45 protein-coding genes (1 of these 45 only partly in view) are annotated in these 57671 nt (G+C 65.3%); 24 read left to right on the forward strand and 21 right to left on the reverse strand.

Features of this window, described 5'->3' with window-relative positions; genetic code table 11:
* The first annotated feature begins 132 nt into the window (after nt 1-132).
* The gene (locus IP65_RS07005; RefSeq protein WP_054131179.1) at nt 133-2331 is read left to right on the forward strand and encodes a TonB-dependent receptor; all 2199 of its coding nucleotides are present in this window, start codon (nt 133-135) and stop codon (nt 2329-2331) included.
* Between the two features lie 48 nt (nt 2332-2379).
* On the opposite strand, the gene IP65_RS07010 is transcribed toward IP65_RS07005, so the two are convergent.
* Nucleotides 2380-3330: an NAD-dependent epimerase/dehydratase family protein gene (locus tag IP65_RS07010; RefSeq protein WP_054131180.1), complete on the reverse strand. Its 951-nt coding sequence runs from the start codon at nt 3328-3330 to the stop codon at nt 2380-2382.
* Nucleotides 3331-3420: 90 nt separating this feature from the next.
* Here IP65_RS07010 and IP65_RS07015 point away from each other — a divergent pair, with 90 nt between their 5' ends.
* Nucleotides 3421-4326, forward strand: coding sequence for a LysR family transcriptional regulator (locus IP65_RS07015; RefSeq protein WP_022675912.1), 906 nt, complete (start codon nt 3421-3423; stop codon nt 4324-4326).
* Here the strand turns inward: IP65_RS07015 and IP65_RS07020 are convergent.
* On the reverse strand, nt 4305-5468 hold the full coding sequence (locus IP65_RS07020) for a PepSY domain-containing protein (RefSeq protein ID WP_022675913.1): 1164 nt from the start codon (nt 5466-5468) through the stop codon (nt 4305-4307). The genes IP65_RS07015 and IP65_RS07020 overlap by 22 nt on opposite strands.
* Before the next feature lie 86 nt (nt 5469-5554).
* On the opposite strand from IP65_RS07020, the gene IP65_RS07025 reads away from it, so the two are divergent.
* Nucleotides 5555-7666 (forward strand): TonB-dependent siderophore receptor, encoded by a 2112-nt coding sequence (locus tag IP65_RS07025; RefSeq protein WP_171794476.1) that lies wholly within the window; start codon nt 5555-5557, stop codon nt 7664-7666.
* Here IP65_RS07025 and IP65_RS21270 read toward each other — a convergent pair.
* The gene (locus tag IP65_RS21270; RefSeq protein ID WP_156306451.1) at nt 7615-8352 is read right to left on the reverse strand and encodes a hypothetical protein; all 738 of its coding nucleotides are present in this window, start codon (nt 8350-8352) and stop codon (nt 7615-7617) included. The two genes, IP65_RS07025 and IP65_RS21270, sit on opposite strands and share 52 nt — an antisense overlap.
* A 108-nt stretch (nt 8353-8460) precedes the next feature.
* Between IP65_RS21270 and IP65_RS07035 the strand changes: the two genes are divergently transcribed.
* Nucleotides 8461-9132, forward strand: coding sequence for a response regulator transcription factor (locus tag IP65_RS07035; RefSeq protein ID WP_022677858.1), 672 nt, complete (start codon nt 8461-8463; stop codon nt 9130-9132).
* On the forward strand, nt 9129-10484 hold the full coding sequence (locus tag IP65_RS07040) for a HAMP domain-containing sensor histidine kinase (RefSeq protein ID WP_054131183.1): 1356 nt from the start codon (nt 9129-9131) through the stop codon (nt 10482-10484). Before IP65_RS07035 ends, IP65_RS07040 begins: the two co-directional genes overlap by 4 nt.
* Nucleotides 10485-10496: 12 nt before the next feature.
* On the opposite strand, the gene IP65_RS07045 is transcribed toward IP65_RS07040, so the two are convergent.
* The 4 genes from IP65_RS07045 to mdlC form a co-directional block, all read right to left on the reverse strand.
* Nucleotides 10497-11270 (reverse strand): enoyl-CoA hydratase-related protein, encoded by a 774-nt coding sequence (locus IP65_RS07045; protein ID WP_022677857.1) that lies wholly within the window; start codon nt 11268-11270, stop codon nt 10497-10499.
* Between the two features lie 90 nt (nt 11271-11360).
* A complete protein-coding gene (locus IP65_RS07050; RefSeq protein ID WP_054131184.1) occupies nt 11361-11855 on the reverse strand; it encodes an aromatic-ring-hydroxylating dioxygenase subunit beta in 495 nt (164 codons plus the stop codon).
* Nucleotides 11852-13198 carry an SRPBCC family protein gene (locus IP65_RS07055; RefSeq protein ID WP_054131185.1) on the reverse strand — a complete coding sequence of 449 codons (1347 nt, stop codon included), beginning with the start codon at nt 13196-13198 and terminating at the stop codon, nt 11852-11854. The genes IP65_RS07050 and IP65_RS07055 overlap by 4 nt, the downstream gene beginning before the upstream one ends.
* Nucleotides 13199-13218: 20 nt before the next feature.
* Nucleotides 13219-14775: a benzoylformate decarboxylase gene (mdlC, locus tag IP65_RS07060; protein ID WP_054131186.1), complete on the reverse strand. Its 1557-nt coding sequence runs from the start codon at nt 14773-14775 to the stop codon at nt 13219-13221.
* 88 nt (nt 14776-14863) lie between these two features.
* Here mdlC and IP65_RS07065 point away from each other — a divergent pair, with 88 nt between their 5' ends.
* Nucleotides 14864-15760 (forward strand): LysR family transcriptional regulator, encoded by an 897-nt coding sequence (locus tag IP65_RS07065; protein ID WP_054131187.1) that lies wholly within the window; start codon nt 14864-14866, stop codon nt 15758-15760.
* 100 nt (nt 15761-15860) lie between these two features.
* Nucleotides 15861-16772 carry a ketopantoate reductase family protein gene (locus tag IP65_RS07070; protein WP_054131188.1) on the forward strand — a complete coding sequence of 304 codons (912 nt, stop codon included), beginning with the start codon at nt 15861-15863 and terminating at the stop codon, nt 16770-16772.
* Nucleotides 16773-16786: 14 nt separating this feature from the next.
* Here IP65_RS07070 and IP65_RS07075 read toward each other — a convergent pair whose 3' ends face one another.
* Nucleotides 16787-17173 carry a helix-turn-helix domain-containing protein gene (locus tag IP65_RS07075; RefSeq protein WP_054131189.1) on the reverse strand — a complete coding sequence of 129 codons (387 nt, stop codon included), beginning with the start codon at nt 17171-17173 and terminating at the stop codon, nt 16787-16789.
* Between the two features lie 127 nt (nt 17174-17300).
* Here IP65_RS07075 and IP65_RS07080 point away from each other — a divergent pair, with 127 nt between their 5' ends.
* Together IP65_RS07080 and IP65_RS21935 are read left to right on the forward strand one after the other, a co-directional pair.
* Nucleotides 17301-18362, forward strand: coding sequence for an SDR family oxidoreductase (locus IP65_RS07080; RefSeq protein ID WP_054131282.1), 1062 nt, complete (start codon nt 17301-17303; stop codon nt 18360-18362).
* Between the two features lie 177 nt (nt 18363-18539).
* Nucleotides 18540-19739: a hypothetical protein gene (locus IP65_RS21935; protein ID WP_231627586.1), complete on the forward strand. Its 1200-nt coding sequence runs from the start codon at nt 18540-18542 to the stop codon at nt 19737-19739.
* Nucleotides 19740-19750: 11 nt separating this feature from the next.
* Here IP65_RS21935 and IP65_RS07090 read toward each other — a convergent pair whose 3' ends face one another.
* Together IP65_RS07090 and IP65_RS07095 are read right to left on the reverse strand one after the other, a co-directional pair.
* Entirely contained in the window at nt 19751-20650 is a 900-nt protein-coding gene (locus IP65_RS07090) for an alpha/beta hydrolase fold domain-containing protein (protein ID WP_054131190.1), read from the reverse strand.
* Between the two features lie 73 nt (nt 20651-20723).
* Complete coding sequence (locus IP65_RS07095) at nt 20724-22940, reverse strand: TonB-dependent receptor (RefSeq protein WP_082349842.1); 2217 nt, start codon at nt 22938-22940, stop codon at nt 20724-20726.
* Nucleotides 22941-23215: 275 nt separating this feature from the next.
* Between IP65_RS07095 and IP65_RS07100 the strand changes: the two genes are divergently transcribed.
* From IP65_RS07100 to IP65_RS07125, 6 genes are all read left to right on the forward strand, one after another.
* Complete coding sequence (locus IP65_RS07100) at nt 23216-26122, forward strand: TonB-dependent siderophore receptor (RefSeq protein WP_054131192.1); 2907 nt, start codon at nt 23216-23218, stop codon at nt 26120-26122.
* Nucleotides 26123-26265: 143 nt separating this feature from the next.
* A complete protein-coding gene (locus IP65_RS07105; RefSeq protein WP_156306453.1) occupies nt 26266-27156 on the forward strand; it encodes a LysR family transcriptional regulator in 891 nt (296 codons plus the stop codon).
* Nucleotides 27156-28487, forward strand: a complete 1332-nt coding sequence (locus tag IP65_RS07110; protein ID WP_022676567.1) for a CitMHS family transporter — start codon at nt 27156-27158, stop codon at nt 28485-28487. The genes IP65_RS07105 and IP65_RS07110 overlap by 1 nt, the downstream gene beginning before the upstream one ends.
* Before the next feature lie 11 nt (nt 28488-28498).
* Nucleotides 28499-29824 carry an acyclic terpene utilization AtuA family protein gene (locus IP65_RS07115; protein WP_054131194.1) on the forward strand — a complete coding sequence of 442 codons (1326 nt, stop codon included), beginning with the start codon at nt 28499-28501 and terminating at the stop codon, nt 29822-29824.
* Nucleotides 29824-30132: a hypothetical protein gene (locus IP65_RS07120; RefSeq protein WP_022676568.1), complete on the forward strand. Its 309-nt coding sequence runs from the start codon at nt 29824-29826 to the stop codon at nt 30130-30132. The genes IP65_RS07115 and IP65_RS07120 overlap by 1 nt, the downstream gene beginning before the upstream one ends.
* A complete protein-coding gene (locus IP65_RS07125; RefSeq protein ID WP_022676569.1) occupies nt 30125-32107 on the forward strand; it encodes an alpha/beta hydrolase domain-containing protein in 1983 nt (660 codons plus the stop codon). Before IP65_RS07120 ends, IP65_RS07125 begins: the two co-directional genes overlap by 8 nt.
* A gap of 79 nt (nt 32108-32186) precedes the next feature.
* Here the strand turns inward: IP65_RS07125 and IP65_RS07130 are convergent, their stop codons facing one another.
* Both IP65_RS07130 and IP65_RS07135 read right to left on the reverse strand, forming a co-directional pair.
* Nucleotides 32187-34829: a TonB-dependent receptor gene (locus tag IP65_RS07130; protein ID WP_022676570.1), complete on the reverse strand. Its 2643-nt coding sequence runs from the start codon at nt 34827-34829 to the stop codon at nt 32187-32189.
* Nucleotides 34830-34922: 93 nt separating this feature from the next.
* Complete coding sequence (locus IP65_RS07135) at nt 34923-37379, reverse strand: exo 1,3/1,4-beta-D-glucan glucohydrolase (RefSeq protein ID WP_231627587.1); 2457 nt, start codon at nt 37377-37379, stop codon at nt 34923-34925.
* A 242-nt stretch (nt 37380-37621) separates the two neighbouring features.
* On the opposite strand from IP65_RS07135, the gene IP65_RS07140 reads away from it, so the two are divergent.
* A complete protein-coding gene (locus tag IP65_RS07140) occupies nt 37622-38629 on the forward strand; it encodes a LacI family DNA-binding transcriptional regulator (RefSeq protein ID WP_255352175.1) in 1008 nt (335 codons plus the stop codon).
* 23 nt (nt 38630-38652) lie between these two features.
* Here IP65_RS07140 and IP65_RS07145 read toward each other — a convergent pair whose 3' ends face one another.
* Nucleotides 38653-39915 carry a glycoside hydrolase family 6 protein gene (locus IP65_RS07145; protein ID WP_022676573.1) on the reverse strand — a complete coding sequence of 421 codons (1263 nt, stop codon included), beginning with the start codon at nt 39913-39915 and terminating at the stop codon, nt 38653-38655.
* A 104-nt stretch (nt 39916-40019) separates the two neighbouring features.
* Nucleotides 40020-41831, reverse strand: coding sequence for a tannase/feruloyl esterase family alpha/beta hydrolase (locus IP65_RS07150; RefSeq protein WP_054131195.1), 1812 nt, complete (start codon nt 41829-41831; stop codon nt 40020-40022).
* A gap of 120 nt (nt 41832-41951) precedes the next feature.
* Here IP65_RS07150 and IP65_RS07155 point away from each other — a divergent pair, with 120 nt between their 5' ends.
* Entirely contained in the window at nt 41952-42368 is a 417-nt protein-coding gene (locus IP65_RS07155; RefSeq protein WP_158271964.1) for a MarR family winged helix-turn-helix transcriptional regulator, read from the forward strand.
* 45 nt (nt 42369-42413) lie between these two features.
* Here IP65_RS07155 and IP65_RS07160 read toward each other — a convergent pair whose 3' ends face one another.
* From IP65_RS07160 to IP65_RS07180, 5 genes are all read right to left on the reverse strand, one after another.
* Nucleotides 42414-44717, reverse strand: a complete 2304-nt coding sequence (locus tag IP65_RS07160; protein ID WP_197279223.1) for a TonB-dependent receptor — start codon at nt 44715-44717, stop codon at nt 42414-42416.
* Between the two features lie 286 nt (nt 44718-45003).
* A complete protein-coding gene (locus IP65_RS07165; protein ID WP_022676576.1) occupies nt 45004-45273 on the reverse strand; it encodes a hypothetical protein in 270 nt (89 codons plus the stop codon).
* Between the two features lie 67 nt (nt 45274-45340).
* Entirely contained in the window at nt 45341-45538 is a 198-nt protein-coding gene (locus IP65_RS07170) for a hypothetical protein (RefSeq protein WP_054131197.1), read from the reverse strand.
* A 141-nt stretch (nt 45539-45679) separates the two neighbouring features.
* The gene (locus IP65_RS07175; protein ID WP_054131284.1) at nt 45680-46459 is read right to left on the reverse strand and encodes a sulfite exporter TauE/SafE family protein; all 780 of its coding nucleotides are present in this window, start codon (nt 46457-46459) and stop codon (nt 45680-45682) included.
* A gap of 2 nt (nt 46460-46461) precedes the next feature.
* Nucleotides 46462-46986 (reverse strand): rhodanese family protein, encoded by a 525-nt coding sequence (locus IP65_RS07180; protein WP_054131198.1) that lies wholly within the window; start codon nt 46984-46986, stop codon nt 46462-46464.
* Between the two features lie 184 nt (nt 46987-47170).
* Here IP65_RS07180 and IP65_RS07185 point away from each other — a divergent pair, with 184 nt between their 5' ends.
* Entirely contained in the window at nt 47171-48043 is an 873-nt protein-coding gene (locus IP65_RS07185; protein ID WP_054131285.1) for an MBL fold metallo-hydrolase, read from the forward strand.
* An 18-nt stretch (nt 48044-48061) separates the two neighbouring features.
* Here the strand turns inward: IP65_RS07185 and IP65_RS07190 are convergent, their stop codons facing one another.
* Together IP65_RS07190 and IP65_RS07195 are read right to left on the reverse strand one after the other, a co-directional pair.
* Nucleotides 48062-49021, reverse strand: a complete 960-nt coding sequence (locus IP65_RS07190) for an MBL fold metallo-hydrolase (protein ID WP_054131199.1) — start codon at nt 49019-49021, stop codon at nt 48062-48064.
* A gap of 267 nt (nt 49022-49288) precedes the next feature.
* A complete protein-coding gene (locus tag IP65_RS07195; RefSeq protein WP_167542873.1) occupies nt 49289-49858 on the reverse strand; it encodes a MarR family winged helix-turn-helix transcriptional regulator in 570 nt (189 codons plus the stop codon).
* A gap of 151 nt (nt 49859-50009) precedes the next feature.
* Between IP65_RS07195 and IP65_RS07200 the strand changes: the two genes are divergently transcribed.
* The 6 genes from IP65_RS07200 to IP65_RS07225 all read left to right on the forward strand — a co-directional run.
* Nucleotides 50010-50507, forward strand: a complete 498-nt coding sequence (locus tag IP65_RS07200; protein WP_054131201.1) for a DUF3237 family protein — start codon at nt 50010-50012, stop codon at nt 50505-50507.
* A gap of 26 nt (nt 50508-50533) precedes the next feature.
* Nucleotides 50534-52180, forward strand: a complete 1647-nt coding sequence (locus IP65_RS07205) for a CocE/NonD family hydrolase (RefSeq protein WP_171800870.1) — start codon at nt 50534-50536, stop codon at nt 52178-52180.
* Nucleotides 52181-52183: 3 nt separating this feature from the next.
* Nucleotides 52184-52678, forward strand: coding sequence for a DUF3237 domain-containing protein (locus IP65_RS07210; protein WP_022676585.1), 495 nt, complete (start codon nt 52184-52186; stop codon nt 52676-52678).
* Between the two features lie 96 nt (nt 52679-52774).
* Entirely contained in the window at nt 52775-55714 is a 2940-nt protein-coding gene (locus tag IP65_RS07215; protein ID WP_054131203.1) for a TonB-dependent siderophore receptor, read from the forward strand.
* 77 nt (nt 55715-55791) lie between these two features.
* Complete coding sequence (locus tag IP65_RS07220) at nt 55792-57384, forward strand: carboxylesterase/lipase family protein (protein ID WP_054131204.1); 1593 nt, start codon at nt 55792-55794, stop codon at nt 57382-57384.
* Nucleotides 57381-57671, forward strand: partial view of a tannase/feruloyl esterase family alpha/beta hydrolase gene (locus IP65_RS07225; protein ID WP_054131205.1) — the 5' portion only. It continues 1317 nt past the right edge of the window; the window shows 291 of its 1608 coding nt (coding positions 1-291); its start codon is at nt 57381-57383; its stop codon lies beyond the right edge, outside the window. The genes IP65_RS07220 and IP65_RS07225 overlap by 4 nt, the downstream gene beginning before the upstream one ends.

The following is a 57671-nucleotide window of genomic DNA, read 5'->3' on the forward strand; positions in this document are numbered from 1 at the left end:
CGATGGCAAGGCCTGCAAACGCGATCGGGAATTTTTCCCGGGAAAATCGGGAAAGGCTGCCATGTTCGCGTTGCAGCGCCCCCGCTAACCACCCTGGCAAGAACACGAGACCTTTCCAGGGATATTGAAACCATGCTTTCGCGTCAGGCCCTTCGCACCTGCTTTCTGGCCTCTACCGGTCTCTATGCCGCCTTTGCCGCCCCGGCCGCGTTTGCCGAAAGCGACGCCGCGCCCCCGTCCGAAATCGTCGTCACCGCCCAGCGGCTCAACGATGCGCGCGAAAGTATCAAGACCAGCCTGGGCGCATCGACCTATACGCTGGACCAGAAGGCGATCCAGAACCTGCCCGGCGCCGACAACCAGCCGATCCAGGATATCATCCTGCAAATGCCCGGCGTCAGCCAGGACCAGTTCGGCCAGTTCCATGTGCGGGATGAACACAACGGCGTGCAATACCGCATCAACGGCGTGATCATTCCCGAAAGCATCGCGGTGTTCGGCCAGATGCTCTCACCCCGCCTGGTCGACAAGATAAGCCTGGTAACCGGCACCCTGCCGGCGCAATATGGCCTGCGCACTGGCGGCATCATCGATATCACCACCAAGTCCGGCCTCAAGGACGGCACCACGGTCAGTGTCTATGGTGGCAGCCAGGGCACGATCGAACCCAGCGTGCAGATCGCTGGCAGTTCTGGCGCAACCAGTTGGTTCGCCTCGGGCGACTACAAGCATTCCGACCTGGGCATCGAAAACGTCAACGGCAATCGCCACGCCATCCACGACCAGACCGACCAGTTCAACGGCTTTGGCTATATCGACCATATCCTGGGCGCCAACGACCGCATCGCGCTGACCGGTGGCTATACCAACCAGGCCTATCAGATCCCCAATCCCACCGGGTTGGTGGGCGGGCAGACCGATGCCAATGGCAATCCGGTGTCAGTCAACGGGCAGACGAGCTTCAACAGCGAAAACCTCAACGAACGGCAGTTGCAGACCTTCGGCTTTGGCGCGCTGTCGTGGCTGCATGCCGCCGGCCCGTTCTCGTTCCAGGCCTCTGCCATCGGCCGCGTGGCGACCCTCACCTACCGGCCAGACTACACCGGCGAATTGCTGTTCAATGGTGAGACACAGTACGCCAACAAGAAGGACACTACTTTCGCCTTTCAGGTCGATAGCGCCTACAAGCTGTCGGACCAGCACACGCTGCGCGCCGGGCTGCTGTTCGAGCACGATCATTCGACCAGCAGCACCAACACCAACGTGTTCCCAACCACCGGCGATACGTTCGATCCCACCCAGCCCGACCAGGGATGGCAGCAAGGCGCGATCCTGGCCAACGCCCAGCCGATCTCGCTGCCGTTCGCGATCGGCGTTACCCAGCGCACCTATAGCGCCTATCTTCAGGACGAATGGCACATCACGCCGCATTTCGTGCTGAACTATGGCGCACGGTTCGATGAAAACGACGGCCCGCGCAACGAGCGGCAGCTTTCCCCGCGGGCAAACATGGTATGGACGCCGGGTCATGGGCTGACAGTGCATGCCGGCTATGCCCGCTACTTTTCGCCGGCGCCATTCGAACTCATTGCCGACAGCAACCTGGCACAGGTCTACAACACCACCGCCTCGCCCAACGTGCGGACCAACAACACCACCTATGCCCAGCGCGAAAACTACTGGGATGCGGGTTTCGAGCAGAAGATCGGCAACTTCACGCTGGGCCTCGATGGCTATATCCGCCGCTCCACCCATCTGGTGGACGAAGGCCAGTTCGGCGCCCCGATCATCCTGACCCCGTTCAACTATGCGCGTGGACGCATCTTCGGCACCGAACTGACGCTGAACTACAGCCACGGCGGCTTCAACGCCTATGGCAACATCGCCTATGCCAAGGCCCAGGGCACCGATATCGTGTCCAACGAATACAACTTTGCCGCTGCCGACCTTGCCTATATCGCCAACCATTACATCTACCTCGATCACAACCAGACCTGGTCGGGATCGGCGGGCGCGTCTTACAACTGGCGCGATGGCGCCCTGGCCGGCTCGCGCGTCAGCGCCAGCGCGATCCTGGGCTCTGGCCTGCGCAGCGACCTGGTCCTGGCCGATGGCAGCACCGTGCCCAACGGCGCCTCGCTGCCATCCTATGTCACGTTCAACCTTTCGGCCGGCCACAAGTTTGGCAACAGCGGGTTTGACGTGCGCGTGGATGTGCAGAACCTGTTCGACCACGTCTATGAAATCCGCGACGGGACTGGCGTGGGTGTCGGGGCGCCCTCGTTCGGGGCGCGGCGCGGCATTTTCGTAGGCATCAGCAAGAGCTTCTGATCCCGGCGTTGCCCCGGCGCTTGATCGGGGCAACGCTGCCGTGGCGGATCAGGGCATGCAGCCCAGCGCGGCGAGCGTGGCGCGCACGGCTTGGGGAAGCGGCGTGTGCGGCTCTTCGCCCAGCAGCGCGATCAGTTGGGCATTGTCCAGCCGCACCGGCTGCTGCCAAAGATAGCGCATCTCCATCAATTCGCGTGGCATCTGCGCAAATGGGGCGGCCAGGCGCAGCGCCCACCACGGGAACGGAGCAATCCGCACCTTTGGCGCGCCCAACGCCTCGGCAATGGCCTCGACCATCGCGGTGCCCGTGTCGTCCCAGTGCCCACCCATGTGATAGTTGGCAAAGGCCGGCACCTGATCATGCTCCACCAGGCGGACCATGGTTTCGGCCACATCGGGAAGATAGCCCCAGAGATGCCCGACGCCGCGCGTGGCGGGATTGCGGATAATCCGCGGACGGGCGCCCGGCGTGATCAGGCCTTGGGCAAACCAGCTGTTGGCCGCGCCTGGGCCAAAGAAATCGCCGGCCCGCACGATCAGCGCGCGAACGTCTCCAGCATCGGCAGCAGCGCGCAGCCGGCGCTCCATCTCAACCCTGATCGCGCCCTTGCGCGTGACGGCATGCTGCGGCGCGGTTTCAGCGATCAGCGGGAAGCTGTCAGGGCCATAGTTGTAGATGGTGCCCGGCAGCAAAATCTGCGCGCGGTTGACCCGCGCCGCGGCAATGGTGTTGTCCAGCATCGGCAAGACCACGGTGTCCCAGTTGCGGTAGCCGGGCGGATTGACGGCGTGCACGATAACCCTTGCGCCCTCTGCCGCCGCCGCAACCGCCGCCCGATCCATGGCATCGCCGATCACCGCCGCTACGCCCTGCGGCACCCGGTGTGCGCTGTGCGCCCGCACCAGTGCGCGCACGCTCCACCCGCGTTCCACCAGCCGCCGGGCCACGGCGCCGCCGATGCCCCCCGTCACGCCCAAAACCAGCGCAATCCGTTCCATGTCGCTCTCCTGTGTTGACGGCGACAGGATTGGCGCAAGAGCACGATCCATGAAATTGACTGAATGCGGCAAGCGGCTATACGGAAATAGATGAACCGAGAGCCAAGCTGGGATATCTACCGCACCTTCGCCGCCGTGCTTCGCGAAGGCTCGCTCTCGGCGGCGGCGCGGGCCCTGGGGCTAACCCAGCCCAGCGTCGCCCGCCATATCGAGGCACTGGAACAGGCGGTGGGTGGCACCTTGTTCCTGCGCTCGCAACGCGGCCTTTCGCCCACCGATCGGGCCATTGCCCTGCAACCCTATGCGGAAGCCATGCTGGCCACCTCGGCCGCGCTGCTGCGCACCGCAACGGCGGGCGCAGACGCGATTGCCGGAACGGTCCGGATTACCGCCAGCGAGGTGGTGGCGGCCGAGCATCTGCCGCCGGTGCTCACCATGCTGCGCCAACGTTACCGGGAACTCAGCATCGAATTGGTGGCAAGTGACGCGATCGGTGACCTGCTGCAACGCCATGCCGATATCGCCATCCGCATGGTCGCCCCGACGCAACAGGCCCTGCTCGCGCGCAAGCTCGGCACGCTAGAACTTGGGCTCTATGCCCATGCCGACTATCTCGCGCGGCATGGCCACCCTAAGGTCATTGCCGATTTGGCACGCCATGACCTGATCGGGGTCGACAGCATTGGCGATCTGTCCCGCGCGGTGCTCGACGCCTTGCCGAGTCTGGAGCACAGCGATTTCGCGCTGCGGATCGACAACGCGCTGGTGCAACTCGCCGCGATCCGCGCGGGCTTTGGCATCGGCATCTGCCAGGTGGCCGTGGCCGCGCGCGATGCCGCGTTGATCCGTGTACTGCCCGATGCGTTTTCGTTCGATCTGCCGCTGTGGGTCGTCATGCACGAAGACTTGCGATCCAGCGCCCGCCATCGCGCCGTGTTCGATGCCCTGGTGGAAAGTCTGGCGGCAGCAGGGCCTCAGGGCGTTGCGATTGGCTGAACTGGGGCGACGCGGCGTGCCCGCCCCTTCCGCTTCATGCGGCGACGGGCGAGGTAGAACCACACGCCGCTGATCGCAAAGAACGGCAGGCTAAGGCTGGTCACGAACAGCACGATCCGACCGGCCAGGCCAAAGAACGCGCCGCGGTGGATTTCGAACATGCTGGCGACGATGACAGCACCGCTTGGCCGTTGCGCGGCAAAATCGGTGGCCAGAACCTTGCCGGTCGCCCCGTCGATCGTCACGGCATCATCCGCCCGGTTGTGCCGCGCCGCCACGGGCAGCGCGCGATAGCGCAAGGCAGCACCCTTTTCCGGCACGATCAGCATGATCCGCTGATAGGAATGACCTGCAGTTGCCGCGTCAAACCCCTGCCAAGCCAGGGCGAAATCAGGTTTGCCGCGCGCCTTGGCCTTCTCGGCCTGCTCTGCGCCCAACAGGCGCTGAACCCCGCCACGATACCAATCGAACGACCACCACAGCCCGGTCAGCGCGCTGAGCAGATAGACCGCCATCATCAGCCCGCCGAGCAGCAGGTGTACCTCGCGCCACCACCAGCGGCCCTTTCGCCCCGGCGGAATGGTCAACCACGCGCGCCAGTCACGCGGCTTGGTCGGCCAGCGCAGATAGAGCCCACCCAGCGCCAGCACGATCAGCGCGATCGCCGCGCTACCGGTCACGATCCGCCCCCAACCCTTGCCATTGCCCGGCATCGCCAGCCAACGGTGCACCCGCTCTACCGTATCGAACAGCGCAGCAGCGGGCAGCGGCCCCAGAATGCGCCCGTCACGGCGGTCCAGCAGCACGGTTTCACGCTCTTTGGCCCCAGCTGCCTTGTCAACATAGCTGATCCGCGCCGGCACGGTGGGATCGCTGTCCACCTCGAACCGCGCGATCGCCTTGCCCGGCTCCGCCAGTGCGGCGCGTTGCAGCAAGACCGCTGGGGCCAGCACCGCCTCACCCGCGCGCAGGGGCAGCGGCGCGATCAGCCGCGCCTGGATGTCGTCCTGGAAAGACAGCATGGCACCTGTCGCGCCCATCACGGCCAGGACCAGCCCAAGGCTGAGCCCCAGCCAGCTATGCAGCCGTTGCAACCATTTGCGCAGGGCGATGGTGCCGGGTGGGCGAATCGTCGGTCTCATTGCGATCAATTATTGCAAACCAATATCAATATCAATTAGGGCAGCGGTGAATTCCACCCGAGGGATTCGCCAAGGGGACCTGTATCATGCTGTTTCTGTTCGCGTCGGCGGCCGCCGCAAGCGTCGCTGCCGCCACCGCTGCTCCCGCTCCTGCTGCGCCGGATGGCGAGGACCCCCAGGCCGAACGCCAGCTCGACGAAGAGATCGTGGTAACGGGGCGGCAAGAAGCGCCCTATCGCGCGCAGGTGGTGCAGGTGGGCGCGTTCCGCAACCAATCCGCACTCGATACGCCGGCCAATGTCGCGGTGATCACCCGCGCCATGCTCGATGACCAGGGCGCCAAGGGCCTCGACGATGCCTTGCGCAACACCCCCGGCATTACCCAGCAATCGACCAGCCCGACCACGAGCAACAACTTTGCCGCGCGCGGCGTGCTGCTCAATGCGCGCACTAACTATCGCCTCAACGGGGCGTTGCAGATCATCAATCTTGGCCCGATCCCGGTGGAAAACAAGCAGCGCGTCGAACTGCTCAAGGGCGTTTCCGCGCTCTATTACGGCCTCAGCACGCCCTCAGGCATCGTCAACGTGGTAACCAAGCGCGCTGGCGATCGCCCGGTGACGAGCCTCTATGTCGATGGCGATGCCGAAGGCAGCGTGGGCGGCGGGTTCGACATCGGCCGCAAGCTGGGCGCAGGCGATGCCATCGGTATCCGCATCAACGCCTATGGCTCGCACATTGAAACACCGATCGATGGGGTCAACGGCTATCGCTATCTCGCCAGCGGGGCGTTTGATTGGCAGGCGAGCGATCGGCTGTCGTTCAAGCTCGATGTCGAACACTATCGCCGCGCAACCGATGAGCCGGGCGGCATCACGCTGCCCACCGCGATCAACGGCGTGATCACCCTGCCGGAAATCCCGAACCCGCACAACCGCTATGCCCCGGTCAATGCGCCCTATCGCACCTGGGTAACCAACGCCCTGGGCCGCATGGATTATCGGCTGGCCGGCACGTGGTCGGTGCGCGTCGAAGGCGGCTATGCCAACACCCGCCGACAGCGCATGATCGCCAATATCGGCAAAACCAACCTGGTGACCGGCGCCGGCACGATCGCTGCGACCTACACCCCCGATCAGGAATACGCCAATCTCTATTGGCGGGCGGAATTGGCCGGCGAGGCGCAAACCCTGGGCATCCGCCACGAACTGCTGCTCGGCTATGCCCGCAACCGGCAGGTGCAGGAAGACCAGCACCCGCAAAGCTATGCCGCAGTAAAACAAAACCTCTATGCGCCACTGGCCCTGCCGCTGTCGGCACTTACCCCCACCACCGTGCGGCTTACCGCCGGCAGCGTGAACATCGATACCGGTCTCTATGCCATGGACCAGGCGCATATCGGTGAAAAACTGCTGGTGATCGCGGGCGTGCGCCACGTGGACTATCGCACCCGCACCAGCAACACCGATTTTGCCCTGCGCACCTGGACACCCACCGGTGCACTGGTCCTGCGCCCCACGCCCAAGACCAGCCTGTACTTCAGCTATATCGAGGGGCTGGAAAGCGCCGGCACCGCGCCCGATGGCACGACCAATGCCGGCAGCGTCCTGCCCGCAGTGCGCAGCCGGCAGCTGGAACTGGGCGCGCGGGCCGAAGCGGGCGGCATGCTGCTGTCGCTGGGCTGGTTCCGCATCAACCGGGGCCTGGCCTATACCGATCTGGCCACCAACACCTATGTCGTCAACGGTCGCGCCCTGCACCAGGGGATCGAGGCATCGGTCCAGGGAACGATCGTGCCGACCGTATCGGTGGCGCTGGCCGGGCAATATCTTGTCGCTCGCCAGCGGCAGACCGGGGTGGCCGCGCAAGACGGCAAGCTGGTGGACAACGCGCCGCGCTGGTCAGGCTCGGCCTTCGTCAACTGGCAGCCCGTCGGTGCGCTGCCGCTGGGGCTGAACGCGGGCGTCTACTACACCGGCAAGCGCTTTACCGACGTGCTCAACCAGGGTGTGCTGCCTGCCTATGCCACGCTCAGCCTTGGCGCCAGCTATCGGCTGGCCCTCGCGGCGGGCCGCACGATGACGCTGCGCGCCAATGCCGACAACGTGACCAACACCCGCTACTGGGCCACCGGCGGCAGCACGCTTTATGTCGGCGCGGCGCGGACACTGCGCCTCTCTGCCGCCGTAAGCTTTTGAACGCGCTCCAGCCGCGCCAGCAAGTGGCGCGGCTGTGCGACAGGGTTACTTGGTCGCTGCGCCTGGCGCCACGGGCGGCGGGGGCGGCGGCGTGCCCGGCCCTGGCTGACCGACGGCACCATTCGCACCGGCAGCCGGCGGTGGAGGCGGAGGCGGGGGAGCCGAACCATCGCTCGGCGGCGGGGTGGGGGCGGAGGCGGCGCACCTGCGCCAGTGGGCGGTGGCGGGGGCGGCGGCGCATCACGGCCGGGGCCACGCGGCGGAGGCGGCGGAGGCGGAGGCGGAGGCGGCGCACCGACTTGGGTTACGCCACCCTGTGGATCGACCAGGTACGAGGCGCGCAATTGGCCATTATCATACCGGCCCTGCACCATCAGCGCATTGCCAGAGCGGACCTGGCCCGCCCCATCGCGGCCGACATCGACCAGCAAACGGCCCGTGCCATCCTGCAGAACGAAACGATCACCATAGACCTCGGCGACCTTGCCCTTCACCGTGGTGATCCCGCTGCGCTGCGGCACCTGGGCAATCGCGGTTGGCACGGTCGGCGCCATTTCCACCGGCGGACGGGTATAGGCAACTGCCCCCGCCCCCGCGGCGCCGCCCAGGGCCAGCAACACGGCCACGCCGCTGGCCAGCTTCATACGGTGTGGGATGTGCCCAACCGGATTTTTCCAATCGACCATCTTTCAACTCCTTGGGTTGTCGATGGCCCCGTTCTATGCTGCCCCTTCCGACGCAGCCTGAAGCTGGCGTTTCATGTTCGGTTTAACCTGCGGCGGTATTGAGCGGCCATGCGCATCCTGCTTGTTGAAGACGATCCCGACCTGGGCGAGGCGATTGCCCGCAAGCTGCGCGGCGAGAACTGCGCAGTCGACCTGGTCGACAACGGCATCGACGCGCAGCACCTGGGCGAGACCGAACCCTATGATGCGGTGGTCCTCGATCTTGGCCTGCCTGGCAAAACCGGCGCGGCGGTGCTGGCGGAATGGCGCAAGGGCGCCAAGACCGTGCCCGTCCTCGTCCTGACCGCGCGCGAGGCCTGGGCCGACAAGGTCTCTGCCTACAAGGCCGGCGCCGACGACTATCTCACCAAGCCGTTCCGCATCGAGGAGCTGATGATGCGCCTGCGCGCCATCGTGCGGCGCGCGGCCGGGCATGCCAACCCGCAGATGGTCTGCGGCCCGCTGGTGTTCGAAAGCCAGACCGGCCAGTTCGAACTGGATGGCCTTCCGCTCAAGCTGACCGCGTTCGAATGGCGCGTGCTGTCGCAACTCATGATGCGGCGCGAAGCAGTGGTCGAGCGGCTCGACCTGATCGAGCGCATCTATGAAGGCGATGCCGATGTCGATTCCAATACGCTCGACGTGATCATCGGGCGTTTGCGGCGCAAGATCGGCGCCAGCCTGATCGAAACCGTGCGCGGTCGGGGCTATCGCCTGACGGCGAGCGGCATCGCGGCATGAAACCCAAGTCTTTGCGGGCCAGGATGCTGGCGCTGTCGGCGATCGCCGCCCTGGCCGCGCTCGTCATCGCGGCATGGTCGATCGCCGGCATCCTTACCCGTTTCGTAACCGAAGGCCTGGACCAGCGGCTCGACGCGCAGATCGCCGTGATGGCCAGTGCCGTGCGTGACGATGGCACGATCGACCGCGCCCGCATCGACAACCAGATCGGCGTCATGACGCTGCGCCCCGACTGGCGCTGGCGGATCATCGGGCCAGACGGCGAGATCGGCTCGGCCGATTTCCCCGCGCTCGATCCGGCACCTCTGGCCCCGCCCCACCCCCCGCTCTTGCCGCCGCCGCCCCCCGGTGCGCCCGCTCCGGCGGCGGAGGGCGTGCCCACGCCATTCGCCCCTGTCCCACGCGATGGCCAGGATAGCGGCGGCCGGGTTCATGCCCGGCAGGCGGTGATCCGCACCAGCCGGGGTGCAGTAACCCTGATCGCCGCCGCGCCATCGCAAGTGATTGCCCGGCCCATCCGCGCCGCGCTTGTCCCGCTCCTGTCGATCATTGCCGTACTGGCCGTGCTGTTCATGCTGGCCGCGCTGTTTCAGCTGCGCCTGGCGCTCAGGCCGATTGCCGCGTTGCGGGATCAGCTTGGCCAGATTCGCCACGGCACGCGCACCACCGTGGACGAGGATCAGCCAGCCGAACTGAAACCGCTGGCGGTCGAACTCAACGCGCTGTCCCGTGAAAGCGCCGCTGCCTTGCAGGCGGCCCGCGCATCTGCCGCCAATCTTGCCCATGCGCTCAAAACCCCTGTGGCGACGCTGGCCCTGACGGTGGACGGCGACGTCCGCGCGACCAGCCAAATCGCCAGGATCGAAGAGGTCATCCGCCGTCACCTCGCCCGTGCCCGTACCGCAGCGGTGGCGCAGCGCGCCCGCACGCCCCTGGCCCCGGCAGTGGCCGATGTGGCGCAGGTGATCGGCTCGCTTCACCCCGGCCTGGCGCTGTCGGTCGATGTGCCCAGCGCGCTGGCCGTCTCGCTTGATGCGCACGACCTGTCGGAAATCGTCGGCAATCTGCTCGACAATGCGGCCCGCCACGCCCGTTCGGCCATTGCCGTCACGGCCTGGGCAGACGGCGACCACACACGCGTGGCGATCGAAGACAATGGCCCGGGGATTGCCGCCAACCAGCGCGAACTGGCGCTGCAACCCGGCGTCCGCCTCGATGAAGCGCCGCAGGGCGACGGGTTTGGCCTGGCGATCGTTCGCGATCTTGTGGCGCTGCACGGCGGCACGTTGAACCTGGCGGAAGGTGCCCAGGGTGGCTTGCGCGTTGAGCTGGCGCTGCGCGCCGCCCGATAGCGTCCCTTCCGCTCAGCGCCCGGTGAACTGCGGCTTGCGCTTGTGCGCAAAGGCATCGATCGCCTCGGCAAAATCGGCAGTGCGGCCAGCGGCCGACTGGTTGGCGCGCTCGATCTCCAGCGTCGTCAAAAAATCGCATTCCAGCGCACGTGCAACCTGCCGGCGGATCATGCCCAGCGCGAGCGTGGGGCCAGCGGCAAGCCGGTGCGCCAGGGCCATGGCCTCGGCCATGACATCGTCATCTGGCACCACCCGCGTCACAAGGCCAGCCGCCTTGGCCTCTGCGGCCCCAAGCCGCTCGCCCAGCAGGGCCAACTCCAGAGTGCGACAGCGGCCAATGCTGCGAGCGGCCAGCCAGGTAGCGCCGGCATCGGGCACCAGGCCAATATTGGCAAAGGCCATGAGCAGGTAGCCGCTCTCGCCCATCACCACGAGATCGCCAGCCAGCCCCAGGCTCATCCCCGCGCCGGCGCACGGGCCATTGAGCGCAGTGACCAGTGGCACGTCGAGCGCAGCCAGCCGCGTGACCACGGGATGATAATAGGTGTCGAGCGTCTCGCCCAGGTCATCGGTTGCATTGCCGCCCAGATCGGCGCCCGAGCAGAAATAGCGCCCCTCGCCCGTCAGCACCACCGCCCGCGCGCCATCGGCCACTGCAAGGTCAAGCGCCTGGCCCAGTTCGACGAACATCGTCTCGCTCAAGGCATTGAGCCGATCCGGGCGATCGAGCGTGATCGTCACCACGTCGCCCTCGCGGGCATAGCGCACGGTCTGGAAATCCATCATCCTGCATCCTCTTGGCGACCCGCTGCCTTGTTCGCGGCGCGCAGCAAGGCACCATCGACGCTGGCCAGCTCCGGCGCAAGCGCGCGGCGATCAGATGGCGTTGATATCCACCACCGTCGGGATCGTATCATTGAGCAGGATGATCTTCTTGCGCGCAATGGACCACCCCGCTTCGGCGTGGACCAGGCGATATTCATAGCGGCCGAAGAACACGTCGGCCCGGTCCATCCGCACATCGAACCGATGACAGGTGAACGCCGCCGAGACAGTGCCCAGTTCCGCGTCGGTCACCAGGATGTTCGACACCTGGTGGACCACGCGTGGCGTCGGGCTGGATGCCACCGACAGCCCCGATTGCAGGCGCATGATCCGATCCTCGAGATTGCGCCGCCCGCGATAGTAGATCAGCGAGAGTTCGCGATCCGGATCGTCGGACAGCGTCACCTCGTCACGCCAGGTGGGCATCCAGAATTCGATGTCGGGCGTGAACAGCGCCAGCCATTCGGCATAGCGCCCAGAGTCCATCAGCAGGGCTTCGCGGTAAAGCAGGTCGCGCGCGGCCTCGTATGTCAGCGCCTGGCTCATGCGGCCAGCTCCGGCGCCATGCGTGCCGCCCAGGCGCGATAGTAGTTCTGCAGCAGGGTTTCATCGCTCAGCCGCGAATCCGCCAGCACATTGTGCGCGGGTTTGAGATCAATGCGGTCGCCAAAGCGATTGCCGCCCGGCTGCGTCGCGGTCATCCCCCGCCCGTGTCCTTGCAGCCAGGGCTGCACCGTGCCGGCAAAGCCGGCCTGGCAGTTTTCATAGGACACCGTGTCATCGGGCGTGGCCATGCCGGTGGGATTGAAAAAATCTTCATACTGGCGAATGCGCTGGCGCCGCGCCGCGGCGCTTTCGCCCTTGGGCGCGATGCACCAGGTGCGCATCTCGGTCATCCCCGGGCCGATCGGGCGGATTACGCGCAACTGGCTCGAGGCGTTTTCGGCGATCTGGAGATTGGGAAAGATCGTCAGGTTGCGCATGTTGAACATCCAGTCGCGCTTGCCCTCGCCCAGCCGCGCGCCCAGCACACCGGCCTGCTCATACAGGGGGATCGCCGGCGTGATGCCGAATATGCCCCAGTTGAGCACATGGCCGTGATCAAAGCTGAAGCTGCCTCCCGCCACGCCTTGCGCTTCTTCCTTCCAGTAATCGCTGTTTTCCCAGACCGATGCGACCACATCGGCGCTCATCTCCTGCTGCCGCCGCTCCAGCACGCTGATGTAGGAGGGATGGGCCGAGGTGAAATGATACGCGTCCGAGCAGTTTTCGAGCTGGAGTTTCCAGTTGGCGGCAAAGGTGAAGGTGACCTGCCCCGGCACGAGTTCCAGTCCATCCTCGCTCTGATCCGCCACCAGGTCGAGCAGCTTGGCCGCCTCGCCCAGGTAATCGGCCAACGATAGTTCGCCAGGCGCCAGGCTGCCGAACAGAAAGCCGCGATAGTTGCCAAAGCGGGGCAGCGGCGCCAGGCCATGGTCCTCGCTGTCGAACGCTGGCGTATAGCAGCCCGCATTCTTCCACTTGATCGCGCGGTTGCGGCCGGCGCTGTCAAAGCTCCAGCTGTGATAGGGGCAGACATGCAGGCGCGCGTTGCCCTGGCGCACCTGTGCCAACCGGGCGCCCTTGTGGGGGCACGAATTGATGAAGGCCCGCAACTGCCCCTCGCCATCGCGCTGGACCAGCACGGGGGCGCGGCCGATCGTGGTGGTGAAGAAATCGTGCGGCCCGGCAGCCTGTGATTCCATGCCCAGGAACACCCAGCCCTGCTCGAAGATCGCACGCTGTTCGGCGGCAAAGACATCGGCATCGGTGAAGATCGCGCGGTTCACGCGGAAGATGCCCTCGTCCGGCCGATCGTCGATCAGGTCGTCCAGTTGAAAGGTGCCCATCGCCTTGTCTCCCACCCGGCTCAATCGATCACCGCTTCCACCAGCGTCGGCCCGGCCGCGGCGAGCGACCAGGCCAATGCGGCATCGAGCGTGGCAGCATCGCCGGCCGATCGGCCCGGAACGCCGTGCCCGGCCGCCAGCGCCACGAAATCCAGCTCGGGAAACTGCGTGCCGACCAGATGCTGCATGCCGAAATGACGGCCGAAGTGATGCAGCGCCTCGTACCGCCCGTTCTTGAGGATCAGGAACGTGATTGGCAGGTTCCATTGCGCGGCGGCATGCAGGCCCTGGATCGCGTACATCGCCGACCCATCGCCCAAGACCGCGATGACCTTGTCGTGCGGGCGGGCGAGCGCCATGCCGACTGCTGCCGGCAGGCCATGGCCCAGGCCGCCACTGGCGGTGGTGTAAAAGGTATCGGGGCAAAGGATCGGCAGGCGATCATGCATCGGCCCGCGGCTCGACGGTGCCTCTTCCACGATGATCGTCTGCGGCGCGCGCAGGTCGGCCAGCCGTTGCAGCACATAGCCATCGGTCATGGCCACGCCATCAAGCCGCGCCGGCCGTACCGGGGGCGCAGGCCGGGCGCGCGGCGCGGGACGGGAGGCAGCAAGCAGGGCATCGAGCGCATGGTGGCATTGCGCCACGATTGCCCGCCCCGCTGGCGCCCAGGCGGCGTGAACGTGATTGTCACCGATCAACCAGAGATCTGCCTCGGGCGGCATGTGCGGCCCCTGCCCGTCGACATGATAGAGATTGACCGGCCCGCCCAGCCCCAGGATCACGTCGTGGCTGGCAAGCGTGGCCACGATCGCCTCGCGACTGGCAGTGAGGAAGCCCCCGAACAACGCGTGGTCTTCGGGAAACCCACAGCGCCCCGCCATCGGCGCAACATAGACGCGCGCCTGTTGGCGTTCCGCCAGGGCAACCACCTGCTCCCACGCACCGTCGCGCGCCACGCCGGCCGCCACGACCAGCGCCGGCTGCCGCGCCGCATCGAGTGCGGCCGCGCATTCGGCAATGGCCACAGGCGATGGCAGGCGATCGGCAACGACGCGCCGGGCCTGATGCGGCGGGCAAGGTTGGTCCCAATCATCGATCGGGATGGAGACGAACGTCGGGCCGCAGGGCGGTTCCATCGCCACTAGCCAGGCCCGCTCGATTGCCGCGGGCACATCCTGCGCGCGTGCCGGCTCGCACGCCCACTTCACGAACGGGCGCGGAAATTCCGCGGCGCGCTCGGCAAACAGGAACGGTTCATAGGGCAGGATCGCCCGCGCCTGCTGCCCGGCGGTAACCACCAGCGGGGTCTGGTTCTTCCAGGCGGTGAAAAGGTTGCCCAGGGCATGGCCCACCCCGGCCGAACTGTGCAGGTTGACGAACGCCGCGCGGCCGGTGCCCTGGGCAAAGCCATCGGCCATGCCCAGCACGACGCTTTCCTGAAGCCCCATGACATAGCGGAAATCATCGGGAAAATCGCGAAATAGCGGCAGTTCGGTGGAGCCGGGATTGCCGAACAGCGTGGTCATGCCCAGCTCGCGCAACAGCGCGATTGTCACGTCGCGGACGGTCCGCATCCTGAAATCTCCCGATCTTTTGCCGCAGTCTCGCGCATTTGGCGATAAGTTCAATTGCAAATCCCGGGGAAAGTCATACTATTGGCACATGGATTTTGATGAGCGCGAGTTGAAAGCCTTTCTGGCCGTGGCCGAATGCGGCAGCCTGGGGCGCGCGTCACGCCAGGCCAACCTGACCCAGCCCGCGCTCAGCCGCCTGATCCACCGCATGGAGGAACGGCTGCAACAGCCGCTGTTCGATCGCACCACGCGCGGCATGGTGCTGACCGATCCCGGCGCGCTGCTGCAACGCCATGCCCGCCACCTGCTGGCCGACATGCATACGCTGCGCGATGAACTGGCGGCGTTTCGCGGGCTGCGGCGCGGCGTGGTGCGCATTGGCGCGACCGCCGCCGTGATGCGCACCCTGGTGGCCACGCACGCCGGGCAGATGCTGGCCGACAACCCCGACCTGGCGTTCGAGGCGATCGAAGACGTCGACAGCGGCCTGGTGCGCGCGCTGGAGCAGCGGCAGATCGACCTGGCGATCACCTCGGGCCGGGTGGAGCAGGACGCCGCCGATGCGCAGTGCCTGGGCCGCTGCGACCATGCCGACATGTTTGCTGTGTTCTGCGCCGCCGACAACCCGATCGCCGACAGCCCCGATCTCGCCAGCGTCTTTGCCCATGGCTGGGTCATGCCCGAGGCGGGGCTAACCCCGCGCATCCGGTTCGAAATCCTGGCCGCGCAATTGGGGCACCAGGCCCGCGTCGTGGCGCGTACCAGTTCGGTCGAAACGATGATCGCCATTGCCGGGGCCAGCCAATTGCTGTGCTGGTTGCCGGTCCCGCTGCTCGAACCCTATGTCGCCAGCGGGCGCCTGCGCCAGCTCAGCGTGCCGGCGCTGGAAACCTGGCGGCAATTCTGGGTCTACCGCCGCAGGGCGGGCGTGCTGCCCGATGCCGCGCAGCGGTTCCTCCGTTATCTCCCCATCGTGCCGCTATGAGCCCTGCCCGACCGGCGGGTTGACACTGTCAAATCCCGATCCGGATACTCGTGCCTGTGCAGGCACACGTGCCTGTGTGCACACGTGGGAGAATTCCGGGATGCAGCGGATCGTGGTAATCGGTGCAGGCGCAATGGGCTGCCTGTTTGCGGCAAAGCTGGCCCTGGCCGGACATCGGGTGACCGTGGCCGACGTGGACCAGGCGCGGATGGACGCGATCGCCGCGCAAGGCATTGCCCTGTCACTGGACGATGGCGATTTTGCCGCACGGGTCGGCGCTTGCCCGATCGCTGCGGTGGACGGGCCGGTCGATCTGCTGGTCCTGTTCACCAAGGGCATGCACAGTGCCGCAGCAATCGCGTCTGCTGCGCACCTGGTAGATACCGGCTGCACCGTGCTGACCCTGCAAAACGGGCTGGGCAATACCGACGCAATCGCGACGGTGTTTCCGCGTGAGCGCATCGTCTGGGGCGTGACCGACTTTCCCGCGGACCTGCACGGTGCCAATGCGGTTTCTTCACATGGGCAAGGCCATGTCTGGCTGGCAGGACTGATTCCGGCGGCCGACGCGCGGGCGCGTCACGTGGCGGATATCCTCGATGGCGCCGGCCTCAACGCCCGCTTCGCCCCAGAGGTAGAGGCAATGGTGTGGGACAAGGTGGCCTTCAACAGCGCGCTCAACGCGCTCTGCACTCTGGGCCAGGTGCCCGTCGGCCGCTTGGACAGCGCACCGATCCGCCGCATCGTCGGCACGATCATGGACGAAATCGCCGCCATTGCCCGGGCGGAGGGCATCGCGTTCGATCGCACCCGAACCATGGCCAAGGTCGATTTTGCCCTGGCCAATCACACCGGGCACAAGCCCTCGATGCTGCAAGACCGGCTCGCCGGCCGGCGCACCGAGGTCGAGTCCATCAATGGCGCGGTGCTGGCCGTTGCTGCCCGCCATGGCCTTGCTGCTCCCACCCTTGAACTGGTCACCGATCTGGTACGCTTGGGCGAGCCGGCGTGACCGCCATGGCCTGATCAGCCGCGCCGCCGCGATCGCGCGCGCGGGGTCAGCGCGTCGAGCGCATCGGCATTGTCGCGCGCCCAGCCATACAGCGCCTCGACCGGTACGACGAAGCGGCGGCCCAGCGCGGTCAGCGCATAATCCACTTCGGGCGGCGCGACATCATCGCGCGTGGTGCGCGCCAGCAAGCCACTCGCCTCCATTTCCCTGACCGTCTGGGCAAACATCTTTTTGGAAATGCCCGGCAGGCTGCGCAGCAGCGCCGCGCTGCGGGCCCGCCCGTCATGCCGCGCATGCAGGGTGTGCAGCACCATGCTGGTCCACTTGGTGGCAAACAGTTCCAGGATCCGGCGCGGGGCACAATCCTCGCGCCATTCCTCTTCCGGGCTGCCCGGTATCACGGCGGCACTCCTTGCTTTGCCAACGATATCGCTGCGCCGCCAACGCCAGTGGTTACCATCTGGTGCCTTCTTGGCGCCGGGCGAGCGGCGCCCCAATTAGCGGTTTTTGCTCAACAAGGAACCATCGATGACCAAGACTGCCCTTGTTGCCGGGGCCACCGGCATCACCGGCCAGGCCATTGCCACGCTGCTTCATGCCCAAGGCTGGCGCGTGCTGGGCCTGGCGCGCAATCCGCTGCCGCTGCCCGGGGTGGAGCCGATCGCCGCCGATCTTACCGACGCCGCTGCCACCGCCACTGCGCTTGCCGGGCATCGGCCCGATGCCGTGTTCATCACCACCTGGCTGCGCCGCGCCACGGAACAGGAAAACATCGCGGTCAACGCGGCCATGGTGCGCAACCTGCTGCGCGCGGTAGAGCCGGCTGGCAGCGTCGGGCATGTGGCACTGGTCACCGGCCTCAAGCACTATCTTGGCCCGTTCGAAGCCTATGGCCAGGGCAACCTGCCCGATACGCCGTTTCGCGAGGATCAAGCCCGCCTGCCGATCGACAATTTCTATTATGCCCAGGAAGACGAACTCTTCGCCGCCGCCCAACGCAGCGGCTTTGCCTGGAGCGTGCACCGCCCCCACACCGTGATCGGCAAGGCCGTGGGCAACGCGATGAACATGGGCACCACCTTGGCGGTCTATGCCACGCTGTGCCGTGAACTGGGCCGTCCATTCCACTTCCCGGGATCCGCGGCGCAGTGGAATGGGCTTACCGACATGACCGATGCGCGGCAATTGGCGCAGCAACTGCTGTGGGCCACGACCACGCCCGCTGCAGCAAACCAGGCGTTCAATTGCGCCAATGGCGATATCTTCCGCTGGCGCTGGATGTGGCCACGCCTGGCGCAATGGTTTGGCGTGGAACCGGCCGGGTTTGACGGCAGCGTGCGGCCACTGGCCGATCAGATGGCGGGCGATGCTCCGGTGTGGCGCAGCATCGCCGCGCGCGAAGGCCTGGCAGAACCAGACCTCACCCGGCTCGCCTCGCCCTGGCACACTGACGCAGACTTGGGCCGCCCGATCGAGGTAGTAACCGACATGGCGCGCTCGCGCAGCCTGGGATTTACCGGTTATCAGGCGACGGACACTGCCTTTTTCGATCTGTTCGCCCAGCTGCGCGCCGAACGCTTGATCCCCTGAAACACAGCGCGCCGCGCCACCACTGTACTGGCGCGGCACGCTTCACCGGCACCCCGCCGGTATTCCACCCTAAAAGGCGCCGATTTTGCCATTGCCTGGGTGTTGCCCGCTGTGATTTTGTCAGGCACGGTGCCGCAACAGACCGCATTGGCGGCTGCATGGGGTGGGATATCGGCCGTGGCCAATTTGCAGGAGAGCGCGTTACCCATCGCCGACACGCCCACGCTGTCACGCGCGCGCGACCTGTTCGGGCGCGTGATCAATGGCCATGACCTGGGCGGATCGACCCCAGCCACCGTTGCCGACCGCATCGAGCAGTCGATCTGCCTGACGCCAAGCCCCGCCGTCGTGCTGACCGAAGGCAGTGTTGCCGCGACGTTTGGCGTTGGCCGCCGCGTGGCGCGGCAGACCAGCCGCATCCTGCAATTGCGCGGTGTGATGGAACCCCGGCGCGGCGGCAAGGGCAAGGGTGGGCTGCGCGTGTGCCTGCCCGGCCTCGACCAGACGCTGGATACCATCCGCAGTGACATCATTGCCAGCAATTCGCCGGCCGCGATGGAAGATGCGCGCCAATGGCTGCAGGCGGAAATTGCCGGGCACGATGATCCGCTGGGGCGCTTGGTGCGGGCCATGCTGCAAGACGCACCGGTACAGCAAACACGTGCGCCGTGCCAGACGCAGGCGTCGCTTCCAACCTGGTCCGAGCTTGAAGAGCCGGCCTCGCGCGGGCATCGCCTGGCGGCGAAACTGCGCCAGCAGATCGCTCTGCTGCCGCCGGGTGAAACGTTCCTGGGCTCGCTCGCCAGCATCGCGGAAGCCCATGACACCAGCCTGGAAGTGGCGGTGGAAGCCGTGCGCATCCTGGCCGATGCCCAGCACGTGGTGATGCGGCGCGGCCGCGGCGGTGGCGTGTTTGCCTGCGAACCGCAAGCTGGCCGGGCGCTGCACATGATCAACGCCTTTATCGCTGCCAACGCGGTCTCGCCCGATCGCTGCCGCGCCGTGCTCAACCGCGCCAATATCGGGATGATCGATCTGGCGCGGGCGCGACAGGATGCCCGCTATCTCGACCGAGTCGAGCGTTCGTTCCAGAAAATGCAGCAGGCGCCCAATGCCACGGTGCTGGGCCAGAACTGGTATGGCTTCATCCGCGATATTGCCGATATGTCGGGCAACGGCGTGCTGCACTTCATCGCCCGCGCCATGGCGGGATCGATCCTTATTCGGCGCACCCGCAGTGCCGACCTGCCCGAAGCCGCCGCCCGCGAACTGTTCGAGGCCAGCCGGCAGATCCATGCCCATCTGATTGGCGGCAGCCAGGATGCCCCCAACGAAGCGCAGTGGCGCTGCCAACTGGCCCTGCAGGATTACTGGTAAGGCTGGGACAATCAGCGCCCCAGGCGCACAAGATGCCGCACGATCTGCAGATAGACTGCCTCTACCACCTCGCGCGTGCCGCCGCGCAGGTTATAGGCGTGGTCCTGATCGGGCACCTCGATATATTCCAGCAGGCGGCCGCGCGCGTGCAGGCGCTGGGCATAGGCGGCAGCCTCTGCCCGCAAGAGATCGAGCCCTGCGGCAATGACGATCGCCGGCGCCACCTTGTCGAGCAAATCATCGGGCGCGCCCACCAACGGCGACGCGCGCATATCTGCCCGCATCGATGCATCGGGCACATAGACCGCATTGAACAGCCGCGCGACGCCCGGTGAAATGACCGGACGCGCCGCCCGGGCCTGCTTGTGCGCAGGCGGCGTGACGAGATCGAGCGGCGGGTAATGGAGGATCTGCGCGGCGATGGGCGGCCCGCCCGCCTGGGCAAGCAGCAGGCTGGCAGCAGCAGCCAAACCGCCACCGGCACTTTGCCCACCCACGGTCAGCCGATCGCCGTCCCACCCCTGCGCCCCCGCCTGCGCCGCCACCCAGCGGATCACCTCGCAGGCTTGCTCTACCGCTATCGGAAAGCGTCGCTGCGGCGCCAGCGCATAATCGACATTGATGACACAGACGCCGGCCCGCTCGGCCAGGAATGCGCAAAACGCATCGTCCTGCTCGGGGTGGCCCATGACATAGCCACCGCCATGAAAGTTGACGTGAACCGGCACCGGACCCGCCGTGTTCTGCGGCGCGAACACCATGGCCGCAGCACTGCCTTGCGCGGTTGGAATAGTGATCGTGCGGCAACGCCGAGGAACTTCGGGAAACGCCAGCGCACTTTCCGGCTGGGCCAGCCGTGGCGCCACCATCCGCTGCATTACCCGCGCGATCGTATCGGCAATCAACGGCATGGCAGGCGCTCCATCAGCGATGCAGCATCGGCCGGGTCACCCCGACCGATGCTGCCAGGCAGCGATGCCACCATCAGAACTTGGCGCCCAGACGCACGCCGAACTCGCGCGGCGCGGTGCGGAATTCGTTGAGGCCGGATTGCCCGGTCACGAAATATTCCTTGGTCAGGTTGGTGCCGTATAGCTCCACCTTGAAGTTGTCCCAGTTGAGCGTGACGCTGGCATTGACGAGATGACGCGCGTTGATCAGGTCAAACTGCGGCAGATAGGTAACGTAGGCCCATTGCGACCCGATATAGGAATAGTTCACGCGGGGCACGATCGAGCGCCCCTCGCCCAGCGAATAGGTATAATCCAGGCCGGCGTTCCAGGTCCATTTCGGCGACAGCAGGTTCGGCCCGGCGTCAGACGTGATGAACTGGTAGGGGAAGCAGTTGCTGGTTACCCCGGTGGCGCAGGCCGGCAACTGCGCGGTGGCGGCGCCCGGCTGCCACTTGTTGATCACCGTCACGCTGCTGAGCTGCGAATCCACATACGACACGCCGGCGTCGAGGCCGAAACCAGCCAGCTTCGCCTGAAGCTGCCCTTCAAAGCCCTTGATCGTGGCATTGGCGAGGTTGACCACGCCATTCTGGCCAGATGCCGGACTGATCACGTCCATCTGGAAATTATTGTACTTGTTATAGAATACGCCGATCTGCGTGCGCACGTGCCGATCAAGGAAGCTCGATTTCCAGCCCGCTTCAAAGTCCCACACCGTTTCCGGGTTGAACATGCCACCAGGCGGGTTGATCCCGCCCGGCTTGTAGCCACGGGCGGCAAAGACATAGAGCATGTTGTCGGCATCGGGCTTGTAGTTAAGCGCGATCTTGCCGGTCATGCGGCCATCGGCCTCGGTGCCGGTCTGCGGAATCGTCAGGAAGGCGGAAGGCGGCGGCCCGCCAAGATAAACGCCGCCGGTGCCATCGACATGATAGTGCGAATAGCGCGCGCCAGCCTGGATTTCGAGCTTTTCGGTAATGCGGTAGTTCACCTGGGCAAAGGCGCCCAGCGTGGTCTTGCTGTTCATCGGATTGACCACGATCGGGAACGGCGCGGTGCCGGTATAGTGCAGCAGCACGTCGATATCGTTATGCTGGTAATAGCCACCCAGGATAAAGTTCAGCGGCTTGGAATCCGGCGAAATGATATTGATTTCCTGGGAATATTCCTTTTCCCGCACATATTGATCTTCATACTGCGCGCCAAACGGCCCAGCGACCTGCGCCAGATTGGTGCCATCCAGATCATAGACGTTCCAGACGCGCTTGTTCTGGTATCCGCTCACCGACCGGACAACGAGACCGCCAGGGGTCTGGTACTTCAATTCCAGCGCCGTGGTAAACGCGCGCTCGAAATTCGCGGTCTTGGTGTCGTAGTTCAGTTCGTAGGGCGTCGCCTGGCGGCCGGCGGCGAACTGCGTGCCGGCAATCGGCTGATAGGCATAGCCGCCCGTGCTCTTCTGCGCCAGTTCGCCCTTCCAATAGGCGGTAAAGCCGCCGGACTGGTAGAGCGCAGACAGCCGCTCATCGTGTTCCTTCAGGCTGTCGGGCTGGTTCTTGTAGGGGCCAAGATCGGTGTAATAGGAATCGCGCCAATGCTGGTTGGTGGCAAAGCGCAAGGCCAGGTTGTCACCCACCGGCACATTGATCGCGCCGTTGAGGCGGACATTGTTGTAGCTGCCGTATTCGGCTGTCACGTCACCACCCAGATCGCCCAGCTTGGGGCGCTTGGAATTGATGAAGATCGCCCCACCGGTGGAGTTGGAGCCGACCAGCGTGCCCTGTGGCCCGCGTAGCACTTCGATGCTCTGGATGTCGTAGAGATCAAAGCTCTGCGCGATCGGCGGCTGGAACAGCCCGTCGACATAAGTGGCGACGCCATTGGCCACTTGCGGCGATCCGCTCGACAGACCGATGCCGCGGATGTTGATGGATTCGGTGAGGCCTGCCTTGGTGATGGTAAGGCCGGGCGCCACGTTCTGCAGATCGCGCTGCACCAGCACGGCTTTCTGCGTGAGCTGGTCTCCACCCACCGCGGTGAGCGCGATGGCAACCTTTTGCGAACTTTCCGAGCGGCGCTGCGCGGTAACGACGATCTCGCCCGGTGCCGGGCTGGCCTGCGCGGGCACCGGAGCTGGCGCCGCCTCGGTGGCGGCCTGCGCGAAAGCGTTGGTCCCCACCAACGCCAGCGCCATCGCGCCCAGCGAGGCTGCGGCATGCGCGCGGAAATTACCGTGAATCTGAAGCATGGTGCTCCCCTCTCCCTTTTTCGGCCCTGCTTGACGCGGCCAAACGTTGCGGGCCCGTGTCTGCCCGGCCACGCGGGATTTAAATAGCGGCCCATTTTGGAAAGCTGCGCCCGCGCCCTTGGCGGGTCGCCATCGGTGCCATCAGCGTGACCGACCAACCCCATGGATTTATAACTTCACGTTATAAGACGATAGACCAATTGTATTTCACTTGATCGTGGCCGTCCGCCATTGCGCCTTCACAAGAAAACACCGCCATGGTGGGGAGAGCAACGATGGCACGCCGCGTTTTGCGGCGGCATCCCTGGCTGCGCCTCCCCGGCGATGGTGATCAGGAGGTGCACATGAAGGGCTATCACGGGATCAAGCACAATCTGCTCGTCGGCACGGCGTTCGCCATGGGCGTGATGGGCTGGCACGGCGCGGCAGCCGCGCAGGCCACGCCAGCACATGCAACGCCGCCTGCCGATCAACCCGCGCCGGAAGCCAAGCCGCAGGAAATCGTGGTGACCGGCTCCTACCTCGGCAATATCCGCCAGGAGAACCGCGCCTCGCCCATTCTCGCAGTCGATAACGCCGCGATCGCGCGCACTGGTTCGTCCTCGATCGGTGATCTCACCCGCTTCATCCCGCAGAACGTGGGCAGCACCGGCGGCTTGCAGGATCTGTCAAAGGGCGGTGCGGATACGCGCGATACCCGTTCGGCCAACCTGCGCGGCCTGGGCGCCGGCTCCACGCTGGTGCTGCTCAACGGCCGCCGCGTGACCCCGCAGGCCGGTGACGATTATGTCAACCTCAACAGCCTGACGCCCGATATCGCCATCCAGCGCGTCGAGGTTCTGCTCGATGGCGCATCGTCCACTTATGGTGCCGATGCCGTGGCGGGCGTGTTCAACGTGTTGACCGACACCAAGTTCAACGGGTTCAAGACCAGCGCCCAGTTCACCAGCATGGCCGATTCCCCGGCGTGGAACGTGCAGGCGATGATGGGTGTGGGCAACGATCGCTTCCACACCGTGCTTTCGGCGTCCTATCGGTTTCAGGACAATCTCCAGAATTCCGATCGCGCCGTCACCAATTTCTTCAATCCCACCGCAGCCGGCTATCCCGGCAGCTATCTGCTGACCGGCCGGCCCCTCACCGCCACCGGCGGTCACGTGGTGATCAACGGCAACGATTACACCGCGCTCTATGATGCCAACAAGTCGGCCACGGGCACGCTCAAGGTGGTCGATCCCAATTGCGGCGCAGACGGCACCAACAGCGTCTATTCCCCCACTGGCGGCGCGGCCTTTGGCCTTGGCAACTGCCTCTACAATTTCCAGCCGAAGAACCCGATCCGCCCGCGTGCGCGCAGCGTCAATATCCACAACGACACCACGTTCGAAATCAACGACGCCAATACGCTGTTTGCCGAACTCAGCTATTACCACCAGGATTCCGAACGGTTTGGCGTGCCGTCCTATGCCCAGAACGCGGGCAACGCCACGATGCCGGCGTCCAACCCCTACAATCCCTTTGGCGTCGATGTGCTGTTCTATGGCCGCGCGATCGGGGCGCAGGGCTTTCCGGGCGGATACGAATATCGCGTGATGCGCGATACGGTGAACCAGCAGCACTACGTGCTCGGCGCGCGCGGCAATCTGGTCGGGCGGTGGAAGTACCTGGCGACGGCCACCTATTCCGCCTCGCAAACGATCGCCCGCGATCGCGATACCGATATGAACATGTTCCAGGCCGCGCTGCGCGGCTATGGCGGGCCGAACTGCAACACCAACTTCCTGGGTGGCGGCAGCGGCGCTGTGCCCGGCAAGGGCAGCTGCCTCTATTACAGCCCGTTCCAGGCCAACCTGTCGCAGATGGATCCGTCGCTGATCTACAATCTGCAAAGCGATGTCTTCACCGATTTCAAGCGTGAATACTATATCGCCGAAGCGGTGGTGAATGGCCCCCTGGCCAGCATTGCCGGGCACGAAATCAACGTGGCTCTTGGCGCGCAGTATCGCCGCGAGAAATCGATCACCAACTATTCCGACCTGCTGCTGTCGGGCTATGGCGGCTTCCTCGGCAAGCACCTCAACACCGCGTTCTCGCGCGAGGTGAAGAGCGTGTTCGCCGAAGCCAATTACCAGCCGATCGACAGCCTGACGCTCAACGTGGCCGGCCGCTATGAAGATGCCGGTGGTTATAGCAAGGCCGTGCCCAAGGTGGCGGCCAACTGGCACCCGGTCGACTGGTTCTCGCTGCGCGGTTCCTACAGCAAGGCGTTCCAGGCTCCCTCGCTGGCCAACGGTTCCGCCTCGCTGATCGGCACCAACGTGGTCAACGTCACCGATCCGGTCGATGGCACCACTTCGTTCCGCACGATCCAGACCTACGGCAATCCCAACCTCAAGCCGCAGTCGTCCACGGTCTATAACCTGGGCGCCACCTTCGTGCCGACGCGCGGCGCGCGGTTCTCGATCGATTACTGGAAGTATCAGTTCAACAACCAGATTTCGACGCAGAACCCGCAGCAGGTGGTCAATACCGCGCCCAACGGCGCCGCGGTGCTGCGCGACCCGCTGACCGGCACGCTGCAATCGGTGGTCGTCACCAGCTTCAACGCGCCCAGCGGCACCAAGACATCGGGCATCGACATTCAGGGCCAGTATGCGTTTGACGCTGGCCAACTGCATCTCACGCTGCGCGACACGCTGACCTATCTGCTGGCCTACGATGTCGACACCGGCATTCTGCGCCGCGATGCCAATGGCAACATCGCCGGCTCGGTGGTCTATGATGGCGTGGGCTATCGCAACGCGTTCGTGCAGTCGCCCACCTCGTCCTCGGCCGCGCCGCGCTGGCGCAGCGTGGCTGGCATCGATGCCGGCTATGGCCCGCACACCCTGTCTTTGACCTGGCGCTATACCGCCGGCGTGAAGGATGATTACGGGCAAAGCCTCAACACCTCGGGCACCGGCGCCGTCGTTCCCGCCGTGACTACCAAGGTCAGCGCGTTTTCGGTGTTCGATGCGCAATACAGCCTGAACTTTGGCCACGACGATCGCTATGCGCTGACGCTGGGGATGATCAACATCTTCAACACCGCGCCCGGCTTTGCCAAGTACAACGGCTATCTGCCCTCGATCGCCGATCCGTTCGGGCGGCAGGTCTACGCCCGCATCGCGGCGCGCTTCTGATCGTGAGTGGCGGGTTTCCACACGTGGCGCCAGTGCCGGCAGGGGCCAAGCGCACCTGCCGGCTGGACGCCGGGCGTGGCGCCCGCCACCATGCGCCTGCTGCCCAGACCTATCGGCGGCTCCCTCTGGCGCACAGGTTCCGCATGGCCCGCACTCCCAGTCTTTCCACCCTGCGCCAGTTTCGCATCCTGGCCCAGACGGCGAACTTCAGCCGCGCGGCCGAACTTGCCCATGTCTCGCAGCCGGCGCTCTCGCGCACCATCCGCCTGCTGGAAGAAGACCTTGGCGCCCGCCTGTTTGACCGCAACCGCCGCCACGTGTCGCTGACGCAGGCCGGCGAAGACCTGCTCCGCCTGACACAGCGCCTGATCGCCGATTTCGACGATGCCTTTGATCTCCTGGGCCAGACGCTGTCGGGCCAGCGTGGCCGCATTGCCCTGGGCGTGCTGCCATCCTACGCCGTGGGCGATCTGCCCGCCGTGCTCAGCCGCTTTCGCGAGGCTTGGCCAGGCGTCGACGTGACCGTGCGCGAAGGACTGGCGGGGACCATCTATCAACAGCTGCGCGAGCGGCTGATCGATCTGGCGGTGATGACCCCACCCGATGACGCGGCTGAGGATTTCACCTTTCTGCCCTTGTTCACCGACCCTTGCGCCCTGGTCTGCCGCGCCGGACATGCGCCGGCCGACCCCGGTTGGCACAGCTTTGCCGATGCCCCGTTCATCGCGATGGCCCCCACCAGCAGCGTGCGCCAGATCACTGACGCCGCGTTTGCCCGCGCCGGCCTGGCGCCGCGGCCACTGTTTGAATGCAGCCAGCCCGCCACGCTGGGCGCCTTCATAGCGGCGGGCCTGGGCATCAGCGCGCTTCCGCTGTCCTGCCGCCCGATGGTTGGCGCGCACGATCTGGAATGGCACCTGCTGGATGACAGCGCCGCCGATCGCGTGATCGGCATTGCCCATCTTTCTGCGCGCAGCCCCTCGCCCGCGGCCCAGAACATGCTGCGCGTGCTCTCGGCCAAGGGGGCGTGCTGATGCTGGCCGCTGCTGCTTTGCCGCCAGCCGCCCTCGCACTGGGCGCCCTGGCCATCATCGGTGTCATGCTGGCCGTCATCCTGACGAACCGGCTATCCCCGCTTGCCGCGATGATCCTGGTGCCGGTGATCGGCGCGGCAGCGCTGGGCCTGGGCGCCGGCGTGCCGGGCTGGATTCTGGCCGGCGTCACCAAGATTGCCCCGGTTGCCGGCATGTTCGTCTTTGCCATCCTGTTTTTCGGGGTGGTCAGCGATGCTGGCCTGCTGGCGCCGCTGGTTGGCGGCGTACTGCGCCTGGTGGGGCGCAAACCGTCGCGGATCACGATGGGCACGGCCTTGCTGGCGTTGCTGATCCATCTCGATGGTTCTGGCGCGGTCTGCTTCCTGATCACCGTGCCGGCGATGCTGCCGCTTTACGATCAACTGGGCATGGACCGCCGCGTGCTGGCCTGCTGCGCCTCGCTTGCCGCCGGGGTCAATTTCCTGCCGTGGACCGGCCCCACACTGCGCGCCAGCGCGGCGCTGCACATTCCCACGGTGCAGATCTTCACGCCGATGCTGCCGGTGCAACTGGTTGGCCTGGTGTTCGTGTTCGGCGCAGCGTGGTGGATGGGCCGGCGGGAAGAACGCCGCCTCGCTGCTATGCCCTTGGTAAAAACCGAGCCGGAAGATGCCGTGGGAACAGCCAGCTCCGGCCCCGATCCGCTGCATCGCCCGCGCCTGTTCTTGCTCAACCTGGCCATCACGTTGGCGGTCATCGGCCTGATGGTCAGCGGCGTGGCCGAACCGGCCGTGATCTTCATGGTCGCCTTTGCCCTGGTGTTGACGATCAACTATCCCAATGCCGAGGAACAGCGCGCCCGGATCGAGGCCCATGCCCGCCCGGCGATGATGATGGCCGGCGTGCTGTTTGCCGCTGGCGCGTTTACCGGCATCATGAACGGCGCGGGGCTGATCCACGCCCTGGCGCAATCCAGCGTGGCCCTGGTGCCGCCCGGCATGGGCCGCAGCCTGCCGCTGCTGGTGGCGGTCACCAGCATGCCGCTCAGCGTCGTATTCGATCCTGACAGCTTCTACTTCGGGGTTCTGCCGGTGGTGGCGCAAGTCGCCAGCCATTTTGGCGTGCCGCCCGTGCAGGTGGCGCAGGCGGCGCTGCTGGGCATGCATACCGTCGGCTTTCCGATCAGCCCATTGACCCCCGCAACATTCCTGGTCGCAGGCCTGAGCCGCATCGACCTAGGCGCGCATCAGCGTTTTGCCTTTCCCTGGCTGCTGGGCGCCACCCTGGTGATGACACTGGCAGCGCTGGCCATCGGCCTGATCGGCCTATGAGTGAGACATGCATGAAAACCATACGCATCGGTGCCGGTGCCGGCTTTGCCGGGGATCGGATCGAGCCGGCCGTTGAACTGGTCGAACAAGGCGAACTCGATTTCCTGTGCTTTGAATGCCTGGCCGAGCGCACTATCGCGCTGGCGCAACTGGCGCGCCAGCGTGATCCGGCCGCCGGCTATGATCCCCGGCTGGAGCGGCGCATGCGCGCCGTGCTGGGCCCGGCCATGGCGCGCGGTGTGCGCATCGTGTCCAACATGGGCGCGGCCAACCCGCTCGCCGCCATGGAAGCCGCGCTCGCCGTTGCGCGTGAGCAGGGCCTGACCGGCATCCGCATGGCGGCGGTGCTGGGTGACGATGTGCTCGCCAGCATCGCGGGCGAAGACCTCCCCCTGCTGGACCGCGCGGGATCGCTGTTGGATCTCAAGCCGATTTCGGCCAACGCCTATCTCGGCGCGTTTCCCATTGCCCAGGCGCTGGCCGAAGGGGCGCAGGTGATCTTCACCGGGCGGGTGTGCGACCCGGCGTTGTTTCTCGGGCCGATGATCCATGCGTTCGGCTGGGCCGAAGACGATTGGACGCGGCTGGCGCGCGGCACTGCCATCGGCCATCTGCTGGAATGCGCTGGCCAGCTGACCGGCGGCTATTTCGCCGATCCCGGCTACAACGATGTGCCGGGCCTGGCCCGCCTGGGCTTTCCCCTGGCCGAAGTGAACGAAGATGGCACGGCCATGCTTACCAAGGTGGCCGGCACGGGCGGGCGCCTCTCGCTCGCCAATGCGCGCGAACAGGCGATGTACGAAATCCTTGATCCGGCCCGCTATCTTCAGGCCGATGTGGTGGCAGACTTCACCACGCTGAACCTGGCCGAGGCAGGCCCGGATCGCATTGCCGTATCGGGCGCGACCGGCCACCCCCGCCCCGAAAGCCTCAAGGTATCGGTCGGTTATCGTGACGGCTTCATTGGCGAAGGGCAGATCAGCTACGCCGGGCCCGGCGCCGTGGCGCGCGGCCAGCTGGCGCTCGATATCGTGGCCGAGCGGGTGGCGATGCAGCGCCTGGCGGTGGATGATATCCGCTATGACCTGATCGGCGTGAATGCCGTCAATGCCACCGGCCGCGCGCCCGAACCGGCCGAAGTGCGCGCGCGCGTTGCCGCCCGCTGCGCCGATCGCGCCACGGCCGCCGAAATTGGTGCGGAGGTCGAGGCGCTCTATCTCAATGGCCCGTCGGGTGGTGGGGGCGTGACCACCACCCTGCGCGAAGTGGTCGCGGTTGCCTCCGTCCTCGTTCCGCGCGGCGCGGTTGCGCCCTCCATCGTTCATGGAGTGAGTTGATGCGACTTCGTGATCTGGCCCACGCCCGCACGGGCGACAAGGGTGATACCTCGCAGATCTGCGTGTTTGCCCGCGGCCCGGCGCAGTTCAGCCAGTTGGAGCGCGCGCTGACGACTGAGCGGGTGGCCGCCCATCTCGCCGCGCTGCGCCCGCGCCGGATCGAACGGTTCGTGCTGCCCAACCTTCAGGCCGTGAATTTCGTGCTGCATGGGGTGCTTTCGGGCGGCGTCACCCGCTCCCTCGCCCTCGATGCCCATGGCAAGACGCTGGGCGCGCAACTGCTGGATATGGAGATCGCCGATGCGTAAGATCTGCTTGCTGGGCGGAGCTGCCCTGCTCGCCCTGGCCACCAGCGCGCAGGCGCGGGTTACCGCCATCCATATTGAGACGCGCACCCCCGCCCCCACCAAGCCGGGCGAGCGCCCCTACGAGATCATCACCGGGACATTCGATGGTGATCTTTCGCCAACGCGCGATGCGATCATCACCGACATTGCCCAAGCCCCGCGCCAGGCCAACGGCCGCATCGGCTATAGCGCCACGTTTGCCATCGCCCGCCCCCTGGCGCGCGGCAGCGGCGTGCTGTTCTACGACGTGCCCAACCGGGGCAATGGCAAAGTGGCCCCCGATGAAGATGGCCACATCCGCGTGATCAGCGGCTGGCAGGGTGACCTGGCGCCCGCACCCGGCCTTCAAACCGCCACCGTGCCCGTGGCCAAGGGCCTGACCGGGCCGGCGCTGGCCCGCGTGACCGATCTTTCCGGTAGCACCTGGGGCCTGACCGGCGGGATCGGCCGCCCCGTGCCACGCCCGCTTCCGGTCGATCTCGATCCCGCGCACGCCAGGCTCTATCGCCAGGCCAGCGACGCTGCGCCGCTGGAGCCGATTGCTACCAGCCAATGGGCCTTTGGCGATTGCCGCACCACGCCGTTTCCCGGCACGCCCGATCCCGCGCGCATCTGCCTCAAAGGCGGCTTTGACCCGGCGCTGGCCTATACGCTGGTCTATCAGGCGCGCGATCCGCTGGTGCTGGGCATTGGCTTTGCCGCCACGCGCGATCTGGTCAGCTTCCTGCGCCATGCGACGGTCGACGACCATGGCACGCCCAATCCCCTTTCCGGCCAGGTGCACTGGAGCGTGGTCAGCGGCACCTCGCAATCGGGCAATTTCGTCAAGAGCTTCATCAACCTGGGCTTCAACCAGGATGAAGCGGGCCATCGCGTATTTGATGGCGCCAATCCCAATATCGCCGCCCGCCAGGTGCCGCTCAACCTGCGCTTTGCCGTGCCGGGCGGGGCCGCCACGCTGTTCGAACCGGGCAGCGAAGGCACCTTGTGGTGGAGCCGCTATGCCGATCGGGTGCGCGGCCGGGGCACGCACAGCCTGCTCGATCGCTGCACGGCAACGCAGACCTGCCCCAAGATCATGGAAACATTCGGTTCCACCGAACTTTGGGGCCTGCGACTATCCCCGGCGCTGGTCGGCACGGATGCCCGCGCCGATGTGCCGATCCCGGCCAACGTGCGGCGATATTACTTCCCTGGCGTGACCCATGGCGGTTCCTACACCGGCGGCATCTCGCTCGATGGTGACAAGCCCTGGCCCGGCGCGCCGGTCTGCGCATTGCCCAACAATCCCAATCCATCGCTGCCGACGATGCGCGCGCTGATGAAGCGGCTGGTGGCATGGGTCAGCACCGGCCGCGCGCCGCCGCCCAGCCAGTATCCCACGCTGGCCCATGGCGATCTTGTCCCGCCCCATGCCGCCGCCATGCACTGGCCAGCCATCCCCGGCGCGCCGGTGCCGGACGGCAAGATGAACGATCTGCTCGATTACGATTACGGCCCCGGGTTCGACTATCCCGATCTGTCTGGCGTTATCACACAGCAGCCCCCGGCGATCCGCCGCACCATCCCCTCGCTAGTGCCGCGCGTGGACCGCGATGGCAACGAAACCGGCGGCGGCGTCCCTTCGGTGCAGCATCTCGTGCCACTGGGCACCTATCTGGGCTGGAACGTGCTGGCCAAGGGATATGGCGCGGGCGGACCCTGCGGCTTTGCCGGTGGGTTCATTCCCTTTGCCGCCACCAAGGTGGAACGCCTCGCCAAGGGCGATCCACGCCCGTCGCTGGAAGAACGCTATGGCAGCCACGCCGGCTTTGTCGCGGCGGTCCGGTCCGTTGCGGCGCAGCGCGTGCGGCAAGGCTGGCTGCTGCCCGACGATGCCGCGCGCCTTGTCGCAGAAGCGGAAGCCAGCCCGGTCCTGTCGTCAGCCTCGCGATAAACGCTGGCACAATTCCGCCCGCAAAAAGGCCCGGCCTGCCGTGTGGCAAGCCGGGCCTCTTGCTGCGCTCAGAACCCGATCAGAACGTCAGGCGCAGACGCGCGCCATAGGTGCGGGCGTCGTTGAGGAAGCGAATGTTGAGCGCGGAGCCCGCCAGTTCCTTTTGCGACGCCTGGACGTTGAGCAGGTTGCTGGCCCATGCCTCGATCCGCACGTTGTTGACCTGGTAACCTGCGCCCAGGTTCAGCGTGACAAAGCCGGGCTGACGGTCCGGGAAGCCGGCCTGGAGCGCGGTCTGGCGCGTGCCGTTCAGGAACACGACGTCCTTGTTGTTGAACTGCGTCAGGTAATAGGCCGAGCGATAGTTGGCCAGAACCTGCCAATCGAAGCGGCCACGGCCCACATCGATCCACTGCGCGATATGCGCGCTGACGTTGACCTTTGAGGCCAGCGGCAGCTGGTTGCCAACCAGGCTGATCAGCGGCGACTTGCCACCCGCGCTGTTATCCAGCGCGCGCACGTCCGCGACTTCGCCATTGGTGATGCGGGTATCGAGGTAAGCCGCATTCACGTCGACCGAGAAGTGGTAGGGCAGCGCCACGCGAAATTCGGCTTCAGCGCCGAACAGGCGCGAGGCGCCGATGTTGCGGTTGACCAGCGAATAGCCGTTGCACACGTTCGGCGTCTGCGTGGTGTCGAGGTTGATGCAGGTCAGGTCCTGGAAGACCTGGTCCTTGTAGTCGTAATAGAAGCCGGTGAGGTTGAACACCGCGCGGCGGCCCATCACGTCAAACGTGTTGCGGCTGCCAACTTCGTACACGATCAGCTTTTCCGGACGATAGGTTTCCGGCACGGTCGAACCGTTGAAGCTGTCGTTGAAACCGCCCGCCTTGTGGCCGGTTGAAACCTTGCCATAGACCATGTGGCCGGTGCTCAGGTCATACTCGAAACCAAGGCGCCAATCCGCATACTTGAATGCAGCGCTGCCCACCTGCTGGCCGGGGATGGTCAGATTGGCATAGCTGAAACCGCCGTTGGTGTTGGTCGGGCAGGTGACAAAGCCGTTGTCGATATCAGGCCGGGTAAAGCAGTTGCCGGCCGGATTGGTGCCATTGGCAATGGCGCCGATCTGGTTGATCAGCGTGTCGCGCGCACCGGGCGAGGCGATACCCTGGATCAGGAACTGCGCCATGCCCTGCGGGGTGTTGATCTTGGACACGTCGAAATTCGGGCGGCTGAGCAAGGCTGGCACAAAGCCTTCGGTGCCAAGGCGCGTGGCGAGACAGCAGGCATAGTTGGCGCCGCCCAGCGTCAACGCCCAGTTGCCGCCGATGCCATAGCGCGACTTGCTTTCCTCGGTGTAGCGGATGCCGCCCAGAACGCGCAGGCGATCAGCCACGTCATAGGTGCCATCGGCATAGAACGCATGGCTCTTGCCGCGCACGTCAGGCATCGTGAATTCGGTGCCCGAATAGCAGCAATAGCCGCGATCGGCGAGCGCGAGATAGCCAACCTGCTGGTCTTCGTTGAAATAGAACGCGCCCAGGTTCCAGCGGAAGCGCTGGCCCTTCTTGGCAAAGACGCGCAGTTCGAAGACTTCGCTCTGCGACTTGGTTTGCCAGAAGTTGCCCGAGAAATTGTCGTACTGCTCGGTCGCCAGGTTGCGGCCGGGGTAATCGATGCCATCGCTCGACGCGTTGACCTGGTTGAAATCGACCGAGCGGTAGCTGCCGGTCAGTTCCATGCCCACCTTGTCGAAATCATAGGCAATCTTGCCCTGAACGCCCCACAGCTCGTTGGTCATCTTGCCCTGGAGCCCGCGATAGACCACGCGGCGCAGGTCCAGGTCGCTGGCCGTCAGGCCAGTGGCTTCAACCGCGCTGTAGATGTTGGCGCCCGGATAGCCGGTGCCGGTTTCCTTGCCATAATCGCCGATGACCGAAATGGTCAGGCGGCTGGTCGGCTCCCACAGCATCGACAGGCGGCCGGCATAGTTCTCTTCCAGACCAGCGGGCTTGAGACCGATCGCTGGTGCGCCGGTCGAGACATTGCGGAAACCATAGTCGCGGTTGACGTAATAGCCTGCCGCGCGGATCGCGAAGTTCGACGCAATCGGAATATTGACCGCGCCTTCGGCGGCATAGGAATTGCGGTTGCCGAATTCGGCCTGGATATAGCCGGAATAGCTGTCAAACTTCGGCTTGGCGGTAATGATGTTGAGCGTACCGGCCAGCGCATTGCGGCCATAAAGCGTGCCCTGCGGCCCCTTGTTCACTTCCACCCGTTCAAGGTCATAGAACATCAGGCCCAGGCCGCGCGGGCGCGGAATGTAGGTGCCGTTGAGGTGCGGCGCAGCGCCGGGATCGCCCAGTTCGGTGTTGTTGGCCGAGCCGACGCCGCGGATGAAGATTTCGACATTGCCTTCTTGGTTGGCAATGCTCAGCCCCGGTACGGCCTGCTGCAACTGGCGCAGTTCGACAATGCCGTCCTTGCGCAGCTGGTCCGAGCCCAGCGCCTGGACCACGCCGGAAACATCCTGCAGGTTCTGTTCGCGGCGGTTGGCGGTGACGATGATGTCGCCCGGACCATCCTTGGGCTGCGCAGCCGCTGCCGGCTTGGCGGCCGACTGATCAGCGGGCGCTTCCTGCGCCAGGGCCGGCGCTGCCGCGCAAGTCGAAAGCAGCGCCAGCACCATGCTGCGCTTCCAGATTCCCCTGTTCATGTATTCCTCTCCTGACTGGATGGCGATTGAATGAAATGTCGATTGGTTCATGGGTCTTGGACCGGTGCCGCGCCGCTCCCTGGCGCGGCGCGGTCAGTTGCAGGTCAGCACCGGCCCGACCGGCGATACGATCCGCGCTGACGATAGCGTGACGGTCATCGCGCCACTGGTGGACAGCGCGATCGGTACGGTCACCTTGCTCATGTCCACGCCGGCCTTTTCAAAGCAGTGCAGCGGAATGGCGAGGCGCGACCACTGGCCAGCCTGCACCGCTTTGAACACGCTGCCGACCGGGAAGCCGCCGCCGCACTTTTCACCGCTGCATTGCATCAGCAGGCTCACATCGGCCGTGGGTGCCGCATCGATGCGGAATTCCAGCTCGACAGCGAGACCGCCATTGCTCTCGCGCGTCAGATTGACCGGCGTATCTCCGGCAATCGCCGCCATGGCGGGGCCAGCACCGGTCCAGTGCAGTCGCACTGAATCCTCTTGCGCATGGTGATCGGCGGGGCGCGCGTCGATCAATTCCGGGCCAGGATTGGTAGACAGCGCACCGGGCGCTCCCAGCAGCAACTGGCGCCCCGCCCCCGGCCGCCCGGCGGTATACAGCACGCCGGGATCAGCCGCCGCGACCGTGGCGCGCGCCTCGGGCAACGGTGCCAGATCGCCGGGCTGACCATATTTCAGGCCAAAGCCATAGGGGAACAGCGGATTGTAATCCTTGTCCCCCACGTTGACGGCGGTCTGATCGCTCGAACGCGGCCAGCTATAGGGCAAGGTGCCGCGAAAATCGGCCTTGCCGAACAATACGTCGGCAATGCCGCCGCCTTCGGAACCCGGCAGCCATGCCGCGACAAAGGCATCGGCGGCATTGAGGAACGGATTTACCCACATCGCCCGGCCCGACAGGAACACCGCCACGGTCGGAACGCCGGCGCCCTTGAGGCGGCGCAGCAGGGCCAGGCTGCGTGCATCGTCAAAACCGACATCGGGGCGATCGCCCTGGAATTCGGCATAGGGATCTTCGCCAAAGACCACGATCGCCACATCAGGCTTTTTGGTAAAGCTGCCATCGGCCGAAAGCGTGGCCGAACCGCCCGCCGCCTTTACCTGTTCGGCGATGCCGGACCAGATCGATTGGGCATGCGGGAAATCGGCCGGCTTGGTTCCGGTGCCCTGCCAGCTCAAGGTCCAGCCGCCGGTCTGCTTGGTCAGGTTGTCGGCGCCGTTGCCAGCCACCAGCACGTTGGACATGGGCTTGAGCGGCAGCAACTGCCCGGCATTCTTGAGCAGCACCAGCGATTCCCGCACGGCCTGGCGGGCTACGGCGCGATGCTCTGCGCTGCCCAACAGGTCGAACTGGCCGCCAAAGGGCCGGCTCGACGGCTTGCCCGCCTCGAACAGGCCAGCACGCAGCTTGACGCGCAGGATGCGCCGCACGGCATCGTCGAGCCGTGCCATGGGCAGTGACCCATCGCGCGCATGGGCCAGCGTGCTTTGCCACAGCGCTTTCCAGCTATCGGGCGCCATATACATGTCGAGGCCGGCCTTGGCGGCCTGGACGCAATCGGTGGCGGTGCAGCCGCTCACCTGGGCGTGGCCGTTCCAATCGCCCACCAGAAAGCCGTCAAAGCCCCAGCGCTGCTTCATCACCCCGGTCAGCAGCGACTGATTGCCGTGCATCTTGGTGCCGTTCCAGCTGGAAAAGCTCACCATGACCGACTGCACCCCGGCATTAAGCGCGGGAATGTACGGCGCACTGAAGGTATTGATCAGGCCGGCTTCCGAAATCCGCGTGTCGCCCTGGTCCTTGCCGCCATAGGTACCGCCATCGCCCAGAAAATGCTTGGCTGTGGCGATGATGTGCGGGCCGCGCAGCCAGTCCTTGTCACCGATCTTGCCTTGCAGCCCTTCGATCAGCGGAGCGGCATAGGAGGCGGCGATCTCCGGCGCCTCGCCAAAGCCTTCATAGGTGCGGCCCCAGCGATCATCGCGCACGATCGCCAACGTCGGGGCGAAAGTCCAGTCGAGCCCGGTAACGCGCATTTCCTTGGCCGTGACGGCGCCGATGCTGCGCAGCAATTCCGGGTCGCGCGCGGCGCCCAAACCAATGTTGTGCGGGAAAAGCGTTGCGCCGACCACGTTGTTGTGGCCGTGGACGGCATCACTGCCCCACATGATCGGGATGCGCGGCAGATTGCCGCTGGGCGCCATCGACGCTTCGTAGAACGCATCGGCCAGCGCCAGCCAGTCCTTGGCTGGCGCGTTGTAACGCCCACCGGGATCGGAATTACCGCCGTTCAGCACTGAACCGAGATGATAGCGACGCACGTCGTCGGGCGTGGTGCTGGCAATATCGCCCTGGATGATCTGCCCGACCTTTTGCTCAAGCGACATGGTCGCAAGCAACGCGTCGATCCGCTTTTCCATCGCGATGTCGAGCGCGATTCGCCCTTCACGCTGCGGCCAGAGGTCAGGATGCGCCGCGCCAGCGCCGTCGCTTACCCCTGCCTGTTGCGCACGGGCGGCCGGCACGAGTGCCGCAACCATCGCCACAGATGCCATCCGCAGCGCCAAGCCCTTGCGTCCCCTCACTCCCATGAAACCCCTCCTGATGTCGTACCGGCCCTGCTGCGCGGAACTGACAACGTTTACCGTCTTCCTGACAACGTTTACCGGCGGACATCGACAGAAGTCAAGAGACCCGCTAAGAAACCCGTCGCTCCCAAAGGTACCGATTGGACAGCAGCAGCACGGAGGCCCACATTTCCAGGCGTACGACGATCATCGATGTGGCCAAGATGTCCGGCGTTTCGCCCAAAACGGTCTCTCGCGCACTCAATGACGAACCGCATGTCAGCGCGCGCGTTCGGCAACTGGTCAAGGATGCGGCCGCCAAGCTCGACTATCATCCGAATCTGACCGCGCAGAGCCTGATCGCGCGGCGTAGCTTCCTGATCGGGCTGACCTATGAACGGCCGAGCCCGAGCTACGTCGTCGATCTGCAGAACGGCGCGCTGGATCGGATGCACAACGGGCGTTACCGGCTGGTGGTGCTGCCGTTCAACCACGCGTCGGAACGGCCAGAGGAACTGGGCAAACTGCTGCTGCGCACGGGCTTGGACGGCGTGCTCTTGGCGCCGCCAGCCTGCGATCAAATCGAACTGCTCGACCTGCTTGACCGCCAAGGGTTGCCTTATGCGCGGATCACCCCGCAAAAGGATCTTGCACGCGGGATCGTCATCACCATGGATGAAGTCGCCGCCGGCCAGGCCGTGGCGTCACACGTGCTGGACATGGGCCACAGCCGCGTGGGGATCATCCTGGGTGACCCGGCGCACGCCGCCAGCCTCGCCCGCCTGGAAGGGTATCGCCGCGCCTTTGCCGAGCACCGCAAAATCCTGGACGAGACCCTGATCGTCACCGGCGATTTCACTTATGCCGTGGGGTACGATGCCGCGCTCGATCTCTTGCGCCGCGATCCGGCACCGACTGCGATTCTGGCGCAGAACGACGACATGGCCGCCGCTGCACTCGCGGCCGCGCGCGCGCTGGGGCTTGCCGTGCCCGATGACCTGTCGATCGCCGGATTCGACGATTCGGAAGTGTCGCGCACCGCTTGGCCGCAATTGACCACGGTGCATCAACCCGTCAGCGCGATGGCCTGGGATGCGGCCGACCGGCTGATCGCCCGGCTCGATGCCACGCCAGATGGCCCCACCCTCGACCAGCGCCACGAGCATGCCCATGCGCTGCTGGTGCGCGGCTCAACCGCGCCACCGCCTGCTCACCAAGAGTAGCCCCACTTCCACGCCCGGCGCGCCTATTCCACGCCGGGGCGCGCCAGCGTAATCAGCTCGCGCGCCTGCTGCGCAAACCACGCGCCGGCTGCCGGCGCAACCATGCCCCGTTCGGGATCGCCCGGCCCGGCGGTGCCACGATAGCACTGGCCATCGGATTCACCGGGAATCTTGATCCACAGGAACGCGTCGATGTACGGATCGTCGCTGGCCAGGGTCGGCCGGCGGCCCAGCCCGCGTTCGGGCGGGTTGCACCACACCTCTGCATCGCGATAGTGCCCGGGCTTGGGCACCCATCCGCCCTGGCCATTGCGGCTGGTATCGAGCACGGCATGCTTTTGCGCCTGCGGATCGCGTTTCAGGTGCAGGCGCCAGAACAAGGTATCATAGGCGGCGTCTACATCCGCCCAGGCGCCCGGATAATCGCGCGCGCCGGTGATCGGCGTGCCAGGGCACTCGCGCGGGCTGAGCCCCCCTTGCGAGACCAGCGCCATGCAGTCGCTGACCCAGCGGGCGTACCGCTTGAGCCGGGTATCGCTCTCATAGTTCGACACGTTGAGGAAGAACCCCCGCGCCTTGCCTGCGTCGGCCATCAGGAGGCGTGCGGCAATTTCGCCGGGCGCCAGCCAGCTGCTGCCGCCACCGTCCATGTAGAGTTGCACACCTGGCAAGGCCGAGAGCACGGCCGCAGCATCGCGCAGCTGGCGATAGCGTTCGACCGTTGCCTTGGCATCCATGCCTGCCGGCCGGCAGCTTTCCGGCTGCCCATTCAACGTGGTGTTCCAAGGGATCACGCCCAAGCCGTCCGGCTCGAGGATGACGATGGCACGGCCGCTGCCGATGCCGGCGGCAAGACCGCGAACCCAGGCGGCATAAGCCGCGCTGTCTGCCGCTCCGCCGGCGGAATAGAGCGCGCAATCCCGGAACGGAATATTGTAAGCCACCAACACCGGAATCGCGCCCTTCGCGGCAGCATCGCCCACCAGCTTGTGCGCCTCTGCCTGCACCTGTTCGGGGGTGCCGCTGGTCAGCCACGTGCCAGTGGGGAAGCGCGCGATCAGGCGCGCGTCCTGCTCCGCCTGTCCGGTCAGCCCCTTGGCCGCCCGCACAACGGTGCTGTCGGGATTGACGTAGAGCGGCTGGTTCGAACCATGCGCCATGGTGCTGCCACCCAGCACCATGGCAAGCGAGGCAGCAAGCAGCGCCCGCGCGCCGATCCTTTGGGCGCGGCGGCGAAGAGAGGCATTGGAGTGGAAACCCATGTCTGCTCCGATAAACGAGGTCATGGCCGATTGATACAAACCTAACGCACGACTGACAACGTTTTCCGTCACACTTTAGCCAGGTACATTGGGCTCGATGTTGCGCAGCAAATCCCCGGTCGTCGCCGTTACCGGCAGACTGACGAAGCCGCGCTTTCGCTGTTGCCTGCGCGTGCATGCGGCCATTGCGGATAGGGGCACAGCAGGCGGGTGCGCCCTGGCCACGGGCTGTCCTCACCGGCCGTGGCGGTGATCGCCTGCGGCGCAATACCCTTTTCGCGCCAAGCGACCAGCGACAAGAAGATATCGAACCGATCGGTTGCCGGGCCACCGCGCCCGTGGTTCATGCCCGGAACCGCGTAAAAACGGATGAAGCGTGCAGAGTTGCCGTGCTCATGCCTGTCCACTGCGGACAGCCAGCGGATCGTATCGAGCACCGAAAACACCGGATCGCTGACACCGTGGAACACGATGATCTTGCCGCCACGCCGATAGAACGGCGAAAGATCGGTTGCGTCAGCGTGCATGAAATCCACCGGCGCTTCGTGCAATGTACCCCATTTGACATGCGCTGCGCGATAGGCCTCGTCAATGTCTGCGCTCAGCGCATAGCGGGTCAGCGAGGTGACATCGGCCGCTACGTCGAGCGGCGGCGAGCGGAAGACTGCCGAATTGGTAGGCGCGCCCAGGCGCAGCAAGGCGCCGTTGTTGATGGGTGAGGCATAACCCCCCATTTTCCAGATCCGCCAACCCTGCGTCACGCCATGGGCCGTGGCTGCACCAATGCCGGCATCCCACGCCCATTCGGAATAGATTGGCTTGCCATCACGGGTGCGCGGCCCACCCATCACCTTGCGCAGCGCCGCAACCTGCATCGGCAGCAGGCACGTGGCAGTCTTGCGTACCGGATCGTCGCTTGGGCAGGTGATCTTGGCCAGTTCGGGCACGACGCGCGCCGTGGTGCATGCGGTAAAATGCTCGATCATGCCATCGCTGCGCCCGTCGAGCGCATCGCAGGCCTTCAGGATCGCGCCCTGCGCCAAGAGAATGTCCTGGTCGCTCATCGCCTTGTTGACGAGTGGCAAGCCATCGTTGCCCAATTGTCCCATGGCCTTGGCGACAGCGCCAAAGGCCTGTTCATCCCACAGCTGTGCAATGGACGCATAGGCCAGATGAAAGCCCGGATACCCGATCAGCGCGGCGTCGAATTCCTGCGGGAAACGCTGCACCGCCATCATCGCTTCCTGGCCGCCCTTGGAGCCGCCAACGAAATAGGTGAACGCTGGCGCGCGGCGATAATAGGCCTGGATCAAGGCCTTGCCCGCCTGTACCACCGGGCCGATGTAGCCAAAGCCATAGTTGTGCCGCGCCAGCGCGTCATGGCCGAACGTCACGACACCCTGGCGCGCCGGATCGTTGTTGACCGAGTTATCATGCCCGGAGTCTGAAGAAACGACGGCATAGCCCTGTGCCAGTGCGGTCACGCCCGGTTGGCTGGAAAAGCCGCCCGTCGCATCGCCCAGGTTGCCATCAGACCCACCGCCGCCCTGGAACACAAAGCGGCCGTTCCACGCGGCGGGCAGGCGCATGTGAAACTTGATCGCATAGATTTGCCCATTGGCACCCGCGCGTTCCTGTAGTTTGCCAATCACTTCGCAATGCGCCGGCATTGCCGGGATTGCAGCAGCTGGGCGGGCGCCATCCGCCACCGGCATCTCCTGTGCCGTTGCCGCACGAAAGACGGCCAGCGACAGCGTGGTGGATGCATCGGGAAACGTGGCTTTGGCCAAGGCGGCACAGTCCTGTACGGAAGGGGCTTGTGCGGAAGGAGCCTGCGTGGACTGGGCCTGCGTGGACTGGGCCTGCGCCGCACGCGCTGGGCCGATCCCGGCGAGCAGAATTGCCAAGGTCAACGGGGCCATCGCCAGATTGTGCTTCATCGCCACTCCTTTGCTCGGTGCTTGATCGCCATCGCGTTATGCTAAATAACATACCCTGTGCGGGGGCAAATTCCGCCGCTCCGCTTGCCCAGGCGGCATCAGATCGAGATGAACATTTCCATGGACAATCCGTTTCTCGCCTATCCCGGCTATCTTCTGCGCCGCGCCGCCAGCAGCCGCCTGGCCCAATTGGCGCAACATCTCGAGCCAATGGGCGTGGGCGTATCGGAAGCCTCGATCCTGGTGCTGATCGGCCGCAATCCAGGACTGTCACAAGCCGAATGCGGGCGCCTGCTGTCGATCAAGCGCCCCAACCTCAACCCGATCATCCGCCGCTTTGTGGAACGGGGACTGGTCGTGACCGGGCCGGGCCGCGGCCGCATCCAGACTTTGCACCTCAGCCCAGCTGGAACAAACCTGGCCGAACGCATCGTGGCAGAATTTTCCGCCCATGAAGCGCGCATCTATGCCGCGGTGCCAGAGCATCTCAAGGCCGAACTGGTGCCTTTGCTGCGGGCATTGTGGTGCCCGCCATAATGCTTTCCCGGCAGGGCAAGCGCCCCGCCGGGAAGAGACGCACCATCAGAACGTCTTGCTGAAGCGAACGCCATATTCGCGCGGCGCGCCATAGAGTTCGTTCTTGCCGTTCTGCCCGGCGACATAGAACTTGTTGGCCAGGTTGGTGCCATAGACCTCGGCCTTGAAGCCCCCCATGTCGAGCGTGATGCTGCCCTGGAGCAACCCGCGCGCCGCGATCAGGTCGGTAGCCGCCTGATAGGTGGGATAGGCCCACTGCGACCCGATGTAGGCATAGCCCAGGCGCGGGGTCAGCGTGCGTTCACCACCCAGGTCGATGCGATAGGCGGCTGACACGTTCCACGTCCACTTCGGGCTGTAGAGGTTCGGCCCGCCCGACGTGCTCGTGATCACATAGTTGAAGCAGCCGTTGCCGACCGTGCCCGGCGTGCCTGCCGGATTGCACTGCGGCGTGCTTACACCAGCCGGGATCGCCCACTTGTTGACGAGCGAGAGCGCGCTGAGCGAACTGTCGACGAACGACAGGCCACCATCCACCGACAGGGCATCGAACTTGCCCTGGAAGCTGGCCTCAAACCCCTTGATGTCGGAGTTGGCGAGATTGACCACGCCGCTCTGGCCCGACAGCGGATTGATCACGTCCATCTGGAAGTTGTTATACTTCATGTAGAACGCGCCGATCTGCGTCTTCAACCGGCGATCGAAGAAGCTGGATTTCCAGCCCGCTTCATAGTCCCACACCGTTTCCGGGCGAAAGCTGCCGCCCGGCGGGTTGATGCCGCCATTCTTGTAACCGCGCGCGGCAAAGACAAACAGCAGGTTGTCGGCATCGGGCTTGAAGTTTAGCGCGAGCTTGCCGGTCATGCGGCCATCGCCCTCGTTACCGGTCTGCGGCACCAGCACCGAGGCACCTACCGGCGGCACCGTCATCACCTGGGTGATGGTGGAGCCCGGCGCGGCGCGATAGACCGCGCCAAAGCCATCAACGTGGAAATGCGAATAGCGCAAACCGGCATCGACCGAGAACTTGGGCGCCAACTGATAGCTGGCCTGCCCGAATACGCCCAGCAACACCTTGTTGGTCATCGGCTGGGGCAGTGTGGTGAACGCGCCGTTGGTGCTGTTCCAGTTGCGCAGATCAATCTTGTTGCGCTGCGCATAGCCGCCCAGCACATACTTGAATGCGCCGCTGTCGGGCGAGATGATGTTGATTTCCTGGCTGTAAACGCGCTCGCGCACGTTGTTGGCGCCAACCACCTGGTTCTGCACCTTGCCCAGCGCAGCCAGCGCGGGATAGCTGGCCCAGTTGGTGGGGTTGATCGAGGTGGCGTCGGTTTCCGACACAGCCGCCAGGCGCTTGTTCTGATAGGCCGTGACCGAGCGCAGCGTCAGCCCGCCATCGAACTGGTACTTCGCTTCCAGCATCGTGGTGAAGGCACGCTCGAAGTTGGCGACCGGCGAGTCATAGCTCACCGTCCAGGGCGTGTTGGTGCGGCCCACGACATAGGGATTGTTGGCCAGCGTGGTGTTGATCGGCTGCAGCGCAAAACCGCCGGTGCGACGCTGCACCGCCTCAACCTTCAAGTTGGCCTGAAACCCGCCAAGCTTCCACAGCGCCTGCACGCGACCATCGATTTCGTTGAGCCGTTCTGGCTGGTTCTTGGCCGGCCCGATATCCTTGAACCAGGCATCATGGCGATTGAACAGGCCAGAAGCACGGATGGCGAAGTTATCACCCACCGGCAGGTTCAGCGCGCCGTTGATGCCGGCATTGTTGTAATTGCCGTAATTGGCGCTGGCATAGCCACCCAGCTTGCCCAGCTGCGGACGCTGCGTGGTGAGGTAGACGGCGCCACCGGTGGAATTGGCACCCGACAGCGTGCCCTGCGGCCCGCGCAGCACTTCCGCGCCAGCCATGTCGTAGAACTGCCCGTTTGACACGATCGGGGTCTGGAACACGCCATCGATATAGGTGGCGACCCCGTTGGTTACCTGCGGCGAGGCGGAAGCAAGCCCGATGCCGCGAATGTTGAAGCTGTCGGTGATGCCGGAACGCGAAATGGTGATGCCGGGCGCGGCGGTCTGCAAATCCAGCGCACGGGTCACGCGCTTTTCGGTCAGGGCGTCGCCCGAAAGTGCGGTCACCGCGATATTGACGCTCTGCACGCTTTCACGACGGCGCTGCGCGGTGACGACGATGTCCTTGACGTCGGGATCGCTCGGGGCAGCGGAAGCCGGCGCAGCGGCTGCCTGCTCCGGCGCGTCGGCAGCGAACGCCGGGATCGTGCAAAGGGCCGAGGTGCCCAGCAAAGCGCACGCCAGCCAAGGTTTCACTCGATATGCAGTCATTTTCCCTCTCCAAACCTGCAACGCGTTTCGCGCCATCAAGTTATGTTATATAACATATTATAGTGATGATCCAGAGGCTCATTGGAGCGCCCGCAAGAGATTTTCAGCTGTGGCTGCTTGGCAACACCGTCGAAAGCCAGCCCTCAATTGACTGGGAGCAGGCTTCGCGATTCCTTCGACCGGCGGCTGATCCCGATTCCAAGCAGTGCCGCATCACGCATAAAGTCAGCCTGTTCAGATACATGAGCTGGACTACAGCAGTTGCCCCCAGGCACCAGCGGTTCTTTCACGAACTGGCGACGGGCCAGAACAGGATTGCCGTGCCGTCCCGGGTGACCAGGCGCGAGCCCTGGTTGTAATAGTCGATCGCGATTGGCAGGCCGAACAGCCGTCGCATCAGCGCATAGCCGGGCATGATCTCGAGCTTGGCCCGCTCGGCCAGCAGTCGGTGCCAGTCCGTCTCGGTCAACCACCAGCGCACGGGTTGAAATTCGTCAGCCCTTCCCCGTGCCGCCGTGCCATGGAAGAGGTATTCGGCGCGCTCGAGAATGCTCATGCGGCCAGTTCCACACCGCGCGTGTACCAGGCAGTGCCTGCCCCGGCCACACGGGACTGCAGACGCGTCACGACGATCGACGGCGCGTTCCGAGCGCCTGCGCGAAAAGCAGTACGGCCGCGCCAGCAACCAAGATGGCACTGCCGCGCCCCGCAAAGGCGATAACCGCATCGGCAGCCGGCCGGGCATGCGCCGCCATCACCAGCGCAACGATGAACAAGGCCATGCCCGATGCCAGCATGGCCGCAACGGTGCGTCTGATCATGGCAGTTGGCTCCGATTTCAGGCGAGCCAGTGTACGGACCAGCCAGAACGCCTGCTACCGCTATTGCCGAAGGTCATCGCGCTTTGGCCCAAAATCGACGGGCAAAATGCGATCGGGCGAACCGCTATGGAACAGCGCCGGTCAGAGCGAGGACAGCGTCACATAGGTGCCCACCGCGATGACCACGGCGGCAAACCCGCGCTCTAGAAGCCCCTTGTGCGTGCCGATGATCTTGCCAAGCGCGATGCCCGCCATCGTACCGATGACGCCACCGGCAACCAGCAATGCCGTCACGTTCCAATCCACCAGCCCTGACATGGCGTAGGATGCCGCAGTGGTGAAGCCCAGCGCGCTGACCACGGCGAGCGACGTGCCGATGGCAAGCGGCAGCGGCATGGCGGTGGCCAGAATCAGCCCCGGCACGATCAGAAACCCGCCGCCAATGCCAAAAAACCCTGCAGCCAGGCCAACCGCAAAGCCAATCGGAACCAGGCGCGGCAACAGCTTTACCGCGCTTTCGCGGGTCAGCCGCACGTCGGGCGCCTCCTGCCCACGCCGCTTGCGCAACATCAACAGGCCCACGCCGATCATCAACAGCCCGAACAGCACCAGCAACCGTTTGCCGTCAACAGCCTTGCCCAGTTCGGCACCCAATGCCGCGCCAGCCATGCCCGACAGGGCAAAGACGCTGGCACAGCGCCACTTCACCCGCCCGCCGAGCGCATGACCGACCAAACTGGCCAGCGCATTGACGGTGACAGCGACAGCGGCGGTGCCGATAGCGGCGTGCGGCGAACCAATCCGCACGACATAGACCAACAGCGGCACGGCCAGAATCGATCCCCCTCCCCCGACCAAGCCAAGGATCAGACCGATCACGCCGCCCGACAGGAGCGCTGCGAGGACAGTGGCGGAGTGCATGATCACCGCAAGACACCAGCCCGCCGGTTCCATGGCATCACCCGCAGCAGATGGGCCATGCCGCACCATCCCGTCACGCCGGCAAACATCAGCCCTGCGCCCACGAACGCCGACAGCGCGAAAAAGCCCGGCGCCACGAGCACGCCAAGCAGCACCCCTGCAAACACCAGCGCGCCCGCGGTAATCTGCACCTGGCGCATGATCTCCAGCGGCTGCGCCCGGTCGATCACCGTAGGATGGCCAGCCTGCCGCCAGGCATCGATCCCGCCGCCGAGAATGAAGGCAGGTGCGCCCCCGGCTGCGGCGGCGAGCTGGGCTGCGTTGGCGGCAGTCCGCATTCCTGACTTGCAGTGGAAAACGACAGGCCGATCGTCCCGCGGCAGATCGCCGATGCGGTCCAGAAGGATGTTGACGGCTCCGGGAATACGCTCGCGCGCGTGTTCATCGGCGCCGCGCACATCGATCAGACGCGCGCCAGTATCGATCGCGGCGCGGGCATCTAGGGGGGAAAGGTTGGCAAGCGTCATCGCATCACTCCTTGCAGCATCAGCCGGCGTGCATTGCCGAGCGCCCCGAGCGTATCGACGACTGGCCTGGCCTTGGTCTCGAACGTCGCCAGATCCATTGCGGGTTTGAGCATCAGCGCCGTTCCATTAGATATTGCTAAAGTAGCATCTCCCAATATATTAGCAAGGGCTAACGGAGGAAATGATGGCACAGCCCTTTATCCAGGCGTTCTTCGACGAACCGACCAACACGATCAGCTACCTGGTTGCAGACCCGGCTACGCGCACAGCGGCAGTGATCGACCCCGTGCTCGACTTCGACATGGCTGGCGGAATCGCCGACACGCGCTCGGCCGCGCAGATCCTGGCCTTCGCCCAGGCGCATGACTGGCGGATCGCCATGGTGCTGGAAACGCACGCCCACGCTAATCATCTGTCGGCGGCACCGTTCATCAAGGCACATACCGGCGCCTGGATCGGGATCGGCGTGCATATCCGCGACGTGCAGAAGATTTTCCGGCCCGTGTTCGCCATTGACGATCTTAAGACCGACGGTTCGGATTTCGATCGGCTGTTCGCGGATGGTGAGCGTTTTGCCATCGGGGAACTGGAGGTTGAGGTGCTGCATGTGCCCGGCCACACGCCGGCTCACGTGGCCTATCACATTGGCGATGCAGCATTCGTGGGCGATACGCTGTTCATGCCTGACTATGGCACCGCACGCGCCGATTTCCCGGGCGGAGACGCCCGCACGCTCTATCGCTCAATCCGCCGTCTGCTGGCCCTGCCCGATGCGACGCGGCTGTTCCTCTGCCACGACTACAAGGCGCCGGGCCGCAATGACTACCGCTGGGAAACGACCGTGGGCGAACAGCGCCGATCCAGCATCCACGTTCACGACGGCGTGAGCGAGGACGATTTCGTCGCCATGCGGGAGCAGCGTGACGCCGGGCTGTCGGTCCCCAAGCTGCTGCTCCCCTCGATTCAGGTCAATATTCGGGCCGGCCAATTCCAACCGGCCGACGCGAACGGCGTTACGTATCTGCGCATCCCGGTGAAATGGCAGAAGCGTGGGTAATTCGCCGGTGGAAACCGATCAAAGCGCAACTTTGGTCAGGTCTGCACCCACGATGATCCACCCTTTGAAAACGCTGCGAATTTCAGCGACGTCCGATGGATCGGTGACGCCAATATGCGTGAGGACCAGGGTCTTTACTCCTGCCGCTGCGGCCAGCTTGCCCACTTCCAGCGGCGAGAGATGTTCGCGGTCCATGTGTGGTCGCACAAACGGCGGCACCGCCGCACGATCAGCGTGCGAGGCCATTTCCGAAACCAGAACGTCGGCGCCTTTGGCCAGCGTCGCCACTGCTTGAGAGGGACCGGTATCGCCGGTGAACACGATAGAGCGCCCCTTTGCGTCAAAGCGCAAAGAATACGACTTGTTGACCGCCGCCGGGCTTCCGTCAGGAAAGTCAAAGTGCGTGTTGACCACGGCCGACACGCTCACGTTGCCATCGTCGAAGATGGTGCCCGCCCCATATTCATGGGCCACCACGAACTCTGCGGGGGTGTGTTTCAATCCCTGCTCAGCCATGCGGATGCGAGCGTTGGGAACCATGACCTGGACCACACCCCTGACCAAATCGACGGTGCCAGCCGGGCCATAGACATCAAGACGTGGCGCGCGCAGCGTATAGCTGAAAGATGCCAGCCCTGGCAGCCCGGCATAGTGATCATCGTGCAAGTGGGTGAGGAAAACGATCGGCGCTGCGGGAGCCTGCATTCCTGCCTTGCCCAGTTGATGCACCACTCCTTCGCCCGCATCGACGAGATAATTCCGGCCGCCAATCGTCAGCAGCGTGGCAATGCCAGCGCGATCGGCGCGCGCCAGGGGGCCGCCGGCCGTCCCGAGCAGCAACAGCCCATCTGACGCTTGCGCGGGGGCGGTGCTGGCCGCCGCCGCTGTTGCCGGCTTGGTGGAGGCAACAGCGCTGCCCGCCATCGCCGCACAAACCACGACCGCGAGAGTTTTGGCCAGAATTACCTTGCGCATCATTCTATTCCTTGCGCTGGCAAGCCGCGTCGTAGCGCGTCGCAGCTCAGCGTTTTGAATGTATTGGAGCATTGGGAGAACGTAGCGACACTCGGACTCATGCCTGCCGGAATGACGGATAATCGCCCGCATGCATCCTCTCCTGCACCGCCTTATCGGCCCGCGATACGGCAGCGCGCTATCAGCCAGAAATACATTTTACCTCTGATGCCATTGGATAGGCCTATGGCCAGGTCGAAACGACCGCATGAAACCGCGATGTCGCTGGCTTCACGCCTTCAGCGCATCCGGGTTTGACAGCACGATGCGGCGCATCACCGTGCGCAGTGCGGTGTCGAGTTGGGCGCGGTCTTCGCTCGACAGGTCTTCCAGCCATTCCTCGTACATATGGGTGCGTTCTTCACGCACCATGGCGTAGATCGCCTTTCCTTCCGGCGTCAGCGAGATCAGGCTGCTCTTGCGGTTGCGCGGGTTGGGATCGCGCTGGATCAGCTTGCGCGACTCGAGCGCGGCAACCGCGCGGCTCACCTCGGAACGATCAACAAATGCCGCCTCGGCAATTTCGGCGGCGCTGCATTGCTTCATCAGTTCGACGTGGGAGATGACGCGCCATTCCGCCAGCGACATGGCCGCGCGGTCGCGCACGTGTTGCGAGGTGACGCGGTCGATCATCTTGGCCAGCAGCAGGACCCGATAGGGCAGATGGCTCAGCCCGAACAGCTGCCAGCGCCGCTCTGACGCGGCCAGCATCGCGTGCCCGTCACTCTGGCCCGGCACGAGGGAACTGTCATCCGCGACGCGCGCGTAGCTGGGATTTTCACTGGCGCTGTCCGTGTCCATGCCCATCGCCATAGCCAAAAGAATGCCCCTTGTCATGCCAGACTTGTGGATGTATCAACACCTGACATAGTGAGAAATCAACAACTCGCAAAGCCATTCAGGAGAGGATCGCTTGGCCGAATCCCACCCCCCCGCGCCGGCACACCCCCCGGTGTCGGCGCACCCCCTTGCGTCCGACCATCCGTTCGCGCCGCGCTGCGAATTTGCCTTTACCATCTCGATCGATCTCGCCGGTCTGCGCTGGATCGAACCCTCTGCCATTGGCGATACCCGCGCGGCGATCTATGCGGCCAAGGGCACGATCGAGGGGCCACGCCTCAACGGCCGGGTGATCCCGATGTCGGGTGGCGATTTCCCGTTGCAGCGCCCCAACGGCGTGATCGACTTCGATGCGCGCTACTTACTCGAAGCCGATGATGGCGCGGTGATCTATATGCAGAACCGCGGTTATCGCTGGGCACGCAGCCCCGAAATCGCGGCGCGCATGGCCCGCAACGAGGACGTGGGCACCGACGATTACTACATGCGCGTGGCGCCCCGGTTCGAAGCGCCCGAGGGGCCTCATGCCTGGATGAGCCAGCACGTGTTCATCGGCGTGGCGGAAAAGATCCCCAACGCCAACCGCATTCACTACTTCGTGGTGCTGTGATGGTTGCGCCCGCGTTCGCCCCGCTCATGCGCCCCGGCAAGGATCCCCATAGCGCGCCGGGCAAGCCGCCCCTGCCGCCGCGCGATCATGCGGTAGAGCATGATGCCGGGCTGGTGATCGAACGCAACGTGGCGATCCCGCTGCGCGATGGCGTGCGCATCTATGCAGATATCTATCGCCCGGCAGGAACGGTGGGCCTGGCAGACCTGCCCTGCCTGCTGTCGTGGAGCCCCTATGGCAAGCACGCCCGCAGCAACCGGGTGTTCTGGCCCCATTCCGGCGTCGATCCCGCCTGGCTTTCACCGCTGACGCCGTTCGAAGGCGCCGACCCCCTCGCCTGGTGCCCACGCGGCTATGCCGTGGCAGTAGTCGATCCGCGCGGCGCCTGGCTTTCCGAAGGGGATTTCCACCACAATGGCGCGGTAGAGGCGCAGGACTGCGCCGATACCATCGCCTGGCTGGCAGAGCAGCCCTGGTCCAACGGCAAGATCGGGATGACCGGGGTCTCCTATCTCGCCGCGATCCAGTTCTGGGTGGCGGCGCTGGCCCCGCCCGCGCTGGCAGCGATCAATCCGTGGGAAGGCTTTACCGACTGGTATCGCGAATTCGCCTATCACGGCGGCATTCTCGAAACCGGGTTCCTGCCCCGCGCGTCGGACAACATCGCCTATTCGCTGGGCCAAACCGAAGACACCTGGGCCAATGCCCAGGCCCATCCGCTCCACGATGCGTTCTGGCAGGGCAAGGAAATCGACCTCGGCGCGATCCGCACCCCTGCCTGGGTCGTGGCAAGCTGGTCGGACCAAGGGCTGCACACCCGTGGCACGCTCGAAGCGTTCAAGGCCATGGCCAGCCCGCAAAAATGGCTGACCGTGCACGGTCAAAAGAAGTGGGCCAACTATTACCGGCCCGAGAGCCAGGCCGGGCGCGAAGCGTTTTTCGATCACTTCCTGCTTGGCCGCGCAACCAGCCTGGCGGCCTGGCCGCGCGTGCGGATCGAAGTGCGCGATCGCCACGATATTGCCGAGTGGCGCGACGAGGCCGAATGGCCGCTGGCCCGCATCAAGCCGACGCCGCTGTGGCTAGGCGCCGACGGTGGACTGCACCTGGCCGCACCGCACGCAGCAGGCAAAACGGCCTATGACGCACAAACCGGCAGCGCCGTGTTCGAGCACCGCTTTGCCCAGGATACCGAGATCACCGGCCATGCCTCCCTGCGCCTGTGGGTGGAGGCCGAGGGCGCCGACGACATGGACCTGTTCGTTGCCCTGCAAAAGCATGACGCCACCGGCGCGCCTGTGGGGCAGACCTTCTACGCCTTTTTCGAAGACGGGCCGGTTGCCCTGGGCTGGTTGCGCGCCAGCCATCGCGCCACCGATCCACAGCGCAGCACCCCGCTACAGCCGTTTCATGCGCATACGGCCGAGCAGCGCCTGCGCCCCGGTGAAATCGTGCCGGTCGATATCGAGATCTGGCCGTCGTCCACCCGCTTTGCCGCCGGGGAAAGCCTGCGCCTGGTGATCCAGGGGCGTGACATTCCCGACAAAGGCCTGCCCGGCCTGCCTTTTGCCCGTCACGAGCAGACCCGCAACGCCGGGCGCCACGTGCTGCACCTGGGCGCGGCACACCCATCGCACCTGCTGCTGCCGGTTGTTCCGGCCAGGGAGGACTAGGTCATGGACCACGCCGACGATCTTGCGCTGCATGCCGAGCACGCGTTCGATATCCGCATCAATTTCGACAAGCGCTGGGTCTGGCCGATTTCGGGCGGAGCCAGCGCCGGCTACACCTCGGTCGGCGCAGACTGCATCGTGTCGGGGCCACGGCTCAACGGCCGGCTGGTCGATTTCAGTGGCGCGGATTGGCCGATCGTGCGCGCCGACGGCGTAGTCGAATTGAACGCCCACTACATGATCGAGGCCGACGACGGCGCCCATATCTACATCCACAACCGTGGCTATGTGCACGGACCGCTGCGGCTTCCCGGCATGGCCGACGATGCGCCAGCCATTCCGCGCTATTTCCGCTGCACGCCCTATTTCCGCGCGCCGACCGGGCCGCACGAATGGCTCAACCGCAGCGTGCTGGTTGGGGTGGGCGCGCGGCGGCCGCACGTATCGCCCAGCGATCCGCCCGACCATTCGCTGTTTCGCTATTACCTCGTGCGGTGATCCAGGCGCCCAGCCACCCCCCCCCCCCCGCACGAATGCCATCATCAGAACCATAAACCCCGAACCTGCAATCGGGGAACGAGAGAGGACGCCATCATGAAGGGTAAGACTGCCAACGCTTCCGCCCGCCACGCCAGGCTGCTCGCCAGTGCCGCGCTTGGCCTTGCCGCGCTGCCATCATGCGCCGCGGCGCAAGAGGCCCCCGCCGCAACGCCGGCCCCCTCCGCCGATCTGCCCGCTGATCAGCCCGCTGGGGCCGAACGCGCCGAAGAGCAGGCGATCATCGTCACCGGTTCGCGCCTTGCCAACTCCTCGTTTAACGCGCCCACGCCGGTTACCACGCTGGGCACCGAGCGGCTGCAAAAGATGGGCTCGACCAACATTGGCGAAGCCCTGGCCACGCTGCCCTCGTTCCGCGCATCGTCCTCGCCATCGAATTCGACCGTGGGGTCCAATATCAGCCCGGTCAATGCGGGCGCCCGCATCGCCGATCTGCGCGGTCTTGGCCAAAGCCGCACGCTGGTGCTGGTCGACAGCCGGCGCTTTGCCCCCAGCACGTCCACCGGCACGGTCGATCTCAACCTGATCCCCACGCTGCTGATCGAACGCGCCGATATCGTCACCGGCGGCGCCTCTGCCGCCTATGGCTCCGACGCGGTTTCGGGGGTGATCAACATCATCCTCAACAAGCATCTCGAAGGGGTGCGCAGCAATTTCGAATATGGTGTGACCGATCGCGGCGATGGCAACAACTACGTGGCCCAGATCGCGGCCGGCACCAGCTTTGCCGATGGCCGCGGCCACGCCGTGGTCGGCGCGGAATACGACAAGGATCTGGGCGTAGGCGGATGCTACACCCGCACCAACTGCTCGAACGAGGTGGGCAATCTGACCCAGACCGCTGGTATCAACGGGCGGCCGGCCAACAACATTGCCTATAACGTGCACACCGCCACGCTCACGCCGGGCGGGTTGATCACCGGCGTCGTCAATGCTGCCGGCACGCGCTCGGCCGCGCGCGGTGGGCCGCTCGGCGGTTTGCAGTTCGATGCCAATGGCAACCCCGTGCCGTTCTCTTATGGCCAGAACGCCGGGGCCTTGTTCATGGAGGGCGGCACGGGTGCCGGCCTCAACAGCTTCTTCGGCGATCCCGCGCTGTCGATCCCGGTCACGCGCTACAACGCGTTCGGCCATTTCGAATACGAAGCCTCCCCCGCTTTCACGGGCTTCATCGACATGAGCTATGGCCATGTCGCCGGCTATACCAGCGGGCCCGAAGTGCGCGATGGCGGTTTCCCTGGCAACGGCAGCCTGATCAGGATCGACAATCCGTTCCTGCCCAGCGCGATCAAGCAGACGATGCAGGCCAACGGGATTACCGGCCTCGTCATCGGCAAGCTCGGCACCGATTTCGGGCAGATGGACAGCGTGTCCAAGCGCGACACCTTCCGCATCGTCACGGGCGCCAACGGCAAGCTGGGCGGCACCTGGGCATGGGATGGCTATGTCCAGTATGGCGTGACCGATTATACCCAGTCCACGGTCAACGATCGCATCACGGCCAACTATGCCAAGGCGATCGATGCCGTGGCCGATCCCGTCACCGGCAAGCCGATCTGCCGCGTCGCGCTCACCGATCCCAACACGGCGTGCCGGCCGCTCGATATCCTGGGCCAAGGGCAGTTCTCGCCAGAGGCCAAGGCCTATGCCTTTGGCACGACCTACCAGCACACGCGGTTCAGCCAGTGGGCGGGCGCCGGAAACGTGCACGGCACGCTGTTCGAAGGCTGGGCCGGGCCGATGACGCTCGCCACCGGGGTGGAAGCGCGGCGCGATCAGTTGTCGATCACCGTGGACCCGATCTCGGCCGCCAACGGCTTTTACGTCTACAACGCCACGCCCACGCGCGGCCACGTCAACGTGATCGAGGGCTATGTCGAAGCGGGCTTGCCGCTGCTCAAGGACAGCCCGCTCGGCCGCAGCCTCGATCTGAACGGCGCAATCCGCCGCACCCATTACAACACCGCCAACCTGACAGTATCCAACAGCTTCAACGCCACCACGTGGAAGATCGGTGGCACCTATGCGCCAATCGATGGGGTGCTGCTGCGGGTGACGGAATCGCAGGATATCCGCGCGCCTAACACGGCAGAACTGTTCACCACCCCGGTCACGGGCGTGGGCGCACTGTCCGATACCAAGACCGGCTCGCAAGTGTTCGCCACGATCTACACCGGCGGCAACATCAACCTGCGCCCGGAAAAGGCCCGCACTTTCACCACCGGGATCACGCTGCAACCCGGCGGAGCGCTGCGCGGGCTGCGGCTTTCGGCGGATTACTACAAGATCAGCATCCGCGACGCGATCGCCACGCTGGGCGCGCAGGTCATCGTCAATACCTGCAACACCACCGGCGCTGCCGATATCTGTGGCCTGGTGACACGCAATTCCAGCGGCATTCTCCAGTCGGTGTCGGTGCTCTATCTCAATCTCAACCGCCAGGATCTCAAAGGCCTGGATTTCGAAGCCAGCTATCACACCAACCTGGGCGCGGAATCATCGCTCGATCTGCGCGGCCTCGCCACACATACCATCAAGCTGACCAATAGCGCGGTGCTGATGCCGGGCACAACCACGCCGGTCAACCGGGCTGGCGACAACGGCCTCAACGGGGTACCATCCTGGGTGGTTGACGGGTTCGCCTCGCTGACGCTGCGCCGCCTCACGCTCAACCTGCAGGGGCATTTCATCTCGGGCGGCAAATACGATGCGTCGCTGATCGGGCCGGAAGACCCAGGCTATAGCGTCAATCTGGTCAACAGCATCAACATCAACCGCGTGCCATCACGGTTTTACACCAATATCGGCGCCAGTTTCGATCTGATCAAAAACGGGCCGCGCACGCTCCAGGTCTATGGCAACGTCACCAATCTGTTCGATGTGATGCCGCCGCCCTTGTGGAACGGCAACAACAACTCGGTCTATTACGACGTGATCGGCCGGCGCTACCGCGTGGGCGTACGCTACAACTTCTGACCGACCCTGCCGATCGTGGCAAATGGAGGCCGACCAGCGAGCGGGCCTCCACCAGCCCTGTTTACGGAGTGCCTGCCATGGCTGACAACGCCGCGCTAACCACCCCTGTCAACCGGCGGACCGTGCTGGGCGCCACGCTTGCCGCCGGCGGCGCACTGTGCCTGGCCCCGGGCAGCCGTGCTGCAGAGGGCGGCGTGGTGCGCACCACCAGCGGGCTGGTGCGAGGATCGATCGAGCAGGGCGTGCATGTCTTTCGCGGCCTGCCCTATGGCGCCGACACGGATGGCGCGCGGCGGTTCCTGCCGCCCGTGCCGCCACCACGCTGGTCCGGGGTGCGCGACGCGCTGGCGTTCGGCGATCGCTGCCCGCAGCTTGCCCCACCCGGCGCCCCTGCCGAAACAGGCGCGCGGCAAAGCGAAAACTGCCTGGTCCTCAATGTCTGGACGCCGGGCGTGAACGATGGGCAGCGCCGCCCGGTGATGGTGTGGATCCATGGCGGCGGCTTTGCGCTGGGCGCCGGCGATGCGCCGGTCAACGATGGGCTGCGGCTGTGTCAGCGCCGCGATGTGGTGGTGGTCTCGGTCAATCACCGTCTCAACGCGTTTGGCTACCTCCATTTCGGGGATCTCGCCAAGTCCGGCACGGCGGTATCGAATGTCGGCCAGCTCGATCTTGTCGCCGCGCTGCGCTGGGTGCGCGCCAGTATCGCCGCGTTCGGTGGCGATCCTGGCCGGGTCACGATCTTCGGGCAATCGGGCGGGGGATCAAAGGTGGCGGCGCTGCTGGCGATGCCAGCGGCACGCGGCCTGTTTCAGCGTGCGATCCTGCAAAGCGGGTTTGGCACCTACACCATCGCGCCCGATGACGCGGAACGCCAGACCCGTGCGATCATGGCCGCGCTCGGCTTGGCGCCAACCGCGCTCGATGCCTTGCGCCAGGTGCCGGCGAAACGCCTGCTCGATGCCGTCGCCCAGGTAACGGGCGGTGACCCCACCCGCGGGCCGGGCGTGGTGGCCGATGGCACCGTCGTGCCCCACACCCCCTTTGGCCCCGGCGCACCGCCGGTGGCGCCCGACGTTCCCCTGCTTGTCGGCCATACTGCCACGGAAACCACCGGGTTGTTTCCCCCGCCCGGCGCTTTCACGCTCGATTGGCCGGGCTTGCCGGCCATGCTTCCCGCCAGCGTCCACGACGCGGCAGGCCTGATTGCCGGCTTTCGCGCGCTTCATCCCGGCGCCAGCGCAAGTGACGCCTATTTCGCCATCACGACCGAGCTGGGCATGGGCCGCAACGCCCGCATCGCCGCCGATCGCCATGCCGCGCTCGGCCGGGCGCCGGTCTTTGCCTATCTGCTCGATTGGCCGGTCAAGCCGCAGGGTGGCCGCATGCGCAGCCCGCACGGCCTCGATCTGCCGCTGGTGTTCGATACCCTGGCGCGCGCACCCGGCGCGATCGGACCCGATTTTGCCGCTGCGCAGCCGCTTGCCGACACCATGAGCGCGGCATGGACGCACTTTGCGCGCCATGGCGATCCCAACGGTGCCGGTGTTCCGCATTGGCCCGCCTATCGGCTGCCCCAGCGGGAAACCATGGTGTTCGCGGCAGTATCGGGCGCGCGCGCCGATCCGCTGGGCGCCGAACAGGCGCTGATCGCACGGTACGCCGCATGATGCGCGGCCTTGCACTCGCATTCGGTCTTTGGCTGGGCATGCTCTGCGCCGCCACGGCCAACGCTGTTCCCGCTGCCCCGCTGCTCGCTCTGCCGGAAAGAGCCACGCAGGCACCCGTGCTTCCCTGCGCCGCGCTGGTCACGCCCGTCACAGCGCGGGCCGACCCGATCGCCTATCGCGTGATCAGTGCCAGCGAACAAGATGCCACCTGCATCGTCACCGGCTATGCCGCGCCACAAACCCAGTTCGTCTTGCGCCTGCCGCTGGCGGGCTATCGCGGCCGCTAT

This window comes from Novosphingobium sp. AAP1 (assembly GCF_001295765.1).
Classification (GTDB): Bacteria; Pseudomonadota; Alphaproteobacteria; order Sphingomonadales; family Sphingomonadaceae; genus Novosphingobium; species Novosphingobium capsulatum.

What these genes read in the sequence shown, in the direction of transcription:
- IP65_RS07005 (WP_054131179.1), top strand. Translation starts at nt 133, where the DNA reads ATGCTTTCGCGTCAGGCCCTTCGCACCTGCTTTCTGGCCTCTACCGGT.
- IP65_RS07010 (WP_054131180.1), bottom strand. Translation starts at nt 3,330, where the DNA reads ATGGAACGGATTGCGCTGGTTTTGGGCGTGACGGGGGGCATCGGCGGC.
- IP65_RS07015 (WP_022675912.1), top strand. Translation starts at nt 3,421, where the DNA reads ATGAACCGAGAGCCAAGCTGGGATATCTACCGCACCTTCGCCGCCGTG.
- IP65_RS07020 (WP_022675913.1), bottom strand. Translation starts at nt 5,468, where the DNA reads ATGAGACCGACGATTCGCCCACCCGGCACCATCGCCCTGCGCAAATGG.
- IP65_RS07025 (WP_171794476.1), top strand. Translation starts at nt 5,555, where the DNA reads ATGCTGTTTCTGTTCGCGTCGGCGGCCGCCGCAAGCGTCGCTGCCGCC.
- IP65_RS21270 (WP_156306451.1), bottom strand. Translation starts at nt 8,352, where the DNA reads ATGGTCGATTGGAAAAATCCGGTTGGGCACATCCCACACCGTATGAAG.
- IP65_RS07035 (WP_022677858.1), top strand. Translation starts at nt 8,461, where the DNA reads ATGCGCATCCTGCTTGTTGAAGACGATCCCGACCTGGGCGAGGCGATT.
- IP65_RS07040 (WP_054131183.1), top strand. Translation starts at nt 9,129, where the DNA reads ATGAAACCCAAGTCTTTGCGGGCCAGGATGCTGGCGCTGTCGGCGATC.
- IP65_RS07045 (WP_022677857.1), bottom strand. Translation starts at nt 11,270, where the DNA reads ATGATGGATTTCCAGACCGTGCGCTATGCCCGCGAGGGCGACGTGGTG.
- IP65_RS07050 (WP_054131184.1), bottom strand. Translation starts at nt 11,855, where the DNA reads ATGAGCCAGGCGCTGACATACGAGGCCGCGCGCGACCTGCTTTACCGC.
- IP65_RS07055 (WP_054131185.1), bottom strand. Translation starts at nt 13,198, where the DNA reads ATGGGCACCTTTCAACTGGACGACCTGATCGACGATCGGCCGGACGAG.
- mdlC (WP_054131186.1), bottom strand. Translation starts at nt 14,775, where the DNA reads ATGCGGACCGTCCGCGACGTGACAATCGCGCTGTTGCGCGAGCTGGGC.
- IP65_RS07065 (WP_054131187.1), top strand. Translation starts at nt 14,864, where the DNA reads ATGGATTTTGATGAGCGCGAGTTGAAAGCCTTTCTGGCCGTGGCCGAA.
- IP65_RS07070 (WP_054131188.1), top strand. Translation starts at nt 15,861, where the DNA reads ATGCAGCGGATCGTGGTAATCGGTGCAGGCGCAATGGGCTGCCTGTTT.
- IP65_RS07080 (WP_054131282.1), top strand. Translation starts at nt 17,301, where the DNA reads ATGACCAAGACTGCCCTTGTTGCCGGGGCCACCGGCATCACCGGCCAG.
- IP65_RS07090 (WP_054131190.1), bottom strand. Translation starts at nt 20,650, where the DNA reads ATGCCGTTGATTGCCGATACGATCGCGCGGGTAATGCAGCGGATGGTG.
- IP65_RS07095 (WP_082349842.1), bottom strand. Translation starts at nt 22,940, where the DNA reads ATGCTTCAGATTCACGGTAATTTCCGCGCGCATGCCGCAGCCTCGCTG.
- IP65_RS07100 (WP_054131192.1), top strand. Translation starts at nt 23,216, where the DNA reads ATGGCACGCCGCGTTTTGCGGCGGCATCCCTGGCTGCGCCTCCCCGGC.
- IP65_RS07105 (WP_156306453.1), top strand. Translation starts at nt 26,266, where the DNA reads ATGGCCCGCACTCCCAGTCTTTCCACCCTGCGCCAGTTTCGCATCCTG.
- IP65_RS07110 (WP_022676567.1), top strand. Translation starts at nt 27,156, where the DNA reads ATGCTGGCCGCTGCTGCTTTGCCGCCAGCCGCCCTCGCACTGGGCGCC.
- IP65_RS07115 (WP_054131194.1), top strand. Translation starts at nt 28,499, where the DNA reads ATGAAAACCATACGCATCGGTGCCGGTGCCGGCTTTGCCGGGGATCGG.
- IP65_RS07120 (WP_022676568.1), top strand. Translation starts at nt 29,824, where the DNA reads ATGCGACTTCGTGATCTGGCCCACGCCCGCACGGGCGACAAGGGTGAT.
- IP65_RS07125 (WP_022676569.1), top strand. Translation starts at nt 30,125, where the DNA reads ATGCGTAAGATCTGCTTGCTGGGCGGAGCTGCCCTGCTCGCCCTGGCC.
- IP65_RS07130 (WP_022676570.1), bottom strand. Translation starts at nt 34,829, where the DNA reads ATGAACAGGGGAATCTGGAAGCGCAGCATGGTGCTGGCGCTGCTTTCG.
- IP65_RS07135 (WP_231627587.1), bottom strand. Translation starts at nt 37,379, where the DNA reads ATGGTTGCGGCACTCGTGCCGGCCGCCCGTGCGCAACAGGCAGGGGTA.
- IP65_RS07145 (WP_022676573.1), bottom strand. Translation starts at nt 39,915, where the DNA reads ATGACCTCGTTTATCGGAGCAGACATGGGTTTCCACTCCAATGCCTCT.
- IP65_RS07150 (WP_054131195.1), bottom strand. Translation starts at nt 41,831, where the DNA reads ATGAAGCACAATCTGGCGATGGCCCCGTTGACCTTGGCAATTCTGCTC.
- IP65_RS07155 (WP_158271964.1), top strand. Translation starts at nt 41,952, where the DNA reads ATGGACAATCCGTTTCTCGCCTATCCCGGCTATCTTCTGCGCCGCGCC.
- IP65_RS07160 (WP_197279223.1), bottom strand. Translation starts at nt 44,717, where the DNA reads ATGACTGCATATCGAGTGAAACCTTGGCTGGCGTGCGCTTTGCTGGGC.
- IP65_RS07165 (WP_022676576.1), bottom strand. Translation starts at nt 45,273, where the DNA reads ATGAGCATTCTCGAGCGCGCCGAATACCTCTTCCATGGCACGGCGGCA.
- IP65_RS07170 (WP_054131197.1), bottom strand. Translation starts at nt 45,538, where the DNA reads ATGATCAGACGCACCGTTGCGGCCATGCTGGCATCGGGCATGGCCTTG.
- IP65_RS07175 (WP_054131284.1), bottom strand. Translation starts at nt 46,459, where the DNA reads ATGCACTCCGCCACTGTCCTCGCAGCGCTCCTGTCGGGCGGCGTGATC.
- IP65_RS07180 (WP_054131198.1), bottom strand. Translation starts at nt 46,986, where the DNA reads ATGACGCTTGCCAACCTTTCCCCCCTAGATGCCCGCGCCGCGATCGAT.
- IP65_RS07185 (WP_054131285.1), top strand. Translation starts at nt 47,171, where the DNA reads ATGGCACAGCCCTTTATCCAGGCGTTCTTCGACGAACCGACCAACACG.
- IP65_RS07190 (WP_054131199.1), bottom strand. Translation starts at nt 49,021, where the DNA reads ATGATGCGCAAGGTAATTCTGGCCAAAACTCTCGCGGTCGTGGTTTGT.
- IP65_RS07195 (WP_167542873.1), bottom strand. Translation starts at nt 49,858, where the DNA reads ATGGACACGGACAGCGCCAGTGAAAATCCCAGCTACGCGCGCGTCGCG.
- IP65_RS07205 (WP_171800870.1), top strand. Translation starts at nt 50,534, where the DNA reads ATGCGCCCCGGCAAGGATCCCCATAGCGCGCCGGGCAAGCCGCCCCTG.
- IP65_RS07210 (WP_022676585.1), top strand. Translation starts at nt 52,184, where the DNA reads ATGGACCACGCCGACGATCTTGCGCTGCATGCCGAGCACGCGTTCGAT.
- IP65_RS07215 (WP_054131203.1), top strand. Translation starts at nt 52,775, where the DNA reads ATGAAGGGTAAGACTGCCAACGCTTCCGCCCGCCACGCCAGGCTGCTC.
- IP65_RS07220 (WP_054131204.1), top strand. Translation starts at nt 55,792, where the DNA reads ATGGCTGACAACGCCGCGCTAACCACCCCTGTCAACCGGCGGACCGTG.